This window comes from Pseudomonas muyukensis (assembly GCF_019139535.1).
Lineage (GTDB): Bacteria > Pseudomonadota > Gammaproteobacteria > Pseudomonadales > Pseudomonadaceae > Aquipseudomonas > Aquipseudomonas muyukensis.
Window position 1 is genome coordinate 5,140,397 of the sequence record NZ_CP077073.1, and the last position, 57,107, is coordinate 5,197,503.

Below are 57,107 nucleotides of genomic sequence, written 5' to 3' on the forward strand. Positions count from 1 at the left end.
TGGCCCGTATCGACGGCGACTTCGTCAAGGCTTGCGAACTGATCCTGGCCAGCAAGGGCCGGGTCGTGGTGGTTGGCATGGGCAAGTCGGGGCACATCGGCAACAAGATCGCCGCCACCCTGGCCAGCACCGGCACCCCGGCATTCTTCGTGCACCCGGCCGAGGCCAGCCATGGCGACATGGGCATGATCACCCGCGACGATGTCATTCTTGCCCTGTCCAATTCCGGCAGCACCGCCGAAATCGTCACCCTGCTGCCGCTGATCAAGCGCCTCGGCATCCAGATGATCAGCCTGACCGGCAATCCCGATTCGCCCCTGGCCCAGGCCGCCGAGGTCAACCTCGACGCCAGCGTCGCCCAGGAAGCCTGCCCGCTCAACCTGGCGCCCACCTCCTCGACCACCGCGGCGCTGGCACTGGGCGACGCCCTGGCCATCGCCCTGCTCGAGGCCCGCGGCTTCACCGCCGAGGACTTTGCCTTCTCGCACCCCGGGGGGGCCCTGGGCCGTCGCCTGTTGCTGAAGGTCGAAAACGTCATGCACGCCGGCGACGAACTGCCGGTGGTCAAGACCGGCACCCTGCTCAAGGACGCGCTGCTTGAAATGTCTCGCAAAGGTTTAGGCATGACCGTGGTCCTGGGCAATGACGGCAAGCTGGCCGGGGTGTTCACCGACGGCGACCTGCGCCGCAGCCTGGACCGCAACATCGACGTGCACAAGACCCTGATCGACGAGGTCATGACCGTGCACGGCAAGACCGCCCGCGCCGAGATGCTCGCCGCCGAGGCGCTGAAAATCATGGAAGACCACAAGATCAGCGCACTGGTGGTGGTCGATCAGGCGGACCGCCCGACCGGCGCCCTGAACATGCACGACCTGTTGCGCGCCGGAGTGATGTAAATGAACCAGGACCTGATGCAACGTGCCAAGGCCATCAAGCTGGCGGTGTTCGACGTCGACGGCGTGCTCACCGACGGGCGCCTGTACTTCCTCGAGGACGGCAGCGAGTTCAAGACCTTCAACACCCTCGACGGCCATGGCATCAAGATGCTCATGGCCGCGGGCGTGACCACGGCCATCATCAGCGGGCGCAAGACCCCGGTGGTCGAGCGACGGGCGAAGAACCTCGGCATCCCCCACCTGTTCCAGGGCCGCGAGGACAAACTGGTGGTGCTCGACGGCCTGCTCGCCGAACTCAATCTAAGCTATGAGCAGGTCGCCTACCTGGGCGACGACCTGCCCGACCTGCCGGTGATCCGCCGGGTGGGCCTGGGCATGGCCGTGCACAACGCCGCACCGTTCGTGCGCCAGCACGCCCACGGTGTCACGCAGGCCCGCGGCGGCGAAGGCGCCGCCCGCGAGTTCTGCGAACTGATCATGCAGGCCCAGGGTACCCTGGACGCTGCCAACGCCAACTACCTGTAAGGCCACCCATGTTCAGCAAGAAAGTTCGCAATTTTGCGCTGCTTGGCGTGATCGCCGCCGTTCTGGCGGCGGTCGGCTACTGGAACATCAGCCCCGAGAGCTTCCTCGAGCAGCCCGCGGCCCAGGTCGACGAAAGCGCCATCGACTACTACGCCATCAACGCCCACAGCGTGCAGTTCCTGCCCGACGGCAAGCTGCAGTACGAAATGACCGCCGCCAAGGTCGAGCATCTCAAGGCCAGCGAAGTCACCCTGGTGACCACGCCCGACCTGCACATGTACCGTGGCACCGAGTACCCATGGCACGTGCAGAGCAAGCGCGCCGAGGTCAACCCGGATGGCAGCGAGGTGGAACTGATCGATGACGTGCGCGTGGCGCGCACCGACGAGAAGCAACGCGAAACCATCATCACCAGCACACGCATGACTGTGTTCCCGCAGAAGCAATATGCGCAGACCGAGCAAGCCGTTAGAATCGACGGCGCCGGTGGCACGACTACGGGCAAAGGAATGAAAGCGTATTTGAAAGAAGGCAGGATGGACCTGCTCTCTAACGTAAGAGGACAGTATGAGGCTCGTTAAAACCATCCCCCTTCTGCTCAGCCTGGGCGTAGCACTGGGAAGCGCGAGCGCCTTCGCCCTGCCGAACGACCGTGACCAGCCGATCCGCATCCAGGCGGACAACGCCCACCTGGACGACAAGCAAGGCGTGGCCACCTACACCGGCGACGTGATCATCACCCAAGGTTCGATGATGATCAAAGGCAACACCGTGACCATGACCCGCGCCGCCAACGGCGACATCGACGTGGTCACCTCGGTGGGCAACCTGGCCTACTTCGAGCAGCAGCAAAGCGCCGCCAAGGCGGACAAGATGAAAGGCTGGGCGGTGACCATCCAGTACCAGGCGCAAAAGGACACGGTAATCCTGACCGACCGCGCCAAGGTCGAGAACGAAGGCAACACCACCGAAGGCGAGAAGATCGTCTACAACACCAAGTCCCAGGTGGCGACCGCCGGCCGTGGTGGCAACGTGACTGCACCGCGTCAGCGTATCGACATGGTCATTCAACCGAAGAAAAAGGCCGAGTAAATGGCAACCCTCAAAGCCCAGCACCTGGCCAAGAGCTACAAGGGCCGGCAAGTCGTGCGCGACGTCAGCCTGTCGATCGACAGCGGCCAGATCGTCGGCCTGCTCGGCCCCAACGGCGCCGGCAAGACCACCTGCTTCTACATGATCGTCGGCCTGGTCCAGGCCGACCAGGGGCGCGTGCTGATCGACAGCCACGACGTCAGCCACCAGCCCATGCACGGCCGTGCCCAGGCCGGCATCGGCTACCTGCCGCAGGAAGCCTCGATCTTCCGCAAGCTGTCGGTGGCCGACAACATCATGGCAATCCTCGAGACCCGCAAGGACCTCGACCGCGATGGCCGGCGCAAGGAGCTGGAAAGCCTGTTGCAGGAGTTCCACATCAGCCACATCCGCGACAACCTGGGCATGAGCCTGTCCGGTGGTGAACGCCGCCGTGTCGAGATTGCCCGCGCCCTGGCCACCGCGCCCAAGTTCATCCTGCTGGACGAACCCTTCGCCGGTGTCGACCCGATCTCGGTCGGCGACATCAAGCAGATCATCCACCACCTCAAGAACAAGGGCATCGGCGTGCTGATCACCGACCACAACGTTCGCGAGACCCTGGACATCTGCGAAACTGCCTACATCGTCAACGATGGTCAGCTGATCGCCGAAGGCGACGCCGAGACCATCCTGGCCAACCAGTTGGTCAAGGAAGTGTACCTGGGGCACGAGTTCCGGCTCTGACCCGTTCTGCCCGCAGCACTGGCGCACAGGCCTGATCGCGGCTTAAGTTGTTACAGTGCTGCAGTGCCCGGTCTCGAAAACGGGCTGTGTGCTATTGGCGGCGCGCTGCCAGCGCTGCCAAAAGAGAACGTATTTCCGAGACCGAGCACTAGGCAAACGCTGCAATTTCAGGCATATAACTTGCTTAAAATCGGCGCCCAAGCGCCCTACGTGTAGTGGATGGCGCATGCGCGCCGGCGAACAAGGTATTAAGCCCCTGCCATGAAACCATCGCTCGTCCTAAAAATGGGCCAGCAACTGACGATGACCCCGCAGTTGCAACAGGCCATCCGTCTGCTCCAGCTCTCCACCCTGGACCTCCAGCAGGAAATCCAGGAAGCGCTGGAATCCAACCCGATGCTCGAACGTCAGGAAGACGGCGACGATTTCGACAACAGCGACCCAATGGCGGACAACGCCGAAAGCAAGCCGGCCGCCGAAGTCCAGGACAACAGCTTCCAGGAGCCGACCACCAGCGCCGAAACCCTGGAAGACGGCGAGTGGGCCGAGCGCATTCCCAACGAACTGCCCGTCGACACCGCCTGGGAAGACATCTACCAGACCAGCGCCAGCAGCCTGCCCAGCAACGATGACGACGAGTGGGACTTCACCACCCGCACCTCGGTGGGCGAGAGCCTGCAGAGCCACCTGCTCTGGCAGCTCAACCTGGCGCCGATGTCCGACACCGACCGCCTGATCGCGGTGACCCTGATCGACAGCATCAACGAACAGGGCTACCTGGAAGACACCCTCGAGGAAATCTGCGCAGGTTTCGACCCCGAGCTCGACATCGAGCTGGATGAGGTCGAAGCGGTGCTGCACCGCATCCAGCAATTCGAACCTGCCGGCATCGGCGCCCGCTCGCTGGGTGAATGCCTGTTGCTGCAACTGCGCCAACTGCCGGCCTCGACGCCGTGGATGAGCGAGGCGCAGCGCCTGGTCAGCGATTTCATCGACCTGCTCGGCAGCCGCGACTACAGCCAGTTGATGCGGCGCATGAAGCTCAAGGAAGACGAGCTGCGCCAGGTCATCGAGCTGGTACAGACCCTGAACCCGCGCCCGGGCTCGCAGATCGAGTCCAGCGAGCCGGAGTACGTGGTGCCGGACGTGATCGTGCGCAAGGACAGCGAGCGCTGGCTGGTCGAGCTCAACCAGGAAGCGGTGCCGCGCCTGCGCGTCAACCCGCAATACGCCGGGTTCGTCCGCCGCGCCGACACCAGCGCCGACAACACCTTCATGCGCAACCAGTTGCAGGAAGCGCGCTGGTTCATCAAGAGCCTGCAAAGCCGCAACGAGACGCTGATGAAGGTGGCCACGCAGATCGTCGAGCACCAGCGCGGTTTCCTCGACCACGGCGACGAGGCCATGAAGCCGCTGGTGCTGCACGACATCGCCGAGGCGGTAGGCATGCACGAGTCGACCATCTCGCGGGTGACCACGCAGAAATACATGCACACGCCACGCGGCATCTACGAACTGAAATACTTTTTCTCGAGCCACGTCAGCACCGCCGAAGGCGGCGAATGCTCGTCCACGGCGATCCGCGCGATCATCAAGAAACTGGTGGCGGCGGAAAATCAGAAAAAGCCATTGAGTGACAGCAAGATCGCTGGTTTACTGGAGGCACAAGGCATCCAGGTAGCCCGTCGCACCGTCGCCAAGTACCGCGAGTCGCTGGGGATCGCCCCTTCGAGCGAGCGCAAGCGACTGATGTAGCCCCGGGATGTGCCACAGCGTTTCAGCGGCAGGTGCAAGACCTGCCTCTTTATGCACGGGCAACAAAGGAGAAGCTGTATGCAAGTCAACATCAGTGGACAGCATGTAGAAGTCACCCAACCACTGCGCGATTACGTGCTCGAGAAGCTCGCCCGCGTGGAGGGCCATTTCGACAAGATCACCAATGCAACGGTGATCATGAAAGTCGAAAAGCTGCAGCAGAAGGTTGAAGCCACACTCCAGATTCCCGGTGGCGAAGTGGTCGCCAACGCCGAACACCAAGACATGTATGCCGCGATCGACGCCCTGGCTGACAAGCTCGACCGCCAACTGAAAAAACACAAGGAAAAACAGCAAAGCCTGCTGCAAGGTGCAGCCGCCCGCTGATCCCCCTCATCCATGATCCGACTTGAAACCATCCTGACCCCCGGCCGTTCCCTGGTGAACGTGCCGGGCGGCAGTAAAAAGCGCGCCCTGGAAAAGGTCGCCACCCTGATCGCCGAGCAAGTGCCCGAGTTGGAGATGCAAGACGTCTTCGACAAGCTCATCGCTCGCGAAAAGCTGGGCTCCACCGGTTTTGGCAATGGCATCGCCATTCCCCATTGCCGGCTTGTGGGCTGCACCGCGCCAGTGAGCGCCTTGCTGCACCTGGACGCCCCCATCGATTACGACGCCATCGACGGAGCCCCGGTCGACCTGCTGTTCGTGCTGCTGGTCCCGGAAGCTGCCACCGATGCCCACCTTGAACTGCTGCGCCAGATCGCCAGCATGCTCGATCGCAAGGAGGTTCGCGATCGCCTGCGTGCCGCCGACAGCAGCGAGGCCCTGTTCCAGGTCGTCCTGGACGTACAGAACGAGCACTGACCATGCGCCTGATCATCGTCAGCGGCCGCTCCGGCTCCGGCAAGAGCACCGCCCTCGACGTACTGGAAGACAACGGCTACTACTGCATCGACAACCTGCCGGCGGGCCTGTTGCCGCAGTTGGCGGAAAACGCGCTGATCAACACCGAGCTGCTGCAGCCCAAGGTGGCCGTTTCCATCGACGCGCGCAACCTGCCCAGCCACCTGTCACGCTTCCCGGACCTGCTCCAGGAGGCGCGCGCGCGGCACATCCAGTGTGACGTGTTGTACCTGGACGCCGACGAGGACACCCTGCTCAAGCGCTTCTCGGAAACTCGCCGCCGTCACCCGCTGACCAACGACAGCCGTTCGCTGGCCGAGGCCATTCGCGTCGAAAGCGAGCTGCTGGGGCCAATCGCCGACCTGGCCGACCTCAAGATCGATACCACCAACCTGAACCTGTACCAGCTGCGTGACTCGGTCAAGCTGCGCCTGCTCAACCAACCGGAGCCGGGAACCGCATTCCTGGTCGAGTCGTTTGGCTTCAAGCGCGGCATGCCGGTGGATGCCGACGTGGTGTTCGACGTGCGCTGCCTGCCCAACCCCTACTGGAAGCCGGAACTTCGCGAGCATTCCGGCCTCGAACAGCCGGTGATCGACTACCTGTCCGCCCAGCCGGATGTCGAGGAGATGTTCCAGGACATCTCCAGCTACCTGCTCAAGTGGCTGCCGCGCTTCGCCGCCAGCAACCGCGCCTATGTCACCGTGGCCATTGGCTGCACCGGCGGCCATCACCGCTCGGTGTACATCACCGAGCGGCTCGGCCAGTTGCTCCAGCAATCCCTGAAAAATGTCCAGGTCCGCCATCGCGACCTCTAGCCCACAGGATATCCGCCCCACGATGCCCGCCCGCGAAATCACCATCATCAACAAGCTGGGCCTGCACGCCCGTGCGGCTGCCAAGTTCGTCGGCGTGGCCGGGCGCTTTCCTTGCCAGGTACGGGTGGGTCGCGCGCCAGACAAGCTGGTGGATGGCAAGAGCATCATGGCAGTGATGATGCTGGCCGCCGGCAAGGGCACCCCGGTACACCTGCACACCGAAGGCGAGCAGGACGCTGAAGCCATGGAGGCGCTGGTCGCGCTGATCGAGAACTTCTTCGACGAAGGCGAGTGACTGATACAACGCGGCCCCTGTAGGAGCGGCCTGGTGTCGCGAAAGGGCCGCAGAGCGGCCCCAGCAATAGTGGTTTGATGCATAAATCGCGGGGGCGCTTCGCCCCTTTCGCGACACAAGGCCGCTCCTACAGGGGGCAGTGCCAGGCTCAGGACATCGCCGTGTCCATCACCATCATCAGGCAGAACCCGACACACAGCCCCAGGCTCGCCAAACGGTGGTGGCCGTTGCTGCGTGACTCGGGGATGATCTCCTGGGTCACCACCAGCAGCATCGCCCCCGCCGCGCAGGCCAGGCCCAGCGGCAGCAGCAACTCGGCAATGTTCACCAACCAGGCACAGATCACCGCCGCCAAAGGTTCGACCAGGCCGGACGCCGCCCCGATCAGAAATGCCTTGAACCGCGGCATGCCCGCCCCGGCCAGCACCAACGCGATCACCAGCCCTTCCGGCACATCCTGCAGGGCAATGCCCATGGCCAGGCTGTCGGCATCGGGCATGCCGCCCCCGGCGGATACGCCGATGGCCATGCCCTCGGGGATGTTGTGGGCGATGATGGCAATGACGAACAGCCAGATCCGCGCCGCGATCACCGGCTGCTGCGCGGTACCGACCAGCGCCTCGGGCGAGGCCCCGGACACTTTCAGGTCGATCAGGAACAGGCACAGCGCGCCGAACAGCAGGCCGCTGCTGATCAGCCCACCGGCGCCCCAAGGGCTGAAACCGATGGCCTGGGCGGCATCCAGCCCGGGGATGATCAGGGAAAACGCCGTGGCCGCCAGCATCACCCCGGCGCCAAAGCCGAGCAAGGTGTCGGCCACGGCCACCGGCATGTTGCGGATCACCAGCACCGGTACCGCACCCAGGGCCGTCCCCAGCGCGCACAGCGCGCCCCCTTCGAGGGCGCGCAACATGCGCGGCTCCAGGTCTAGCCAGGCGATGCCGCGGGCCACCAGCAACGCGGTGCCGACCAGCAACAGCAAGGTCCCCAGCGCCAGACGAAACAGGCGCACACTGCTGACAGACATCACCTCGGTACGCATACCGGCCTGGCTCACTTCAAGGCTTCAAGGTAGCGGCGTTCCACTTCGGCCCAATCGACCACGTTGTAGAAGGCGCCGATGTATTCCGGACGACGGTTCTGGTACTTCAGGTAGTAGGCATGCTCCCAGACGTCCAGGCCGAGGATCGGTGTGTTGCCGTGCATCAGCGGGCTGTCCTGGTTGCCGCTGCTCTCCACCACCAGCTGCTTGTCCGCGGTGACGCTGAGCCAGGCCCAGCCGCTGCCGAAGCGGGTCAACGCAGCTTTGGTGAAGGCCTCCTTGAAGGCTTCGAAACCGCCGAGCTGGGCATCGATGGCCTGGGCCACCTGCCCTGCGGGCTGGCCGCCGCCCTTGGGCGACATGACGGTCCAGAACAGGCTGTGATTGGCATGGCCGCCCCCCTGGTTGATCACCGCCCCTTGCAGCTTCTCGGGCAGCTGCTTGACCGCGCCGACCAGCCGTTCCACCGGCCATTCGGCCCACTCGGTGCCCTCGATGGCGGCGTTCAGGTTGTTGATGTAGGTCTGGTGGTGCTTGCTGTGGTGGATCTCCATGGTCTGGGTATCGATGTGCGGCTCCAGTGCAGCGTAGGCGTAAGGCAATGCAGGCAAGGTATGGGGCATGTCAGTGGATTCCGTAGGCAGGTGTGCGATGAGCGATATCCGTGTGCGCGACCAGCTCGCTGGCCACCGCCGCCTGGCGATTGAGCAGGCGTTCGGTGCGCGGGTACTGGCCGTATTCGGCAATGAAACTCAGCAACTCGGTGTAGGTCCGTGCGCTATGGCGCAAGGCGGCCTCACGCAGCGCCTGGGGCAGGCGCTGCGCCTGGCTGGCCTGGAGCAGCCGCTGGTGGGCGGCGCACAGGTAATCGGCGCTTTCCTGGGGCTGGTTCAGGCGCAGGTGCAGGTCGGCCAGGTTGTGGTGGGCGATGACCAGCGCGGCCACCGCCTCGTCGGCGTCATGCCAGCGCTCGAACAGCACCTGGGCCAAGGCCAGCGCTTGCAGGTAATGCTCCCGGGCGTCGACCAGCTCGCCCTGTTCGAACAGGCGATTGGCGGTTTGCGTGGTGCGTCTCCAGTGCTGCATGACGTGCCTCCTGGGCGGCCCTGGCTCAGATGCCGCCGGCGGTGAGTTTTTCCGGGTCCAGCAACGCCTCGAGCTGGTCACGCGACAGGTCGGTGTGCTCCAGCGCCACGTCGATGATCGGTCGACCCTGCTGGTAGGCGGTCTTGGCGATCTCGGCGGCCTTGAGGTAGCCAATGATCGGGTTGAGCGCGGTGACCAGGATCGGGTTACGCGACAACGCCTCCTTGAGCTTGCCCTCGTTGACCTTGAAGCTGGCGATGGCCTTGTCGGCCAACAGGCGGCTGACGTTGGCCATCAGCTCGATGCTCTCCAGCAGGTTGCGGGCGATCACCGGCAGCATCACGTTCAGCTCAAAGTTGCCCGACTGGCCGGCGACGGCGATGGTGGCGTCATTGCCGATCACCTGGGCGGCGACCATGGCGGTGGCCTCCGGGATCACCGGGTTGACCTTGCCCGGCATGATCGACGACCCCGGCTGCAGGCCTTGCAGCTCGATCTCGCCAAGGCCGGCGAGCGGGCCGGAATTCATCCAGCGCAAGTCGTTGGCGATCTTCATCAGCGCCACGGCGGTAGTCTTGAGCTGGCCGGACAAGGCCACCGCGGTGTCCTGGGAGCCGATCAGGGCGAACAGGTTATCGCCCGGGGTGAACGCGACACCGGTCAGCCCGCTGAGTTGGCGGGCGAAGCCGGCAGCGAACTGCGGGTGGGCGTTGATCCCGGTGCCTACCGCGGTGCCGCCCTGGGCCAGTGCCTGCAAGCTCGGCAGGGTCGCTTCGAGGTGCGCCTGGGCGCCCTTGATCTGTGCCGCCCAGCCGCCGAGCACCTGGCTCATGCGCACCGGCATGGCGTCCATCAGGTGGGTGCGGCCGGTCTTGACGTATTTGTGCACCTCGACGGCCTTGGCCTCGATCACCTGGTTCAGGTGGCCCAGGGCTGGCAACAACTGCTCGTGCAGGGCCAGCGCGGCGCTGACGTGGATGGTGGTGGGGATGATGTCGTTGCTGCTCTGGCCGCAATTGACATGGTCATTGGCGTTGACCGGCTCGCCCAGCACCCGGCTGGCCAGGGTGGCGATCACCTCGTTGGCGTTCATGTTCGAGCTGGTGCCGGAGCCGGTCTGGAACACATCCACCGGGAAGTGCTGGATGAAGTCGCCGGCCAGCAGTTGCTCCACCGCCTTGACGATGGCCTCGCCCTGCCCCGCGCTCAGTTGCGAAAGCTCGATGTTGGCCTTGGCCGCCGCGGCCTTGGCCAGCAGCAACGCGCGGATGAACTGGGCCGGCATCGGCTGGCCGCTGACCGGGAAGTTGTCGACCGCGCGCTGGGTCTGGGCGCCGTACAGGGCCTGGGCCGGCACCTGCAGTTCACCCATGCTGTCGCGCTCGATACGGGTATCACTCATCTTCAAGTCCTTGCATCAGTTCTTCGGGAGTAATCGACGGCAGCAGCACGCAATTGGCGAGCTGCATCGCATAGGGTTGCCAGCGCTGGTTGTGCTCGCAGCGGTCGAGGTTGCGCAGGTCGAGCAACGGACGCCAGGCCTGGTCCAGGCACAGGCAGCGCCAGTGCCAAGGCAACATGCGGTCGTTGGCAGTATCCAGCAGCAGGCGCAGGGCGGTCAGGGCGACTGTCCAGGGCGAGGTTTCGGTGCAGCACACCAGGTAGCGCCCCTCGGCCAGGTAATGGTCGATCAGGCGCGGCTCGTCAGGTTCGAGCGCGCAACGGATACGCCGGCTGAGCCAGCGCCAGTTTTCCAGGTAGGGCAGTTCGTGGAGGACAGGTTTCATGAACATCATCGCCGGGTGACTGGATAATGATATTCATTATTAATTGATAATTAGAATCAGTTCAAGACAGACGAAAGGCAAATAAAACCCGGCGCGATGGCCGGGTCCTTTGCCAGGCATGAGCGGGGCCGCTCCCAGCCCCCTCTGCACAAGGCGTCAGTCAGCTGCCCGCCACCGTCATCCGCTCGATCAGCACCGAGCCGCTATGGATATTGCTGCGGGTCTCGATATCGCTGCCAATGGCGACGATCTGCTGGAACATGTCTTTCATGTTGCCGGCAATGGTCACTTCCTGCACGGCATGCTGGATCTCGCCATTCTCGACCCAGAAACCCGCCGCGCCACGGGAATAGTCGCCAGTGACCATGTTCAGGCCATGGCCCATCAACTCGGTGACCAGCAAGCCGCGGCCCATGCGCCGGATCAGGGCGGCCTGGTCTTCCACGCCATGGGTCACGTACAGGTTGTGCACGCCCCCGGCGTTGGCGGTGCTGGGCAACTGCAGCTTGCGCCCCGAGTAGGTCCCGAGGATGTAGGACACCAACTCGCCCTTGTCGACGAACGGCTTGGCATAGGTCGCCAGGCCATCGCCATCGAACGCCGAGCTGCCCAGTGCACGCGGAATGTGCGGGCGCTCGTCGAGGGTCAGCCAGGTGGGGAACAGGCGCTGGCCGATAGTGCCTTCGAGGAACGATGACTTGCGGTACAGGTTGCCCCCGGAAATGGCCGAAAGGAAGCTGCCGAACAACCCGCCCGCCAGCTCCGCCGAGAACAGCACCGGCACCTCGCAGGTCGGCACCGGGCGCGCGCCCAGGCGGCTGGCGGCACGCTGCGCGGCGCGCTGGCCGATGCTGCGCGGGTCGGCCAGCAAGTTGCCCTGGCGGTTGACGTCGTACCAGTAGTCGCGCTGCATCTGCCCGTCGCCTTCGGCGATCATCACGCAGCTCAGGCTGTGCCGGGTTGAGGCGTAGCCACCGATGAAGCCGTGGCTATTGCCATACACCCGCACGCCCTGGTGGGTGTTGAGGGTGGTGCCATCGGCATTGAGGATACGTGGGTCGGCGTCGAAGGCGGCAGCCTCGCAGGTCAGCGCCATCTCGATGGCCTGCTCCGGCTCGATATCCCAGTCGTGGTACAGGTCCAGGTCAGGGATTTCGCGGGCCATCAGCGCCGCGTCGGCAAGGCCGGAGCACTCGTCCTCGGAGGTATGCCTGGCAATCGCCAGGGCCGCGGCGACGGTTTCTCGAATGGCATCAGGGCCGCTCGCCGAGGTGCTGGCCGAGCCTTTGCGCTGGCCAACGTAGAGGGTGATGCCGAAGCCCTGATCGCGATTGAACTCGACCGTCTCGACTTCACGCTGGCGCACCGTGGTGGACAGGCCCTGCTCCAGCGACACCGCCACTTCGCAGGCGCTGGCGCCCTGGCGGCGCGCCTCGGCGACGATCGCCTCGACCTGTTCCTGCAACGCCGGCAGGTCCTTGGGGCCTACGCTCTGGACTGCACTCATGGTTCTCTCCACTGAAAATTCTGCGTACGGCTTGGGTCATTCTACGACCGGGCCGGACAAGTGGCCCCCGACTGGTTATCATGGCGGCGATTTCCTGCGGACTGCCCCCATGGTTGATTCTTACGACGACGCCTTCGATGGCGAAAAAAGCAAAACCCAGATCAAGCGCGAGCTGCATGCGCTGGTCGAACTCGGCGAGCGCCTGACCACGCTCAAGGCCGATACCCTGGCGCGCCTGCCGCTGACCGACGAACTGCGCAAGGCCCTGGACGAAGCCAGCAAGCACACCGCTCATGGCGCCCGCAAACGCCACATGTCGTTCGTCGGCAAGCTGATGCGCGTGCAGGACCTGGACGCCATCCATGCCATGCTCGAGCAGGTCGACAGTTCCACCCGCCAGTACAACGAACGCTTCCACGGCCTCGAGCGCTGGCGCGACCGCCTGATCGACGGCAACGACGAGGACCTCGAGCGCTTCGTCAACGAGTACCCCGACACCGATCGCCAGCACCTGCGCTCGCTGATCCGTCATGCCCAGCACGAAAAGGCGCGGAACAAGCCGCCTGCCGCTGCGCGCAAGGTGTTCAAGTACATCCGCGACCTCGACGAGCTCCAGCGCGGCCTGCGTTGAGGCCATCGCGGGGCAGGTCGCAGCGGCGTACCGCCGCTCCCACGCAGCCTTCGCAGGCATCTGTGGGAGCGGCGGCGCAGCGATCGGACCTGCCCCGCGATCATTGATCAAGCCCCGGTACCGCCGACGGTGATCGCATCCAGCTTCAGGGTCGGCTGGCCAACGCCTACCGGCACCGATTGCCCATCCTTCCCACACGTACCCACGCCGCTGTCCAGCGCCAGGTCGTTGCCGACCATCGACACCCGGCTCATCGCTTCCGGCCCGTTACCGATCAGGGTCGCGCCCTTGACCGGCGCGGTAATCTTGCCGTCCTCGATCAGGTAGGCCTCGCTGGTGGAAAACACGAACTTGCCGCTGGTGATATCCACCTGGCCACCACCGAGGTTGGCGCAGTAGATACCCTTCTTCACCGACCGGATGATTTCCTCCGGGTCGCTGTCGCCGGCGCGCATGTAGGTGTTGGTCATGCGCGGCATCGGCAGGTGCGCGTAGGACTCGCGGCGGCCGTTGCCGGTTACCGCCATGCCCATCAGGCGGGCGTTGAGCTTGTCTTGCATGTAGCCCTTGAGGATGCCGTTCTCGATCAGCGTGGTGCACTCGGTCGGCGTGCCTTCGTCGTCGACACTCAGCGAGCCACGGCGTCCTTCGAGCGTGCCGTCATCGACGATGGTGCACAGGCTCGAGGCGACTTTTTCGCCGATCCTGCCACTGAACGCCGAGCTGCCCTTGCGGTTGAAGTCGCCTTCCAGGCCATGCCCCACGGCCTCGTGCAACAGCACACCGGACCAGCCCGAGCCAAGCACCACCGGCAGCGTGCCGGCCGGGGCCGGGATCGCCTCGAGGTTGACCAGCGCCTGGCGCAACGCCTCGCGGGCATAGCCCATCACCCGTTCCTCGGTGAAGTAGCGGTAGTCGGTACGCCCGCCGCCGCCCTGCCCGCCGCGCTCGCGACGGCCGTTGTGCTCGACGATCACACTGACGTTGAAGCGCACCAGCGGGCGCACATCGGCGGCCAGGCTGCCGTCGGCAGCGGCCACCAGGATGCGCTCCCAGACACCGGCCATGCTCACGCTGACCTGCTGGATACGCGGATCGAGGGCGCGGGTGGCAACGTCGACCCGCTTGAGCAGCTCGACTTTCTCGGCACGGCTGAGCACATCCAGCGGGTTGTCCTGGCCGTACAGCGCGGTCACCGCCTGGCTGCGGAAGGCCTGGACCGTGCCGTGCTGCCCGGCGCGGGAGATCGAGCGGGCGGCACGCGCCGCCGAGGTCAGGGCTTCGAGGTTGATCGCATTGCTATAGGCGAAACCGGTTTTCTCGCCGGACTGGGCACGCACGCCCACGCCCTGGTCGAGGTTGAAACTGCCCTCTTTGACGATGCCGTCTTCAAGCGCCCAGGTTTCCGAGACCTGGCCCTGGAAGTACAGGTCGGCGGCGTCGATGCCGGGCCCGGCCAGATCGCCCAGCACCGTCTGCAGGCTGTCTAGGGTCAAACCGCCGGGGGCCAGGAGCTGCTCGCTGACGGTGGAAAGAATCTCGCTCATAGTCACTCCGAGGTATGCGCAGGCCGCAATGCGTCCTGCGAGAAAAAGCGCCGGTGGGTCAGCACCGGCATGCGCGCCCGGATGGACGCTTGTTCTTCAGGGTCGCGGGTGGCGAGCAATACTGCTTCGCCCCGCGCCTGTTGCGCGACGATCCGCCCCCAGGGGTCGATGATCGCCGCTTGGCCATGGGTTTCCCGTGGCCCTGGATGCACGCCGCCCTGGGCCGCCGCCAGCAGGTAGCACTGGGTCTCGATGGCCCGTGCGCGAATCAGCACTTCCCAGTGCGCCGCCCCGGTCACCGCGGTGAACGCCGCCGGGGCGCTGATCAACTCGGCCCCGGCGGCGCGCAAGGCGCTGTACAGCTCGGGGAAGCGCAGGTCGTAGCACACCGACAGGCCCAGGCGGCCGACCGGCGTGTCGGCCACCACCACCTGGCTGCCGTGGGCATAGTCATCGGATTCCCGGTAACGCCCGCGGTTGTCGGCCACGTCCACGTCGAACAGGTGCAGCTTGTCGTAGCGCGCGGCAATCTCGCCGTGTTCGTCGACCAGCAGCGAGCAGGCATGCGCCTTGGCCTCTGGCTGGCCGACCGGTGGTAGCGGCAAGGTACCGGCGACAATCCATAACCTGAGGTCACGGGCGGTGCGTTTCAACCACGGCAGGATCGGCCCCTCGCCCAAGGCCTCGGCGCGGCCAATGGCGGCTGCGTCGCGCCGGCCCATGGCGGCGAAGTTTTCCGGCAGCACCGCCAGCCGTGCGCCGCCGGCTGCGGCCCGCTCCAGCAGCGCCGTGGCGCGTTGCAGGTTGGCCAGGACATCGTCCTGGCTGACCATCTGGATCACAGCTGACGTCATGACCACCCCGGGCTTATTTGTCGAAAGGTTTCACAAAAGTGATTTTAGGCTCTTTGACCGGACCTTCGACGCGATAGTGCACGCTGGCGAAGCGCGCCACCCGGTCGCCGATCAGCCGATCGACCAGGAACAGCGCGCCGCCGACCGCCGGCGCACCGATGATCAGCGCCGCCAGCGGCAGGTTGTTGGTGACCGGCAGGGTGACCAGCAGCTTGGCATCGACCCGGTCACGGACGAAGTCCATGGTGCCGTCGAGCTCGAAGTTGCTCGACGGACCGGTGACGGTGATCGGCTCACGGGTCACGTACACGCCTTCGCTGGCCACCAGCAACCCCTTGACCCGGTCATAGGCCAGGCCCTTGCTGAACAGGTCGGAGAAGTCCAGGCGCAGGCGCCGGCCAATGGAGTTGAAGTTGAGCAGGCCGAACACCCGCAGGGCCTGGGCACTGCCCTCGACTTCGACGAACTGGCCCGAACGCAGCGCCGCGTCGAGGCTGCCGGAGTAACGGTTGAGGCTGACCCAGGCTGGCGAACCCGGCCAGCGACCATCGACGTCCATGCGAAAGTCGCGGCTGGTGACCGTGGGCGCAAAGCCCCAGGCCTTGAGCACGTCAGCCAGGTTCTTGCCGTCGATGCGCCCCTTGTACCAGCTCGCGGTGCTGCCCGGGGTACCTTCCCAGCCGCCGCTGCCGTCGATGTGCAAGCCCTTGAGGTCGAGGTCGATATCGCTCATGGCCATGCCCTGCGCGGTCTGGCGCAGCTTCAGGCTGGCGCTGCCGAACAGGTCGTCGCCGCGGTACAGCTTGTCGATGGTCAGGTCCAACGGCGGCACCTTGCGCGGGTCGACACCGGCCAACGGGTCGGGACCGTGCTCGGCTTCGGCCTCGGCGGGGTCGGCCGGCGGCAGGCGCAAGGTCTGCAGGCGGATGCTCATCGGCGTCGTCCTGGCATCGGGGATCCGCGCGTTGCCGATGACTTCCTTGCTGTCCAGGCGCAGGTCCCAGGCCGGGCCGCCGCGGGCCAGGCGGATCACGCTCTGGTTGAGGTCCATGCCGAAGGCCTTCAACTGGCCGATGCTCAAATCGACGCCTTGCAGGATCTGCCGGGCATTACCGCCCGGGTCCTGGCCGCCAAGGCGCTCCAATTGTTGCTGCCACGGCGCCAAATCCAGCGCCTCGAGCCGGCCGCGCACGCGCAGGCCCTGCCCGGCGGGCAGGCTGGCATCCCCCGTGCCCAGCAACAGTTCGCCGCGGCCCTGGCCCAGCTTGTCGGCGGGGGCTGCGTAAGCAAAGCGGGCAAGGTCGCTGTAGCTGGCATCGACACGCCGCTCGGGGCCTTGCAAGGTCAGGCTGAAACGGCTGTCACGGGTTTCCCCGCTGGCCTTGCCGAACGGCGCCGGCAGGTCGATGGCCAGGCCCTTGAGCGAGGAATTGACGGTCAGGCGGTTGTCACGGCTGCCCAGCGTCACCTGCAGCTGGTAGGGCAGGTCGCCCGACACTGGCAGGGCCTGCTTGAACTGCAGCCAGTCGGTGAGCGCCTTGAGGCCGACCTGGCCTGTGGCATTGATGCGGGTCTGGATGTTGCCGCCCTGGCCCTCGGCGACGATCTGCGCGCTGACCGGCTTGCCGAAGGCGTTCAGGCTGATGTTCTTGCCACTCAGGCCCTTGTCGAAGTCGAAGCTGAAGTCGCCTGTCAGGCGGCTCAGCTCCAGGGTGGGCGGTGCCACCTTGAGCGTCGCGTCCTGGGTGGCGAAGTCCACCAGTACCTTAGGGCGCTGGCCGTGGGCCAGCGGGATGTCCAGCTTAACCTTGCCCTTGAGCGGGCCCTCGCCCTCCCAACCGGCGAAGATCTCGCCGGTACCTATGGGCGCTTGCTTGAGGATCTTCAAGCCATCGCCGAGGCTGCCGTCGAAATCGCCATCGAGGAACAGGTGGCTGTGCTGGTCGCCGTCGACATGGGGAATGTTGACGCTGACATCGCTGACCTGGGTGTCCAGCAACAGGCCGTGGTTGGCCTGGATGCGCACCCCGGTATCTTCGATATAGACGTTGCCATCGACCTGCTGCACCTGCGGCCAGCCTGGCTGGAAGTCCAGCGCGGCATCGTGCACCTTGAAGAACAGGCTGATGTCGCGGGCATGGGGCGGCGCGTTGTGGTGCAGCGACCCCTGGTACTGGAAGTACCCTTCGTCGACATTGCCCTTGACGATGGCGCTGCGCAGCCACTCGTCCAGCGCCGGGCTGAGCACCTCGGGCAGGTACTTGGCGGTGTAGCGCCCGTCGCCCTCGGTGAGGCCGACACGCAAGTCCATGTAGTCCTCGTGGCCCGGCTCCAGGTGGATGCGGATCAGGAAGTCGGCGGCGATCTTGCCCTCGTCGCCCAGCACCTTGATATAGGGGGCGACCAGGGTGAAGGCCTGCTTGTCCAGGGTCCAGGTCAGGCGCGCGTTGGCTTTCGGGTAGTGCCAGGGTTTGCCGAAGATCGGGTACAGGTGCAGCATGAACGCCTGAGTATCCAGGCGCAGCTCGCCATGGCCAAGGTCACCGCTGATGGCCCCAGTGACGTTACCGGCGGCCGGGGCGCCGTGGTAGGCATCGAAGCCGACCTTCTCCAGGTTGGCGGCAAACTGCACGCGCTGGTCGCCCTCGGCCTTGGGCCGGATGTCCAGGCGCACGTTGCGCAGGGCTCCAGTGACCTTGAGCGCGTCGACCACGGTCATGAGTTTTTCCGGCAGTGGCGCCAGGGCGTCGATCAGCGGCGTCAACGGGGTCAGGTCGAGGCGGTCGGCCTGCACCTGCCAGCTTTCCTCGGCCGGAGTCGCGCCCTCGCGCTGTGCCAGTTGCAGGTGGGATTCCCAGCGGGTCTTGCCAAGGCTCATGGCCAATGAATCGACGCTGACATCGAAGCCCTGGTCCTGGCGCTGGAACCAGGCCGAGACGGCCAAATTGTCCAGGGCGATAGCCTTGCGCCCGGTGTAGGCACCCTTTAGTTGCGGGGCATTCAGGCGCACCACGGCCTGCTGCAACTGGCCCTGGTTCCAGTCGACCCAGAACTCACCACCGGCACGCAAGGTGCTGGCCTGCCACTGACCCAGCAACTTCGGCGGCAGCCACCGCCCCCAGTCGCTCTGCGGCAGGCTCAGATAAGCTTGCAGGCGCCCGTCGCGCCAGGCCTTGGCGCTGGCGCGGCTGTTCAGGCTCAAGGCCAGTGGCTGGCCATCGGGCAAGGTGGCGCGCAGGTCGACACTCTGGCGCGAGGCCCCAGCCTGCAGGCCGAGGCTGACATAGGTGAGGGTGAGCGGGTCGCGCTGCCAGGGATGCAAGGTGACCTGGCTGTCGAACACGTCGATGCGGCCCAACTGGCGCAGGCGCTTGAGCGCCTCGGCCGGATCGAGGGGTTTGTCGTCCTGGCTCGGCAGGCCTTCGAGCGCCCAGGCGCCCTGCTGGTCCTCGCGCAAAATCAGCTGCAAGCCGCTGAGCTGCACACGCGCCAGGCGCACTTCGCGGGCCTTGAGGCTGGCCCACAGGTCCGGCACCAGCTTGACCTCGTCCAGGCGCAGCGCCGCGGCGCCCTCGCCCAGTTGCAGGTCGCGCACCCGCAGCACCGGCGCCAAGCCGCTCCAGCGGCCCTCCAGGGCACCGACGTGCACCGGCAGGCCCAGGGCCTGTTCGGCCTTGAGCTCGGCGTCGGCGCGGTATTCGGCGACCAGCGGCACCAGCTGTCGGCCGAGGCTGACATACAGCGCCACCAGCACCGCCAGCAGGGCGCAGATTCCCAACCCCCAGCGGGTCAAGGCGCCCAGAACGCGGGTCAGACGTTCCATGGCCATGGCCCTCCAAGTCGTCCCTTAACTATGGCCGGTGTATAGCGCTTTGCCAGCCCGTCCTTGGGGCAACCGCTTTCATGCAGGGTCAGAGCAGCACCACATCGTATTGTTCCTGGGAATACATGGACTCGACCTGGAAGCGAATGGTTCGCCCGATGAACGTCTCCAGTTCGGCGACGTTGCCCGACTCTTCGTCGAGCAGGCGGTCCACGACCTTCTGGTTGGCGAGTACCCGGTAGCCCTCGGCCTGATAGGCACGGGCTTCGCGCAGGATCTCGCGGAAGATTTCGTAACAGATCGTCTCGGGGGTTTTCAGCTTGCCGCGCCCTTGGCACGCCGCGCAGGGTTCGCACAGCACCTGCTCGAGGCTTTCGCGGGTGCGCTTGCGGGTCATCTGCACCAGGCCCAGCTCTGTGATGCCGATGATGTTGGTCTTGGCGTGATCACGCTCGAGCTGCTTCTCCAGGGTACGCAGCACCTGGCGCTGGTGCTCCTCGTCCTCCATGTCGATGAAGTCGATGATGATGATCCCGCCGATGTTGCGCAGGCGCAGTTGCCGGGCAATGGCGGTGGCCGCCTCGAGGTTGGTCTTGAAGATGGTTTCTTCAAGGTTGCGGTGGCCGACGAAGGCCCCGGTGTTGACGTCGATGGTGGTCATTGCCTCGGCAGGGTCGACCACCAGGTAACCGCCGGACTTGAGCGGCACCTTGCGCTCCAGGGCGCGCTGGATCTCGTCCTCGACGCCATACAGGTCGAAGATCGGCCGCTCGCCGGGGTAGTGCTCCAGGCGGTCGGCGATTTCCGGCATCAGTTCGGCGACGAACTGCGTGGTTTTCTGGAAGGTCTCCCGCGAATCGATGCGGATCTTCTCGATCTTCGGGTTGACCAGATCGCGCAGGGTACGCAAGGCCAGGCCCAGGTCCTCGTAGATGACCGTGGGCGCCCCGCAAGTCTGGATCTGCGAGCCGATCTGCTCCCACAGGCGGCGCAGGTAGCGGATGTCCTGGAAGATATCCTCGGCCCGGGCGCCTTCGGCGGCGGTGCGCAGGATGAAGCCGCCGGCGTCTTTCATGTCTTCCTGGGCCATGCAGTCGGTGACCACCTGCTTGAGGCGTTCACGCTCGGCTTCTTCCTCGATCTTCAGGGAAATGCCGACGTGGCTGCTGCGCGGCATGTACACCAGGTAACGCGACGGGATCGACAACTGGGTGGTCAGGCGCGCGCCCTTGGTGCCGATGGGGTCCTTGGTGACCTGCACCACCAGCGCCTGGCCCTCGTGCACCAGCGCCGTGATGGTCTCCACCGCCGAGCCTTCGCGCTGGGAGATTTCCGAGGCATGGATGAACGCCGCGCGCTCCAGGCCGATATCGACGAACGCCGCCTGCATGCCCGGCAGCACCCGAACCACCTTGCCCTTGTAGATGTTGCCGACGATTCCGCGACGCTGGGTGCGCTCGACGTGCACCTCTTGCAGGACACCGTTCTCCACCACTGCCACGCGGGATTCCATCGGGGTGATGTTGATCAGGATCTCTTCACTCATGGCGCGCTCTCGTCAGGGGTCTGGGGTAATGATGGATTGCTGCGATCTACCTGGCTAGGCTCCGTGCGCATCCTCTTGCAGCTGCCAGCAGGGAATGGCGAACTGCTCGAGCAGTTCGGCGGTTTCACTCAACGGCAAGCCGACCACGGCGGAATAGCTACCCTCGATCGCGCTGACGAAAACCGCGCCCAGGCCCTGGATGGCATAGCCTCCGGCCTTGTCGACGGGCTCGCCGCTGTCCCAGTAGCGCAGCGCTTGCTCGAAGGAAATGGTGCGAAAACGTACGCGGGTGCTGACGCAGCAGCTGACACTGCGCCGGCCATCGGTCAGCGCCACGGCGGTGAGCACCTGGTGCTCGCGCTTGGACAGGTCGCCGAGCATGGCCAAGGCCTGCTCGCGGTTCTCTGGCTTGCCGAGGATCTGCCCATCGAGCACCACGGTGGTGTCGGCCCCGAGCACCACGCCGCGGCCATCGGTATGGGCGAAACCCGCCACGGCCTTGGCCTGGGCCAGGCGCTCGACATAGGCGGCCGGGGCCTCGCCCGGCAGCGGGGTTTCGTCGATGGGAGCGCTGACCACGGTGAACGGCACGCCGATCTGGGTCAGCAGTTCACGGCGACGCGGCGAGCCGGATGCCAGGTACAGCTGTGTCATGGGGACATCTCCCTGTCAGTGGCGCGGATCGTCAGTGAATGTGCAGGCGACGGCGCAGGCCGCGCAGGGCGAAACTGACCCAGGGCCAGAGCAAGGCGCTGATCACCGCCGACCAGACCAGGGCCAGGGTCGGCAGGCGGTTGCCGGTCAGGGCGCTGAGCCACAGCTGGATCAGCTGGGCGATACCGAAGATCACCAGGATCACCAGGCTCTGCTGCCACATCGGGAACATGCGCAGGCGCTGTTGCAGCGACAGCACCAGGAAGGTGATCAAGGTCAGGATCAGCGCGTTCTGCCCCAGCAAGGTGCCGTACAGCACATCCTCGGCCAGGCCCAGCACGAAAGCGGTGGTCATGCCGACCTTGCTCGGCACGGCCAAGGTCCAGAAGGCCAGCAGCAGCGCCAGCCACATGGGCCGGAACACTTCCATGAACTGCGGCATGGGCGAGACGCTGAGCAACAGGCCGAGGGCGAAGGTCAGCCAGATGGCCCAGCCGTTTCTGCTACGGGTGCTGGCCATTATTGTCTCCGGGGTTGGGCGGGCGCGGCGGCCGGCTGTGCCGGGGCGGCGCCGTTGGCAGCGGGGGCCGCTGCCGGGGTCGCGGGGGCGGCCGGGGCTGGGGCCGGGGTTGCCGGGGTTGCCGGGGTTGCCGGGGTTGCCGGGTTGACCGGGGCCTGGCCGTGGCTGGCGCCCTGCCGGTCGGCTTCTTCCTGGGCGATGGCCGCCTCGGTGGCGCGTTCTTCCGGGGTCCGGCGGTCGCTGAATACCAGCAGCATGTAGCGGCTGCGGTTGAGCGCGGCGGTCGGGATGGCGCGGACAATGGCGAACGGCTGGCCGGAGTCGTGGATCACTTCGTTGACCGTGGCCACCGGGTAGCCGGCCGGGAAACGCTGGCCCATGCCGGAGCTGACCAGCAGGTCGCCTTCCTTGATGTCGGCGGTATCGGCCACGTGGCGCAGTTCCAGGCGCTCTGGGTTGCCGGTACCGCTGGCGATGGCGCGCAGGCCGTTGCGGTTGACCTGCACCGGGATGCTGTGGGTGGTGTCGGTGAGCAGCAGTACCCGCGAGGTGTAGGGCATCAGCTCGACCACCTGGCCCATCAGGCCCCGGGCGTCGAGCACCGGCTGGCCGAGGAACACGCCGTCACGCTCGCCCTTGTTGATCAGGATACGGTGGGTGAACGGGTTGGGATCGACACCGATCAGCTCGGCGACCTCGACCTTCTCGTTGACCAGCGCCGACGAATTGAGCAACTCGCGCAGGCGCACGTTCTGCTCGGTCAGGGCCGCCAGCTTCTGCAGGCGCCCCTGCAGCAGCAGGGCCTCGGTCTTGAGTTTCTCGTTTTCGGCGATCAGCTCGGTGCGGCTGCCGAACTGGCCGGCCACGCCTTGCCACAGACGCTGCGGCAGGTCGGTGATCCAGTAGGATTCCATCAGGACCAGGCCCATCTGGCTGCGCACGGGCTTGAGCAGGTCGAAACGCGAGTCGACCACCATCAGCGCGACCGACATCACCACCAGCACGAGCAGGCGCACGCCCAGCGAGGGGCCTTTGGAGAAAAGCGGTTTAATGGGCCGTTCCTCGTGGACGACTCAGGAAGTCATTGGGCATGGGACAACGCACCGGCCTGCTTGCGGATTGACGGAAACGGCGCCCGCGCGGGCGCCAGCACAGCGCATACAGGTAGCACTGTGCGTGCCACCTGTAAACCTGGGATACCTTGCGGCCCGGCGATCACTCGCTGGAGAGCAGGTCCATGGCGTGCTTGTCCATCATTTCCAGGGCCCGACCACCGCCGCGGGCGACGCAGGTCAGCGGGTCTTCGGCGACGATCACCGGCAGGCCGGTTTCCTGGGCCAGCAGCTTGTCCAGGTCGCGCAGCAGCGCGCCACCACCGGTCAGCACCAGGCCGCGCTCGGCGATGTCGGAGGCCAGCTCCGGCGGCGATTGCTCCAGGGCGCTCTTGACCGCCTGGACGATGGTCGCCAGGGACTCCTGCAGCGCCTCGAGCACTTCGTTGGAGTTCAGGGTGAAGGCACGCGGCACGCCCTCGGCCAGGTTGCGGCCACGGACGTCGACTTCGCGCACTTCGCCGCCTGGGTAGGCGGTGCCGATTTCCTGCTTGATGCGTTCGGCGGTGGATTCGCCGATCAGGCTGCCGTAGTTGCGGCGCACGTAGGTGACGATAGCCTCGTCGAAGCGGTCGCCGCCGACCCGTACCGATTCGGCGTAGACCACGCCGTTGAGCGAGATCAGGGCGATTTCGGTGGTACCGCCACCGATGTCGACGACCATCGAGCCACGGGCTTCTTCGACCGGCAGGCCGGCACCGATGGCGGCGGCCATCGGCTCTTCGATGAGGAACACTTCACGGGCGCCGGCACCGAGGGCCGACTCACGGATGGCGCGGCGCTCGACCTGGGTCGACTTGCACGGCACGCAGATCAGCACGCGTGGGCTGGGCTGCAGGAAGCTGTTCTCGTGCACCTTGTTGATGAAGTACTGCAGCATTTTTTCGCAAACGCTGAAGTCGGCGATCACGCCATCCTTCATCGGACGAATGGCAGCGATGTTGCCGGGGGTGCGGCCGAGCATGCGCTTGGCTTCGGTACCGACAGCGACGACGCTTTTCTGGTTGCCGTGGGTACGGATGGCAACAACCGAGGGCTCATTCAGGACGATACCGCGCTCACGCACGTAGATAAGGGTGTTGGCAGTACCCAGGTCGATGGACAGATCGCTGGAAAACATGCCACGCAGTTTCTTGAACATGGGAAAGTGACCCTGGGGAAAGCGTGGGTAAAAAAGTGCGGCAAACTCTAACAATGGCAGGGATTTTGGGCAAGGAGCCAATATGTTAAATTGGCTGTTTTTCCGAGCATGCCTGCCGATGATCGCGGCCCTTTGACCGCCAGAATCCCGGCATGTTCCTCACCACGGACCCATTCCGTTTCTCGATTTCCTGGAGATCCCCATGGCGCTTCAACGCTCCGACGTGGAAAAGATCGCCCATCTGGCCCGCCTGGGCCTGAATGAAGGCGAACTGCCACGCATTACCGATGCCTTGAACAGTATTCTCGGGCTGGTCGACCAGATGCAAGCCGTCGACACCACCGGCATCGAACCGCTCGCCCACCCGCTGGAGACCACCCAGCGTCTGCGCCCCGACCAAGTCACCGAAAGCAACCAGCGCGACCGCTACCAGGCCGTCGCCCCGTCGACCGAGAACGGTCTGTACCTGGTTCCGAAAGTCATCGAATAAGGGATAGCGCCTGCCATGCATCAACTCACTCTGGCCGAGATCGCCCGCGGTCTGGCCGACAAATCGTTCTCTTCGCAGGAACTGACCGGCGCCCTGCTGTCGCGCATCAAGCAGCTCGACCCGCAGCTCAACAGCTTCATCACCGTCACCGAAGACCAGGCCCTGGACCAGGCGCGTGCCGCCGACGCCCGCCGCGCCGCCGGCGAAACCGGCGCCCTGCTCGGCGCGCCGATCGCCCACAAGGACCTGTTCTGCACCAATGGCGTGCGCACCAGCTGCGGCTCGAAGATGCTCGACAACTTCAACGCCCCTTACGACGCCACCGTGGTCGCCAAGCTGGGCGAGGCCGGCATGGTCACCCTGGGCAAGACCAACATGGACGAATTCGCCATGGGCTCGGCCAACGAGTCCAGCCACTACGGCCCGGTGAAGAACCCGTGGAACCTCGAGCACGTGCCAGGCGGCTCCTCCGGCGGTTCGGCCGCCGCCGTGGCCGCGCGCCTGCTGCCGGTCACCACCGGCACCGACACCGGCGGCTCGATCCGCCAGCCGGCGGCGCTGACCAACCTCACCGGCCTCAAGCCGACCTACGGCCGCGTCTCGCGCTGGGGCATGATCGCCTACGCCTCGAGCCTCGACCAGGGCGGCCCGCTGGCCCGCACCGCCGAGGACTGCGCCCTGCTGCTGCAAGGCATGGCCGGTTTCGATGCCAAGGATTCGACCAGCGTCGATGAACCGGTACCGGACTACAGCGCCAACCTCAACGCCTCGCTGCAGGGCCTGCGCATCGGCCTGCCGAAGGAATACTTCGGCGCCGGCCTCGACCCGCGCATCGCCGAGCTGGTCCAGGCCAGCGTCAAGGAGCTGGAAAAGCTCGGCGCGGTGGTCAAGGAAATCAGCCTGCCGAACATGCAGCACGCCATTCCGGCGTACTACGTGATCGCCCCGGCCGAGGCCTCCTCCAACCTGTCGCGCTTCGACGGCGTGCGCTTCGGCCACCGCTGCGCGAACCCGGCGAACCTGACCGACCTGTACGCACGCTCCCGCGGCGAAGGCTTTGGCGCGGAAGTGCAGCGCCGCATCATGGTCGGCACCTACGCCCTGTCGGCCGGCTACTACGACGCCTACTACATCAAGGCGCAGCAGATCCGCCGCCTGGTCAAGAACGACTTCATGGCCGCCTTCCACGATGTCGACGTGATCCTCGGCCCGACCACGCCGAACCCGGCCTGGAAACTCGGCGCCAAGAGCAGCGACCCGGTCGCCGCCTACCTCGAGGACGTCTACACCATTACCGCCAACCTGGCGGGCCTGCCGGGCCTGTCGATGCCGGCCGGCTTCGTCGACGGCCTGCCGGTGGGCGTGCAACTGCTGGCCCCGTACTTCCAGGAAGGCCGCCTGCTCAACATCGCGCACCGGTACCAGCAAGTCACCGACTGGCACACCCGCGCCCCCAACGGCTTCTGAGGAGTTCACACATGCAATGGGAAGTTGTGATCGGGCTGGAGATTCATACCCAGCTCGCCACCCAGTCGAAGATCTTCTCCGGCAGCGCCACCACCTTCGGCTCCGAGCCGAACACCCAGGCCAGCCTGGTCGACCTGGGGATGCCCGGCGTACTGCCGGTGCTCAACCAGGAAGCCGTGCGCATGGCGTGCATGTTCGGCCTGGCGATCGATGCCGAGATCGGCCCGCGCAACGTGTTCGCGCGCAAGAACTACTTCTACCCCGACCTGCCCAAGGGCTACCAGATCAGCCAGATGGACCTGCCGATCGTCGGCAAGGGCCACCTGGACATCGCCCTGGAAGACGGCACCATCAAGCGCATCGGCGTGACCCGCGCGCACCTTGAGGAAGACGCCGGCAAGAGCCTGCACGAAGACTTCAACGGCGCCAGCGGCATCGACCTGAACCGCGCTGGCACGCCGTTGCTGGAAATCGTCTCCGAGCCGGACATGCGCAGCGCCAAGGAAGCCGTGGCCTACGTCAAGGCGATCCACGCCCTGGTGCGCTACCTGGGCATCTGCGACGGCAACATGGCCGAAGGCTCGCTGCGTTGCGACTGCAACGTCTCGGTGCGCCCGAAGGGCCAGGCCGAGTTCGGCACCCGCTGCGAGATCAAGAACGTCAACTCGTTCCGCTTCGTCGAAAAGGCGATCAACTACGAGGTCCAGCGCCAGATCGAGCTGATCGAGGACGGCGGCAAGGTGACCCAGGAAACCCGCCTGTACGACCCGAACAAGGACGAGACCCGCTCGATGCGCAGCAAGGAGGAAGCCAACGACTACCGTTACTTCCCCGACCCGGACCTGCTGCCGGTGGTCATCGAGCCGAGCTTCCTCGAGACCGTGCGCGCCGCCCTGCCGGAGTTGCCGACGCAGAAGGTCGAGCGCTTCCAGCAGCAGTACGCGCTGTCGGCCTATGACGCCAACGTGCTGGCATCCAGCCGCGAACAGGCAGACTACTTCGAGCACGTGGTAAAAATTGGCGGCGACGCCAAGCTCGCGGCCAACTGGGTCATGGTCGAGCTGGGCAGCCTGTTGAACAAGCTGGGCCTGGACATCGACCAGTCGCCGGTCAGCGCCGAGCACCTGGGCGGCATGCTGCTGCGCATCCGCGACAACACCATCAGCGGCAAGATCGCCAAGACCGTGTTCGAGGCCATGGCCGCCGGTGAGGGCGATGCCGATAGCGTCATCGCAAGCCGCGGCCTCAAGCAGGTCACCGACACCGGCGCGATCGACAAGATGCTCGACGAGATGCTCGCCGCCAACGCCGAACAGGTCGAACAATACCGCGCCGCCGACGAGGCCAAGCGCGGCAAGATGTTCGGCTTCTTCGTCGGCCAGGCGATGAAGGCCTCCAAGGGCAAGGCCAACCCGGGGCAAGTGAACCAATTGCTCAAGGCCAAGCTCGAAGGGTGATCTGAAAGCGCGGCGAGGGCTTCGCCCTCGATCGCGGATGAATCCGCTCCTACAGGTATATGTAGGAGCGGATTCATCCGCGATGGGCCGCACAGCGGCCCCATTTGCGGAGCATCCAAATTGCTGAAGCACCCCCTCGCCACCCTCAGCCTGTTTGCCCTGCTGGCCGGCTGCGCCAGCCAAGACATCGACCCACGCGGCTACGACGAAACCGGTACCGCCTCCTATTACGGCGCCCGCCACCACGGCAAGCGCACCGCCAGCGGCGAGCCCTTCAACCAGCATGGCCTGAGCGCCGCCCACCGCAGCCTGCCCTTCGGCAGCCGGGTGCTGGTCACCAACCTCAGCAATCAGCGCAGCGTCGTGGTGCGCATCAACGACCGAGGCCCGCATACCCGTGGCCGCCTGATCGACCTGTCACGCGCCGCCGCAGAAAAAATCGGCATGCTGCGTAGCGGAACGGCGCGCGTGCGAGTACAAGGTCTGAGCGACTGACCTGACTGGAGCCTTCGCCATTTTCGACCTGGCCACCCTTCCCGCCTTCAGCCTGCTGCAACTGGGCCTGGGCCTGCTTTTGCTGATCATCGGCGCCGAGCTGCTGGTGCGCGCTGCACTGCGCCTGGCCGGGCGCCTGCACGTGCGTCCGCTGATCATCGGCCTGAGCCTGGTCGCCTTCGGCAGCACCGCGCCACAGCTGACGGTCAGCCTGCAGGCCGCCTACCAGGGCGCGCCGGACGTCGCCGTCGGCAGCGTGATCGGCAGCAACATCTTCAATGTGCTGGTGATCCTCGGCCTGGCCGCGCTGATCATTCCGCTACGCGTGTCGCGCCAGCTGGTGCGCCTGGACATCCCGCTGATGATCCTGGCCAGCGCGCTGGTCTACCTGCTCGCCCTCAACGGCCAACTGGGCCGCCTGGAGGGTGCTCTGCTGCTGCTTGGCTTGCTGGCCTACCTGGGCATGCTCTGGCACCAGTCGCGCCACTACGCCCGTACCTACCCCGCGCCCAGCGCCGCGCACACCGGCGCCGGGCGCTTCTGGAGCGGCGCGCTGCTGCTGATTGTGCTGGGCCTGGGCCTGCTGAGCCTGGCCGGGCACCTGCTGCTGGAGGCGGCCGTCGAGGTGGCCACCGACCTGGGCTTGTCCGAGCGCATCATCGGCCTGACCGTGGTCGCGGTATGCACCTCGCTGCCGGAGCTCGCCGCCGCGCTGATCGCCGCCCTGCGGGGCGAGCGGGAGATTGCCGTGGGCACGGTGATCGGCAGCAACCTGTTCAACCTGCTCGCGGTCCTGGGCCTGACTGCGGTGGTCACCCCCGAGCCGCTGTCGATTTCGCCCAATGCCCTGGATTTCGACCTGCCGGTGATGCTCGGCGTCGCCGCGCTGTGCCTGCCGGTGTTCTACTCCGGTTACCGGGTCACCCGCGCCGAAGGCCTGGTGTTTTTGTGCCTGTACCTGGCCTACGGCCTGCACGTGGTGACCTTCACCACCGGCATGCCGCTGGCTGGCCGCCTCGAGCGCTGGATGCTGTTCTACGTCCTGCCGGTGCTCGGAATCGTGTTGTTGTACACCACGGTCCGCGCCTGGCGCCGCCAACACTAAGGAAAACAACATGGCAGATTCAAAATCCACCGGCGAGCGCATTCGCCGCCAGGTCATGGGCGATGCCTTCGTCGACCGCGCCCTGGGCAACGCGAGCGAATTCACCCAGCCGCTTCAGGACTTCGTCAACGAGCACGCCTGGGGCAGCGTCTGGGGCCGCGATGGCCTGCCGCTGAAAACCCGCAGCCTGATCACCCTGGCCACGCTGACCGCGCTCAAGTGCCCACAGGAGCTCAAGGGGCATGTGCGTGGGGCCTTGAACAATGGCTGCACCGTTGAGGAAATCCGCGAGGCATTGCTGCATTGCGCGGTGTATGCCGGGGTGCCGGCGGCGGTCGATGCGTTTCGGGCGGCGCAGGAAGTGATTGATAGTTATCAGGCAGGTTCAAGCGATTAAGCGTTCGCACCCTGGCCTCGTGACTGTTACCTATGTGAGTGAACGCCTGTGTAACCCATGTAGGTGGTCCGTGCAGCTTGGCGATCAAGAGATTGACCAACCTGTCCACTAGTGCGCTTAGTGCGCTGCACGAAAAGCCTTGATACGCGTTCATGCTGCGTTGAAAACAGCCTCGCCTGACCTTCGTCTCAAGACTTTTCATATAGAGCCTAGCGACAGCTGCGTCAGCCCAGGCGACGCCGGTAACTTCGCGACTTCAGGAGGCCGAACGCAGGCCTTGCGTAGGGAGGTGACGGGCATGGATGCCCGTCAAGCGCTGGGGCCCAGGATGGGCCCTACAGCGCGGTCCTCCCGGGAGCAAGGCCGGGGTGAGGGAACCCCGGAGCGAAGCGTAGGGGCCGGATGAATGGAGCGCAGCGTTTTTTGGTTACTTTTTGTCGCGTTTGACAAAAAGTGACTCGCCGTAAGGGCGAAAGGGTGACTAAGCGTCGATATAGCCAATGAATGCGCTTACACCTGTAAACACCCACACCGACCGACTTTGACTTTGACTTTGACTTTGACTTTGACTTTCAGAGCGTGGGTTTTGAAAGTTATATGCGCATTCATTGGCTATGTCGACGCTTAGTCACCTTTTCGCCTTTACGGCGACCTACTTTTGCACGCGGGCAAAAGTAGGCAAAAACCGCTCGCTCCATTCATCCGGCCCCTACGCTTCGCTCCGGGGTCCCCTCGCTCCGTTCTTGCTCCCGTGGGTACCGCGCTGTACGCCCCATCCTGGGGCGCAGCGCTCGACGGCCATCCATGGCCGTCGCCCCACTACGCAAGAACTCCGCTCGGCCTCCTGAAGTCGCAATTGGCGGCGCCTGAACTATCGCGCACTTAGAAGCAAGATCAAGATCAAGAGATACGGAGTTAGTGGTTGGACAGTTGGCAATGTGTTGACTGCCTGGGAGGGCAACCGAGAGATTGAAACAGGCTTGAATAACAATAAGACGCCATCCAGCCAACTCGGTTTCAGGATACCGTAATATCCCGAAACCGAACTGGATCAAATCAGGCCCGCCGCGCCTTCTTCATTCGAAACGCCACCCACAACACAGCAATCCACGCCGGAATCAACATCACCGAAATACGAATCGGCGGGGTGAGATACATCACCACCAGGATCAGCACAATGAACGCCAGGCACAGGTAGTTGCTCAGCGGGTGCCACAGGCTCTGGTAGAACGGCGTGATCCCCGCCGCCAACTTGGCCTTGCGGAACTTGAGATGGGTGATGCTGATGCTCGCCCAGTTGATCACCAGCGCCGACACCGCCAGCGCCATCAGCAGGCCAAACGCCTCACCCGGCATCAGGTAGTTGATCAGCACGCACAGGCCCGTGGCGAACGCCGACACCCCAAGCGCAGTCAGCGGTACGCCGCGACGGCTGACCTTGAGCAACTGGCGCGGCGCGTCGCCCTGGGTAGCCAGGCCGAACAGCATGCGGCTGTTGGCATACACACAGCTGTTGTACACCGACAACGCCGCAGTCAGCACCACGATATTGAGGATGGTCGCCACCAGGTCGCTATCGAGGTTGTGGAAAATCATCACGAACGGACTACCGCCCTGCACCACCTTCTGCCAGGGGTACAGCGACAACAGCACCGCCAGCGCACCGATGTAGAAGATCAGGATGCGGTAGACCACCTGGTTGGTGGCCTTGGGAATGCTCTCGCGCGGGTTGGCCGCTTCGGCGGCGGTGATGCCCACCAGCTCCAGGCCGCCGAACGAGAACATGATCACCGCCAGCGCCATGACCAGCCCGACCACGCCATTGGGGAAGAAACCGCCGTACTGCCAGAGGTTGGCAACGCTGGCATCCGGCCCGCCATCACCGCTGGCGAGCAGCCACGCGCCGAAGGCGATCATGCTGACGATCGCCACCACCTTGACCAGGGCGAACCAGAATTCCATTTCCCCGTAGACCTTCACCTGGGTCAGGTTGATGACGTTGATCACCACGAAGAAGATCGCCGCCGTGGCCCAGGTGGGGAAGTCCGGCCACCAGTACTGCACGTAGATGCCCACCGCGGTGAGCTCGGCCATGCCGACCAGCACGTACACCACCCAGTAGTTCCAGCCCGAGACGAACCCGGCGAACTCGCTCCAGTACTGGTGGGCGAAGTGGCTGAAGCTGCCGGCGACCGGCTCCTCGACCACCATCTCGCCCAGCTGGCGCATGATCAGGAAGGCCATCAGGCCGGCGATGGCGTAGCCCAGCAGCACCGAGGGGCCGGCCAGCTGGATGGTCTGGGCGATGCCCAGGAACAGCCCGGTGCCGATGGCACCGCCCAGCGCGATCAGCTGGATATGGCGATTCTTCAGCCCGCGCTGCAAGCGCTCGGGCGTGCTCTGGTCTTGCATGAAGTGTCCTTTAGGTGAGGCAGTATTGTTGGTTTTGCTTGCAACTGGGCTAGATCCATCCACCCCATTGCAAGAAGAAGATCCCGATATTGGTGGTGACCGCCGCCATCAGTGTAGTGAGCACGATGATCGACGCCGCCAATTCGTGGTTGCCGTTGGCCTCACGTGCCATCACGTAGCTGGCCGCGGCGGTCGGGCTGCCGATGTACAGGAACAGGATGCCCAGCTCGGCGCCGCGAAAACCGCACAACCACGCGCCCAGGGTGCCCAGTACCGGCAGCCAGACCATCTTCACCAGGCTGACATCCAGCGCCAGCCGGCCGCTGTCGCGCAGCGCGGCCAGCGACAGGGTGCCGCCGATGCAGATCAGCGCCAGCGGCAGGGTCATCTGCGCCAGATAGTCGCCGCTGGTCAGCAGCCAGTTGGGCAGCGGCACCTGGCCGTAGGCCATGGGCGTGGCCAGCAGCACGCTGATGATCAACGGGTTGCTGAGGATGTTCTTGCCGATGCTCCAGGGGTCGGACTTCAGGTCCGGGCTGTACACCGCCAGCACCACCGCCGACAGCGAGTTGTACAGCAGGATCACCAGGCCCGCGAGCACGGCGCCAAGGGAGATACCGTAGTCGCCATACAGGCTGGCCGCCAGGGCCAGGCCGATAACGCCGTTGTTGCCGCGAAACGCGCCCTGGGTATAGATGCCGCGGTCAGCCCGCGGACAGCGCCAGATGGCCAGCCCCCAGGCCAGCGCGAAGCCCGCCAGGGTGGCGATGACGAAGTAGAGGATCACCCCGGGTTGCACCGCCGCCGCCAGGTCGGCGTGGTAGATGCCGAGGAACAACAGCGCCGGCATGCACACGTTGAACACCAGCTTGGAGGCGACCCGGTTGAAATTGTCGTCGATCAAGCCAACGCGCTTGAGCAACACGCCCATGAACAGCATGGCGAACACAGGGGCCGTGATGTTCAGTGTCTGGATAAGAAGGGCGAGCATGCAGCGCGATCCTGAGGCTGGGTGTCGAGGGGGGCAATCATACGCCAGTGCCGGGGGCTTGCGCCCGCCGTAGCTGCCAGTTGCCCGCACAAACAGACCTTGACGTAGGAAATTTCCTGAATATGATAGCGATTACTGTATATGCATACAGTATAAAAATGGATTATCCCGACATTGCAAGGAGCAAATCATGTCAGGAACACACACTGCGCCTGCGGCCGCCAAAGCCCAGGCCACCCTGGTGGTCGCCGACCTCGACCAGCTGTTCGACCCGCAAGGCGTCGCCCTCCCCGGCCCGGACAGCCACCTGGTGCTGGTCATGCACGGCCACCACACCCTCAAGTACCACCGCTTCGGCGTGCCGCCGAGCAGCGCCACGGCCGAGCAACGGGGCCCTGAGCTGTACTTCGAAGGCGCCGAGCACACCGCTATCGGCGACAACACCCTGCTGCGCTTCGAGCCCGGCCAAGCGGGCATCCTCGCCCACCAAGCGCCGCTGCCGCTCCCCAATGGCTTGAGCCTGACCTACGGCCAGGTGATCGCCCTGGGTGGCGACTTCTTCGGCCTGCCCGAGCGCCCCATCGCCGATGGCAGCACCGACGCCGAACGCCTCGAGCGCTTCACCCAGGCGTTCGATTCCCTGGCCCGTCTGCCGGCGGCCAAGGCCGAAGCCGAGCAGATCCTTGCGGTCATGCAGGAAGAAATCCGCGCCGCCAACCAGGCCATCAAGGACGGGCGCCAGCCCCACGAAGCCTACGATGCGCTGGGCGACAGCCTGTCGGCGCGCTGGAACCGCATCACCGGCGGCGGCAGTTTTGCCTCCGACCTGTTCCCCCTGGGGCGTTACCTGAAGCTGGCCGCCAGCAACTGGGACCACTTCGGCCCCTGGGCGTTGCTGGCCTACCAGGCAGGTCACGCCGTCGCCCTGCAGCAAGCCGTGAAGGCCCGCGCCAGTGGCAACGAGCGCGACCTGCAACTGGCCTATGCGATGAACGCCTTCGCCGACCACTTCCTGACCGACCTGTTCTCCGCCGGCCACCTGCGGGTGCCGCGCAAGGCCCTGGCCGACACCGTCACCCCCAGCGATGTCGGTTCGCTGATCTCGCGCTTCATGCACGACGAGGACAGCAAGTACGGCCTGGCGGTGCGCAACGCCGAGGGCGAGCAATGGCGCGCCTACGGCGACAAGCGCTACTTCGACACGGTGGATGTGGCCAACCGCCGCCAGGTGGGCCGCGCCGTGCAGCGCTCGGCCGATGAGGTGTTCCAGGCCTTTGTCGATGGCCGCGTGCCACTGGCCAAGGACTATGGCGCCCTGCGCCTGGCCCCGGACCTGCGCGCCGCCGAACAGGACCTGGTGCCGGGCAACTTCGCCCCGCTGTACTTCCTGGACGGCAAGGCCGTGCTGCGACGCAAGGATGTCAACGACCTCAACGACCGCAAGCGCATTGCCGACTGGTGGGGATGGAGCACCTACCTGCTGCTCAAGGACTACAAGCCGAACACGCCCGCCGGCTTCATCGCCCCACCTGCCGGGGCGCCGGTCATCACCGGCTGGCAGCGCCGCGAGCCGGATGGCCTGAACTGGCAAGCGGGCAATGCGGTGCGTTATGCCTACAGCATCACCGATGTGCTCAACGAGTCGTACATTGGCCCCTGGAGCGCCTATGCCGAACTGACCGATCAGTTCCATCCCAGCGTGCAGGTGCCGGTGGATGGCAAGCAGCGCGGGCGCAACCTGTTCCGTCAGTTCCGTGGCGGCTCGCCGGAACTGATCGCCAGCCTGGATGGCGTGGCAACCACTTACATCGATCGCAACGCGTGACAGGGAGGTCACTCATGACAATCAAGATCAAGCTGGAACTGGCGTCGGGCCAGTCGATGGCAGGGATGCCGCTGGAGTTGCTGCGTGATGGCAAGGTGATCGGCCGGGCCAAGGTGCCGGCAGGTGGGCTGGTGGCGTTCGAGGCGCCAGCAGGTGCGGGGCAACTGGCGGTGCGGGTGGACCGCTCGGGGGTGCAAGCCTGATAGCTGGCGGGGCCGCTGCGCGGCCCTTTCGCCCACAGGCCGTGCCTCTGATCAAGCCATGCGCGGTCTCTGTAGGAGCGGCCTTGTGTCGCGAAAGGGCCGCAAAGCGGCCCCGGCGGCTTCAGGGCTTCACCGGGCCTGGGGCTGCTGTGCAGCCTTTTCGCCCCACAGGCCGTGCCTCTGATCAAGCCATGCGCAGTCTCTGTAGGAGCGGCCTTGTGTCGCGATAGGGCCGCAAAGCGGCCCCGGCGGCTTCAGGGCTTCACTGGGCCTGGGGCTGCTGTGCAGCCCTTTCGCCCCACAGGCCGTGCCTCTGATCAAGCCATGCGCAGTCTCTGTAGGAGCGGCCTTGTGTCGCGAAAGGGCCGCAAAGCGGCCCCGGCGGCTTCAGGGCTTCACCGGGCCTGGGGCTGCTGTGCAGCCCTATCGCGACACAAGGCCGCTCCTACAGGGATGCGTGTCACCTGCTCAGCAGACCAGACCGCGTGATCTCAGCGCCGTACCGGGCGCTTCTGCAGCTTGCGCTGCAGGGTGCGCCGGTGCATGCCCAGCGCCCGCGCGGTGGCGGAGATATTGCCTTCATGCTCGCCCAGCACACGCTGGATATGCTCCCATTGCAGGCGATCCACCGACATCGGGTTTTCCGGCACCAGGGTGTCCAGGTCGGTGTGCTCCGAGAGCAGCGCCGCCAGCACGTCATCGGCGTCGGCCGGCTTGCACAGGTAGTTGCAGGCGCCGCGCTTGACCGCCTCGACCGCCGTGGCGATGCTCGAGTAGCCGGTCAGGATCACCACCCGCATCTCCGGGTCCAGTTCCAGCAGCTTGGGCAGCAGCACCAGGCCCGAGTCACCTTCCATCTTCAGGTCCAGCGTGGCGTAGTCAGGCAGGTCCTGCTCGGCCAGCTTCAGGCCTTCCTCGGCGGAACCGGCGGTACTCACACGGAAACCCCGGCGGCTCATGGCACGGGCCATGACCCGGGTAAAGGTGGCGTCGTCGTCCACCAGCAACAGGTGCGGCAGTTCTTCGCCTTCGACCTGGATTTCTTCGCTCATCGTTCATCTCCTCGCTTGCCATGGGGCAGGCGCAATTCGGTCAGGGTGCCACCCTGCTCATGACTATAGAGTTTCACCGAACCGCCCGCACGGGTCACGCTGGCCTTGCTCAAGAACAGGCCCAGGCCGAAGCCTTTGCCCTTGGTGGTAATGAAGGGTTTGCCGATCGCCTCGGCGATGGCCGCCGGCACGCCGGGGCCATGGTCACGGATGCTGATGACGATGTCCTGGGCGTCCCAGTCCAGGCGCACCTCCAGGTCGTCCGGGCAGGCATCGGCGGCATTGTTCAACAGGTTCAGCAGGGCCTGGGTCAGGTCCGGCGGCGGTGTCAGGCGCGGCACCGCGCCATCGCGCAGGCGCTGGAAGCGGTAGCTGGCCTCGGGGCGCATCAGGTGCCAGCGGTTGAGCGCCTCGTCGAGCCAGGCGGTGACCTCCTGCTCGATGATCGCCAGGCGGCGATTGGCCTCGGCGGCGCGCACCAGTTGCTGCAGGGTCTCCTTGCACAGCTTGACCTGGTCCTGAAGGATCTGCAGGTCTTCCTGCAACTGCGGGTCGGCGTGGTCCTGGCGCATTTCGTTGAGCAGCACGCTCATGGTCGCCAGCGGCGTGCCCAGCTCATGGGCGGCACCGGCCGCCTGGGTGGCCACCGCCAGCAACTGCTCGTCGCGCAGGCTCTCCTCGCGCCGCTCGGCACGCAGGTTCTCCTGCCGACGCAGCTCCTCGGCCATGCGCGCGGCGAAGAAGGTGATCACCCCGGCGGCCAGGGCGATACTCAGCCACATGCCGTAGACCTGCATGGTGTCGCGGGCCAGCGGCAGCGTTTCCAGCGGGTAGTACTGCACCAGCAACAAGCTGTAGGCCACCAGGGCGATGCCCGAGAGCACCAGCGAATAGATCCACGGCAAGGTCACCGCAGCGATCGCCAGCGGCACCAGGTAATAGGAGACGAAGGGGTTGGTCGAACCGCCCGAGTAATAAAGCAGGGCACTGTGGATCAACAGGTCGCAGGCCAGCTGCAGGGCATACTCGAGCTCGGTGACCGGCAGCGACAAGCGCAGGCGCAAAGCCGTGAAGGCGCACAGCAACGACGACAGGGCCAGGGTCACCGCCAGCGAGAACCATGGCAGCGGCAGTAGCTCGGTCCAGTAGGCCACGCCTACCGAGCCGGCCTGGGCGGCCAGGACGAGGATGCGAATGATGGTCAGGCGCCAGAGGTTCTGGCGTGTAGCGGACAGCGGATGTGCGGCGGCGAGCATGAGCTCTCCCGATGAGTGCTCCAGGAAAATCGGCTGGAGTATACCGAAGCCGGGCGCCTCGCTGCAGCAATGCGGCAAAGCGCCACACTTTGTCACAGGTACATGATGGCACTTTTGAACCCACTACACTGTTTCACGGTCTGATCGGCCATGCGTGGTCTCGATGCCACGCCTTATCTTGCCAAGGAGCTCCACATGCATATTCCCCGTCGCGGCGCCGCCGCCGTTGCCTTGTCCTGCGGCCTGCTCGCCAGCCTGCCCGCCCTGGCCGCCGACGAGCCGCGCTACTACAACCAGGTGTCGCTGCGCGCCGAAGTGAGCAAGGAAGTGGCCCGCGACCTGATGGTCGTGACCCTGTACAGCGAAGCGCAGAACAGCGACCCGGGCAAACTGGCCAAGGAAATCACCGAGGCCATGAACAAGGCCGTGCAGCAGGCCCGCCAGGTCAAGGACGTGAAGATCAGCCAGGGCAGCCGCAACAGCTACCCGATCTACGACACCAAGGGGCAGAAGATCACCGGCTGGCGCGAGCGCGCCGAACTGCGCCTGGAAAGCGCCGACTTCCCGGCCCTGTCCAAGCTCACCGGCGAGCTGCTGCAAGACCTGAAGATGGGCGGCATGGACTTCTCCATCGCCCCGGCCACGCGCAAGAGCAGCGAGGACGCCCTGCTCAAGGACGCCGTCGCCGCCTTCAAGGCCCGCGCCCAGCTGGCCACCGAGGCCCTCGGCGGCAAGGGCTACAAAGTGGTCAGCCTGAACCTCAACAGCAGCGGCTACCCACGCCCGTACCTGCGCAACGCGCCGATGGCGATGATGGCCAAGGGCGCCGCCGACGAAGCCGCGCCAGCACCGGATATCGAGGCCGGTACCAGCGAAGTCAGCATGAGCGCCGATGGCCTGATCGAAGTCCAGGTGCCCTGAATCCTCCATTTGAATATCCGAGGCGGTCAAAACCGTCTCGGACAACTGTTTCAGACCCTTCCTACGCACCAAACGGGTGCATCCGCTTGTCACATAAAGTGCGAAATATCCTGAAAATTTCGCTCCGTTTGACTACGCAAACGATCAACATTCGCCAAAGTTATACGGATGCGACATCCATGTACGTCCGTACCACGTTTTTGCCGTCAACCATCCTGCTGAGTGTTGCATTGGGAATACCCCCTGCATAAGTATCCGCAGGTCGGCTCACGAGGCCGCCTCAATTCGAAAAATGACAACAATGAGGCCACCATGCTCAAACACGCAGTCATTCCGTTCCTGGTAGGCGCAGGCTTGCTAGCCGGCGCACCGATCGCCCACGCCGCGTCCAACCTGGTGTTCTGCTCCGAAGGCAGCCCGGCCGGTTTCGACCCGGGGCAATACACCACCGGAACCGACTTCGACGCCTCCGCCGAGACCATCTTCAACCGCCTGACGCAATTCGAACGCGGCGGCACCAAGGTCATCCCCGGCCTGGCCACCAGCTGGGACGTCTCCGATGACGGCAAGACCTACACCTTCCACCTGCGTGAAGGCGTCAAGTTCCACACCACCGATTACTTCAAGCCCAGCCGCGACTTCAACGCCGACGACGTGCTGTTCACCTTCAACCGCATGCTCGACAAGGACCAGCCCTTCCGCAAGGCCTACCCCACCGAGTTCCCGTACTTCACCGACATGGGCATGGACAAGAACATCACCCAGGTGGAGAAACTCGACGACCACACGGTGAAGTTCACCCTCGCCCAGGTCGACGCCGCGTTCATCCAGAACATGGCCATGCACTTCGCCTCGATCCAGTCGGCCGAATACGCCGACCAGCTGCTCAAGCAGGGCAAGCCCGCCGACATCAACCAGAAGCCGATCGGCACCGGGCCGTTCGTGTTCAAGAGCTATCAGAAAGACTCGAACATTCGCTTTACCGGCAACAAGAGCTACTGGAATCCTGAGGACGTGAAGATCGACAACCTGATCTTCGCCATCAGCACCGACGCTTCGGTGCGCATGCAAAAGCTCAAGAAGAACGAGTGCCAGGTCACCTTGTTCCCACGCCCTGCCGACATCGAGCCGCTGAAGGCGGACAAGAAACTGCAGATGCCCGACCAGGCCGGCTTCAACCTCGGCTACATCGCCTACAACGTGATGGACAAGGTCAAGGGCAGCAACCAAGCGAACCCCCTGTCCCAACTCAAGGTCCGCCAGGCCCTGGACATGGCGGTCAACAAGCAGCAGATCATCGAATCGGTGTATCAGGGCGCAGGCCAGCTGGCGGTCAACGCCATGCCACCGACCCAATGGTCCTATGACGACACCATCAAGGACGCCGCATACGACCCGGAGAAGGCCAAGCAACTGCTCAAGGAAGCCGGCATCAAGGAAGGCACCGAGATCACCCTGTGGGCCATGCCGGTGCAGCGCCCCTACAACCCCAACGCCAAGCTGATGGCCGAGATGCTCCAGTCCGACTGGGCCAAGATCGGCATCAAGGCCAAGATCGTCAGCTACGAATGGGGCGAGTACATCAAGCGTTCCAAGGGCGGCGAGCAGGGCGCCATGCTGATTGGCTGGAGTGGCGACAATGGTGACCCGGACAACTGGCTGGGCACCCTCTATGGCTGCGATGCCATGGACGGCAACAACTTCTCCAAGTGGTGCTACAAGCCCTACGACGACCTGATCAAGCAAGCCAAGGCGACCTCCGACCAGGCCAAGCGCACCGAGTTGTACAAGCAGGCGCAACATATCCTCAAGGAACAGGTGCCGATCACCCCGATCGCCCACTCCACCGTGTATCAGCCCATGAGCGCGAAAGTGAAGGACTTCAAGATCAGCCCCTTCGGCCTGAACTCCTTCTACGGGGTCAGCGTGGACAAGTAACGGCCGTGATCGCCCTGTTGCCGCGGTTGGCGACAGGGCGATGACGCGACTTGGCGATACGTAGGGCTATTCCCGCACGCTCGCCAGAACCGTCCCGCCCCCATTCCAGTCTCTGAACCCTGGCTCCCGCATCCTGACGCCTCTATCGTCAGGACCGGGACGTCACAGCCGCGTATTGCCTGCGCGGCCAGCACCTACACGGACAAAGGATCTGCCATGCGCCTCACCCTGCTCAGTTCCACCCTGATCGCCCTTGGCCTGCTGGGCCAGGCATCGACCAGCCTGGCCAGCAACCTGGTGTTCTGCTCCGAGGGCAGCCCGGCAGGCTTCGACACCGCCCAGTACACCGCGGCCACCGACAACGACGCCGCCGAGCCCATCTACAACCGCCTGGTCGAGTTCGAGCGCGGTGGCACCGCCGTGCAAGCCGGCCTGGCCACCGACTGGCAGGTGTCCGAGGACGGCCTGAAGTACACCTTCCACCTGCGCCCCGGGGTGAAGTTCCACAGCAACAAGGACTTCAAGCCCAGCCGCGATTTCAACGCCGACGACGTGCTGTTCACCTTCAACCGCATGCTCGACAAGCAGCAGCCGTTCCGCCAGGCCTACCCCACCGAGTTCCCCTACTTCGTCAGCATGGGCCTGGACAAGAACATCGCCAAGGTCGAGAAGACCGACCCGCTGACCGTGGTCTTCACCCTCAACAGCGTCGATGCCGCGTTCATCCAGAACATCGCCATGGCCTTCGCCTCGATCCTTTCCGCCGAATACGCCGAACACCTGCTGGCCAGCGGCAAGCCCAGCGACATCAACCAGAAGCCGATCGGCACCGGACCGTTCGTGTTCCAGCGCTACCAGAAGGACTCGCAGATCCGCTTCAAGGGCAACAAGGACTACTGGGCGCCGGAGCGGGTGAAAATCGACAACCTGATCTTCTCCATCAACGTCGACCCGTCGGTACGCATCCAGAAACTGCGCAAGAACGAATGCCAGGTCACCTTGCACCCCCGTCCCGCCGACCTGCCGGCGCTCAAGCAGGATGACAAGCTGCAGGTCATGACCCAACCGGGCTTCAACCTCGGCTACATCGCCTACAACACCCAGCACCCACCGTTCGACCGCCTCGAAGTGCGCCAGGCCATGGACATGGCGGTGAACAAGCAGGCGATCATCCAGGCTGTGTACCAGGACGCCGGCCAGGCCGCGTCGAACGCCATGCCGCCGACCCAGTGGTCCTACGACGAGTCGATCAAGGATGCGCCCTTCGACCCGGAAAAGGCCAAGCAGCTGCTCAAGCAGGCCGGGGTCAAGGACGGCACCGAGATCACCCTCTGGGCCATGCCGGTGCAGCGCCCCTACAACCCCAACGCCAAGCTGATGGCCGAAATGCTCCAGGCCGACTGGAACAAGCTCGGCTTCAAGGTGCGCATCGTCAGCTACGAATGGGGTGAATACCTCAAGCGCATGAAGAACGGCGAGCATGACATCGCCCTGATCGGCTGGACCGGCGACAACGGTGACCCGGACAACTGGCTCGGCACCCTGTTCAGCTGCGACGCCATCGGCAGCAACAACTACTCCTTGTGGTGCGATACGCAGTACGACGCGCTGGTGAAAAAGGCCAAGCAAGTCACCGACCGCGAACAGCGCACCAGCCTGTATCAGCAAGCCCAGCAACGCCTCAAGCAACAGGTACCGATCACCCCAGTGGCGCACTCGACGGTCAACCAGCCACTGAGCATCAGCGTGAAAGACTTCAAGGTCAGCCCCTTCGGACGCAACGTTTTCTCCGGCGTCAGTATCGATTGACCCTGCAACGTCAGGCCGGGGGTGCAACCCACTCCCGCGACCGCGTGCAGCCCGGATTTGCCTGGCAACCCCCAGGCAGACACCCGCAGTACCGCGTCACCGTGACAAGCCCGGCCCACGAAGCCGGGTGATAACTAAAAAAAAAGAAAGGGAGCTTTCATGTCGAGACGTACCGCAACCACCGCATTGGCCTTGTCCGTCGGCGCCTTCTGCGCCCTCGCCCAGGCCGAACCCGCCAGCCAGGACTATGTGCCGATCACGCTCAAGTCCAGCAGTGAACAGGCCGAGGCCAAAGGCTTCATCGACGGCCAGAGCCTGTCCGGCAGCACCCGCAACTGGTATGCCCGCGAACGTGCCACCCGCGCACCGCTGTGGAAATACACCAAGAGCGACGGCACCCGCACCCCGACCCACAGCCGCGACAACTGGGTGCAGGGCACCATCCTCAACTACAGCTCGGGCTTCACCGAAGGCACCGTGGGCTTCGCCGTCGAGGCCGCGGCCTACAACGCCATTGCCCTGGAGCGCGGACGCGCCGCGGTGGCCGGGCCGAACAACCGTACCCTGACCCACAGCGACGGTGATCCGATCGGCCAGTGGAGCAAGATGGGCCTGGGCAACGTCAAGGCGCGGGTATCCAACACCACCCTGACCCTGGGCCGCCAGTCGGTGGACACGCCGATGATCGCCTACATTGGCAACCGTGCGTTGCCGTCGAGCTTCCAGGGCGCGTTCCTGCACAGCGCCGAGTTCGACAACCTGTCGTTCGACCTCGGCACCTTCGACCGGGTCTCGCCGCGTACCGAGCAGAGCCTGAGCAAGTTCCGCAGCGAGTATGGCGCCGAGGGGGTCGAGACCGACCGGGCCAGCACCGCCGGTATCAACTACCAGCCGTTCAAGAGCCTGACCACCAGCCTCTACGCCACCAAGGTCGATGACTTCTGGAACCAGTACTACTTCGGCGCCAACCACGTGCTGGGCGACAGCGCGGTGCTGAGCCTGACCACCGGCCTGAACTACTACAAGACCGTCGACGCCGGCAGCAAGAAGATGGGCGAGATCGACAACGACACCTACAGCCTGTCGTTCGGCCTGACCCACCAGGCCCACACCCTCAGCGCCTCCTGGCAGCAGGTCAACGGCAACGAGTACTTCGACTACCTGCACGAAACCAACGGCATCTACCTGGCCAACTCCCTGCTGTCGGACTTCAACGGCCCGAACGAGAAGTCGCTGCAGATCAGCTATGTGCTGAACATGGCGCCCTACGGCGTGCCAGGCCTGAAGTTCAACCTGTACAACGCCCGCGGCTGGGGCATCGACGGTACCCACTACAAGGGCACTGCCTATGACGTGCGCGGCATGGACGGCGAGACCCACTACGAGTGGGGCATCGGTACCAGCTATGCGGTACAGAGCGGCATGCTCAAGGACACCACCATCCGTGCCACCTACACCGCCCACCGCGCCAGCAAGGCACAGGCCGACGGCAGCCTGGACGAGCTGCGGATCGTGACCACCATTCCGTTCAACATCCTCTGACCGTTGCCGCCACGGCCCGACTCCCCACGGGCCGTGGCGGCTAGGCTGGAACTAGCACTGCAGGGAGGTTCCATGAAATCGCTACCGTTACGCGCTGCCCTGGCAGCGGTCATCCTGGGCGCCGCATCGAACCTGGCGGCCAAGCCGCTGGTGGTATGCACCGAAGCCAGCCCGGAAGGCTTCGACATCGTCCAGTACACCACCGCGGTCACCGCCGACGCCACGGCCGAGGCCATCTTCAACCGCCTGGTCGACTTCAAGCCCGGCACCACCGAGATCCAGCCGGCCCTGGCCGAACGCTGGGAGGTCAGCGCCGATGGCCTGGTCTACACCTTCCACCTGCGCGAAGGCGTCAAGTTCCACACCACCGACTACTTCAAGCCCACCCGCGACTTCAACGCCGACGACGTGCTGTGGAGCCTGAACCGCCAGTTGCACAAAGACCATCCGTGGCACGACAAGACCAGCGTCGGCTACCCCTATTTCGAGAGCATGGCCTTCAAGGACCTGCTCAAGTCGGTGGAAAAAACCGACGAGCACACCGTGGTGATTACCCTGACCCGCCCGGAAGCCCCCTTCCTGCGCGACCTGGCCATGGCCTTCACCTCGATCTACTCCGCCGAATACGGCGACCAGTTGCTCAAGGCCGGCAAGACCGGCGATCTCAACAGCAAGCCGATCGGCACCGGCCCGTTCGTGTTCCAGCGCTACAACAAGGACGCCCAGGTTCGCTACAAGCCCAACCCGGACTACTTCCGCGGCAAGCCACCGGCCGACGCCCTGATCTTCGCCATCGCCACCGACAGCAACGTGCGCCTGCAGAAACTGCGCGCCAACGAATGCCAGATCGCCCTGTACCCCAAGCCTGACGACGTACCGGGCATCAAGACCGATCCCAAGCTCAAGGTCGCCGAGATCGAGGCCCTGGTCACCGGCTATATCTCCATGAACACCCAGCACAAGTACCTGAGCGACGTGCGCGTGCGCAAGGCGATCAACATGGCCTTCGACCGCCAGACCCACGTCGACCAGCTGTTCGGCAAGGGCAACGCGCTGGTCGGGATCAACCCCTACCCGCCGACCATGATCGGCTTCAACACCGACAACAAGAACCCGCCCCACGACCTGGACAAGGCCCGCGCCCTGCTCAAGGAAGCCGGTGTGCCGGAGGGCACGGTGATCACCCTGTTCACCCGCAATGGCGGTGGCCCGACCAACCCCAACCCACGCCTGTCTGCCGAAATGCTGCAAGCCGACCTGGCCAAGATCGGCATCAAGCTCGATATCCGGGTGCTGGAATGGGCCGAAATGCTGCGCCGCGCCAAGAAGGGCGAGGCCGACCTGGTCTCGGCGGGCTGGGCCGGCGACAACGGCGACCCGGACAATTTCCTTACGCCGATGCTCAGCTGCGACGCAGTGAAGAGCGGCGAGAACTACGCCCGCTGGTGCAACCCGAAATTCCAGGAGCTGATCACCCGCGCCCGCGAGATCATCGACAACGACGAACGCGCCAAGCTCTATAGCGAGGCCCTGGCGGTGTACGATGAGGACCAACCGTGGATCAGCATGGCCCATCCGAAGATGTTCACCGCCATGCGCGAGAACGTCGAGGGCTATGTCATCAACCCACTGACCAACAACAACTTCGCCACCACCAAGGTGAAGTAGAACAACAACGACCGCCGGCAGCCTGTACGGGAGCCGGCGGCACTGCCTTTACCGGCTGGATGAGGTACCCACGAACATGTTGAGTTTTATTGCCCGGCGCCTGGGCCTGCTGATCCCGACCTTCTTCGGTATCACCCTGCTGACCTTCGCGCTCATACGCCTGATCCCCGGCGACCCGGTGGAAGTGATGATGGGCGAGCGCAGGGTCGACCCCGAGATGCACGCCCAGGCCATGGAGCGCCTGGGCCTGAACAAGCCCTTGCCGGTCCAGTACCTGGACTACGTCGGCAAGCTCGCCCAGGGTGACCTGGGCGAGTCGCTGCGCACCCGCGAGAGCGTGTGGAACGAATTCCTCACCCTGTTCCCCGCCACGCTGGAGCTGGCCATGGCCGCCCTGCTGTTCGCCGGGGTAATCGGCCTGCTGGCCGGGGTGATCGCCGCGCTCAAGCGCGGTTCGCTGTTCGACCACGGGGTGATGGGCATCTCCCTGGCCGGCTACTCGATGCCGATCTTCTGGTGGGGCCTGATCCTGATCATGTTCTTCTCCGTGAGCCTGGGCTGGACCCCGGTTTCCGGGCGCATCGACCTGCTCTACGACATCGAGCCGAAAACCGGCTTCATGCTCATCGACACCCTGCTCAGCGACGAGGAAGGCGCCTTCAAGGACGCGGTCATGCACCTGATCCTGCCGGCCATCGTGCTGGGTACCATCCCGCTGGCGGTGATCGCCCGCATGACCCGTTCCTCGATGCTCGAAGTGCTGCGCGAGGACTACATCCGCACCGCTCGCGCCAAGGGCCTGTCGCCGTCGCGCGTGGTGTTCATCCACGGCCTGCGCAACGCGCTGATCCCGGTACTGACCGTGTTCGGCCTGCAGGTCGGCACGCTGCTGGCCGGCGCCGTGCTCACCGAGACCATCTTCTCCTGGCCGGGCATCGGCAAATGGCTGATCGAGGCCATCGGCGCCCGTGACTACCCCGTGGTGCAGAACGGCATCCTGTTGATCGCCTGCCTGGTGATCCTGGTCAACTTCGTCGTGGACATCCTCTACGGCCTGGCCAACCCACGCATCCGTCACCAGCGCTGAGGATTCCATCATGACCAGCCCGATTCCGAAATCCGTCACACCGACCAGCGCGGTTGACCAAAGCTTGCTCTACCCCTCGCCGTACAAAGAGTTCTGGCAGGCCTTCTCGCGCAACAAGGGCGCGGTGGCCGGCCTGGCCTTCATGTGCCTGATCGTGTTCTGTGCGCTGTTCGCCCCCTGGGTGGCGCCACACAACCCCAGCGAGCAGTACCGCGACTTCCTGCTCACGCCACCGGTGTGGCTCGAAGGCGGCACCTGGCAGTTTATCCTCGGCACCGACGAACTGGGCCGCGACCTGCTGTCACGGTTGATCCAGGGCTCACGCCTGTCGCTGCTGATCGGCCTGTCGTCGGTGGTGATGTCGCTGATCCCGGGCATCCTCCTGGGCCTGCTGGCCGGGTTCTTCCCGCAGATCCTCGGCCCGTCGATCATGCGCCTGATGGACGTGATGCTGGCCCTGCCCTCGCTGCTGCTGGCCGTGGCCATCGTCGCCATCCTCGGCCCTGGCCTGATCAACACCGTGATCGCCATCGCCATCGTCTCGCTGCCGTCCTACGTGCGCCTGACCCGCGCCGCGGTGATGGGCGAGCTGAACCGCGACTACGTCACCGCCGCGCGCCTGGCCGGTGCCGGCCTGCCGCGGCTGATGTTCGTCACCGTGCTGCCCAACTGCATGGCGCCGCTGATCGTCCAGGCCACCTTGAGCTTCTCCTCGGCGATCCTCGACGCCGCCGCCCTGGGCTTCCTCGGCCTCGGCGTGCAACCGCCGACCCCCGAGTGGGGCACCATGCTGGCCTCGGCCCGCGACTACATCGAACGCGCCTGGTGGGTAGTGAGCCTGCCGGGCCTGACCATTTTGCTCAGTGTGCTGGCAATCAACCTGATGGGCGACGGGCTGCGCGACGCGCTGGACCCGAAACTCAAGAATGCCGCCTGAGGAGACCGCCATGTCACTGTTGCAGATCAACAACCTGAACGTGCGCTTCGGCGACGCCAATGCCGTGCCCGTGGTCGACGGCCTGGAGCTTGCGGTGGACGCCGGCGAGATCCTCGCCATCGTCGGCGAGTCCGGCTCCGGCAAGTCGGTCACCATGATGGCCCTGATGGGCCTGATCGACGCCCCCGGGCGCATCACCGCCGACGTGCTCAACTTCGACGGCATCGACATGCTCAAGCTCAGCGGCCGGCAACGGCGCAAGGTGGTGGGCAAGGACATCGCCATGGTCTTCCAGGACCCGATGACCGCGCTCAACCCCAGCTACACCGTCGGCTACCAGATCGAGGAAGTGCTGCGCCAGCACCTGGGCCTCAAAGGTAAAGCGGCGCGCCAGCGCGCGCTGGAGTTGCTGAAGAAGGTCGAGATCCCCGCCGCCGAAAGCCGCCTGGACGCCTACCCGCACCAGCTGTCCGGCGGCATGAGCCAACGCGTCGCCATCGCCATGGCGATCGCCGGCGAGCCCAAGCTGCTGATCGCCGACGAACCGACCACCGCGCTGGACGTGACCATCCAGGCGCAGATCATGGAGCTGCTGGTCAACCTGCAGAAGGAGCGCAACATGGCGCTCATCCTGATCACCCACGACCTGGCCGTGGTCGCCGAGACCGCCAAGCGCGTGTGCGTGATGTACGCAGGGCAAGCGGTCGAAGTCGGCCAGGTGCCGGAGCTGTTCGACATCCCCGCCCACCCCTACAGCGAAGCGCTGCTGGCGGCCATCCCCGAGCACAGCATTGGCGCCGAGCGCCTGGCCACCCTGCCAGGCATCGTGCCTGGCCGTTATGACCGGCCACAAGGTTGCCTGCTGTCACCGCGCTGCCCCTATGTGCAGGAAAACTGCCGGCGGCAGCGCCCGGCCCTCGATCCCCAGGCCCATAGCCTGGTGCGTTGCTTCTATCCGCTGAACCAGGAGGTGGCGTGATGGCCGTCGTACTTTCCGCCCGCGAGCTGACCCGCCACTACGAAGTCTCCCGCGGCCTGTTCAAGGGGCATGCGCTGGTACGCGCGCTCAATGGCGTGTCGTTCGAGCTGGAGGCCGGCAAGACCCTGGCCGTGGTTGGCGAGTCCGGTTGTGGCAAGTCCACCCTGGCCCGCGCCCTGACCCTGATCGAAGACCCCTCCTCCGGTTCGTTGCAAATCGACGGCCACGAGGTCAACGGCGCCAGCAAGGAGCAGCGCAAGCAGTTGCGCCGCGACGTGCAGATGGTGTTCCAGAGCCCCTACGCCTCGCTCAACCCACGGCAGAAGATCGGCGACCAGCTGGCCGAGCCGCTGCTGATCAACACCTCGCTGAGCAAGGCCGAACGCCGCGACAAAGTGCAGAAGATGATGGAGCAAGTGGGCCTGCGCCCCGAGCACTACCAGCGTTACCCGCACATGTTCTCCGGCGGCCAGCGCCAGCGCATCGCCCTGGCCCGGGCAATGATGCTGCAACCCAAGGTGCTGGTAGCGGACGAGCCGACCTCGGCGCTGGACGTGTCGATCCAGGCCCAGGTGCTGAACCTGTTCATGGACCTGCAAAAAGAGTTCAACACCGCCTACGTGTTCATCTCGCACAACCTGGCGGTGGTGCGCCATGTGGCGGACCAGGTGCTGGTGATGTACCTGGGCCGGCCGGCGGAGATGGGGCCGAAGCAGGATATCTACGACAAGCCATTGCATCCGTACACCCAGGCGCTGCTGTCGGCGACCCCGGCGATTCATCCAGACCCGCTGAAGCCGAAGATCCGCATTGCCGGGGAGCTGCCCAACCCACTCAATCCACCGGATGGGTGCGCGTTCCACAAGCGCTGCCCGTATGCGACCGAGCGCTGTGCCAAGGAAGTGCCGGCATTACGGCAGGTGAGTACGCGGCAGGTGGCTTGTCACTATGCCGAGCAGTTTCTCTAGGTTCTAGATCGCTGGGGCTGCTGCGCAGCCCTTTCGCGACACGAGGCCGCTCCTACAGGAGATCGCGGTCCCTTGTAGGAGCGGCCTTGCCGAGGCGTCGGACCGGTCGGAAAGGGCTGCGAAGCAGCCCCAGGGATCTCAATGCATAAAGAACCAGATCAGGATAATCACCGGAATCGGCACCCCAATCATCCAAAGCAGTATCGAGCGCATGGCCTTTCTCCCTGTTCGATGGTGACAAGAGAGGTGCATCGCCCATGCCACTCGTATCAAAAAATTACACTTATATGAATCAACGGCTTACCCCCTGAGCCGCTTGCCGGAACCGTGCAAATTGCCAGATTCCCACCCTTGCACCTGGGTGTTCTGCAATGCACTATCGACCCCATGACTGCCTCCCCCCTCCCCGACGGCCCTGGGCAAACCCCGCTCACCGCCGACACCGTCATGCGCTACCACCTGTGCTGGAAGCATCGCGACCTGGACGGGGTCATGGCGCTATACCACCCGCACATCGAGTACCACGACTTCTTCCAGAACCGCGTGCTCGGCTATGTCGAGCTGCGCGACTACGTGCGCGCCTGCCTGCCCCATGAAGCCGGTGAGGACATCGTCCACAGCGACCGCATCCGCGTCGATGGCTGCACCGCGTTCATCCAGTACCAGGTCACGGTGCAGGGCGGCGACGGGCTGGTGGCGTTCCAGTCCAGCGAAGCGATCACGGTCAGGGACGGCCTGATCTGGCGGGTCAACGAATACGCCACCCTGGTTCGCCAGAACGGCAATGGCCAGGTCCGCGGCGGCCCACGCCCGGCCACCAGCCACCTGGGCCTGTCGCCACGGCAACTGTCGACCATGGCCCAGGACCTGGAGCATTACTTCCAGCGCCAGCGCCCCTACCTCGACCCGGAACTGGACCTGCAACAGGTGGCCGACGCCAGCGGCTACAGCCGCAACCAGATTTCCTACCTGCTCAACCAGGTGCTCGGGCAAAGCTTCTACCGTTACGTCAACCAGGCGCGGCTGCATCACCTGATGGCCAGCCTCGACGACGACAGCGTCCAGGCGCCGATCGACGACCTGGCGTTCAACGCCGGCTTCAACTCGCTCTCGGCGTTCTACAAGTGCTTTCGCGAGCACACCGGCCTCACCCCCAAGGCCTATCTCAAGCAAATTTCCCTGCGTGCACGCACGTAAGACAGGCGCGGACCGACACCACTAGCATCGCCCACAGACCTTGACGGATGTGGAGCAAGACCTGATGCAACCCCCACGCACCATCAGCCTGTGGATGGACCAGCTCGACGAGCCGCTGTGCGCCCGCCCGGCCTTGGGCCAGGACCTGGACGTCGATGTGTGCATCATCGGCGCCGGCTACACCGGCCTGTGGACGGCCTACTACCTCAAGCGCCAGGCGCCGCAGCTGAAGATCGCCATCATCGAGGCGAACATCGCCGGTTACGGCGCTTCAGGGCGCAACGGCGGCTGGCTGATGGGCAACCTGCTGGGCGAGGACCGCCTGCTTGCCAGCCTGTCGCCGCAACAACGGCGCGCCAGCATCGACCTGCTGCACGGCATTCCCGACGAAGTGCACAGCGTGCTGCAGCGCGAAGCCATCGACTGCGACTACCGCAAGGGCGGCGTGCTCTATTGCGCGGCCCGTTACCCCGAGCAGGAACGCAGCCTGCGCGCCTGGCTGGACGACCTCTATCGGCAAGGCATGCGCGAGGACGACTACCGCTGGCTGCGCCCCGAACAGCTGGATGCGCAGCTGAAACTGAGCAACCCCTACGGCGCCATCTACAGCCCGCACACCGCGACCATCCAGCCGGCAAAACTGGTACGTGGCCTGGCGCGAGTGGTGGAGAACCTGGGCGTGCCGATCTACGAGAACACCCCGGCCCTCGACTGGCAGACCGGCGAGGTGCGGACCCCACAGGCGCGCATCCGCAGCCACTGGCTGGTTCCAGCGGTGGAAGGCTACGCCGCCAGCCTGCCGCCCCTGGGCCGTCATCAGCTGCCGGTGCAGAGCCTGCTGGTGGCCACCGAGCCGCTGCCGGAGTCTACCTGGGAACAGATCGGCCTGAGCCAGGGCCAGGCCTTCAGCGAAAGCAGCCGCCAGGTCACCTATGGCCAGCGCAGCGCCGACAACCGCCTGGTGTTCGGTGCCCGCGGCGGCTACCGCTTCGGAGGCCGTCTGCGCGAGGACTTCACCCTGACCACCGACGAGGTGGAGCTGCGCCGCTACCTGTTCGGCGAACTGTTCCCACAGCTCAAGCATGTACGCATCACCCACTCCTGGGGCGGCAACCTCGGCATGGCCCGGCGTTTCCGCCCGCACATGCTCTGCGACCGCCAGCGCGGCATCGCCCTGGCCGGCGGTTATGGCGGCGAGGGTGTCGGCGCCAGCAACCTCGGTGGACGCACCCTGGCCGCGCTGATCCTCGGCCAGCACAACGAACTGACCGCGCAGCCCTGGGTGCACGACAACCGACCGCTGTCGAGCCTGGCCAGCTGGCCCCCCGAGCCCTGCCGCTGGCTGGGCTACAACGCGATCATCCAGAGCTTCGTGCACGAGGACCGCACCCTCGCCAGCCCGGCCAGCGCGCCCTGGCGGCGACGCCTGGCCAGCGGGCTGGCCGACCTCATGGAAGGTTTCATGCACTGATTTCCCTTCACCATCACAGAGGATCCACCGGTCATGAGCATCACCCAGTTCAAGCGCACCGACAGCGCTCCCCTGACCACCTCCAGCCCGGTCGCCGTGCCCCTCGGCGAGCCGGTCGCGGTCACCTCGGTCAGCTGCGTCGAGCGCAGCGACGGCGTCGAGACCGGCATCTGGGAGTGCACCCCCGGGCGCTGGCGGCGACAAATTGTGCAGCAGGAGTTCTGCCACTTCATCAAGGGCCGCTGCACCTTCACCCCAGACGGTGGCGAGCCGCTACTCATAGAAGCCGGCGACGCCCTGATGCTGCCGGCCAACAGCCTCGGCACCTGGGATATCCAGGAGACCGTGCGCAAGACCTACGTACTGATGTTCTGATCCGCTGATCGCCTGCCTTCGATAACAACAGACAAAGCAAGGTAACCCCGACATGCGCACCCTCCTTCTCGCTCCCCTGATGCTGGCCGCCAGCGTGGCCAGCGCCGCCGACTCGGTGAAGATCTACAACTGGTCGAGCTACATCGCCCCCGACACCCTCAAGCAGTTCCAGCAGGCCACGGGCATCGTGCCTACCTACGACGTGTTCGACAGCAACGAAACCCTCGACGGCAAGCTGATGACCGGCAACTCCGGCTACGACGTGGTGTTTCCCTCCAACCATTTCATGGCCCGGCAGATCCAGGGCAAGGCCCTGAAGAAACTCGACAAGACGCAATTACCGAACTGGAAGAACCTCAACCCGGTGCTGCTCAAGGCGCTGGAGGTCAACGACCCGGGCAACCAGTACGGCTTCCCCTACCTGTGGGGCAGCACCGGCATCGGCTACAACATCGACAAGGTCAAGGCGGTGCTCGGCGACCATGCGCCCATCGACTCATGGGACCTGTTCTTCAAGCCCGAATACCTCGCCAAGCTCAAGAGCTGCGGCGTGGCGGTGCTGGACAACGGCCCCGAACTGCTGCCGATCGCCCTGCACTACCTGGGCCTGCCGCACCATAGCCAGGACCCGGCGGACTACGACAAGGCCAAGGCGTTGCTGATGCAGGTACGCCCGTACATCAGCTACTTCCACTCCTCGAAGTACACCGGCGACCTGGCCAATGGCGATGTGTGCGTGGTGGTGGGTTTCTCGGGTGACGTGCTGCAGGCGAAGAACCGTGCCGAGGAGGCGAACAACGGGGTGAGGGTGGGCTACTCGATCCCGAAGGAAGGCGCGCCGATGTGGTTCGACATGGTCGCCATGCCGGCCGATGCGCCCAACGAGAAGGCCGGGTATGCCTACATGAACTACCTGTTGCAGCCCGAGGTGATGGCGCAGATCAGCAACTTCGTGCAGTACGCCAACGGCAACCAGCAGGCCGATGCCTTGGTGGACCCGGCGCTGAAGGGCAACACGATGATCTATCCGAGCGCGGATGTGATGGACAAGCTATATGCGCTGGAGGCGATGCCGGCGAAGATCGACCGCATTCGCACACGCATCTGGACCAGTATCAAGGCCGGGAATTGATTGCAGGCATTACGCGACCCCTGTAGGAGCGGCCTTGCGTCGCGAAAGGGCCGCAAAGCGGCCCCAGAATCTTTGTCTAACACTGAACCCTGGGGCCGCTACGCGACCCTTTCGCGACACGAGGCCGCTCCTACAGGGTCAAGTGCAGGCCTGCTGGATCAGTGATGCTCGCGGGTCGCGCGGAACTTGATGTCCGGCCAGCGCTCTTCCATCAGCGACAGGTTGACCCGGGTCGGGGCCAGATAGGTCAGGTGACCGCCACCGTCGATGGCCAGGTTCTCCATGGCCTTGTTCTGGAATTCCTCGAGCTTCTTCTTGTCGTCGCAGGCGATCCAGCGCGCCGACCACACGGTGATCGGCTCATAGGCGCACTCGACCTTGTACTCTTCCTTCAGGCGGCTGGCGACCACGTCGAACTGCAGCACACCGACCGCACCCAGGATGATGTCGTTGCTGCGCTCGGGGAAGAACACCTGGGTGGCGCCCTCTTCGGCCAGCTGCTGCAGGCCCTGGCGCAGCTGCTTGGATTTCAGCGGGTCCTTCAGGCGCACGCGGCGGAACAGCTCCGGGGCGAAGTGCGGGATACCGGTGAAGCCCAGCGCCTCGCCTTCGGTGAAGGTGTCGCCGATCTGGATGGTGCCGTGGTTGTGCAAGCCGATGATGTCGCCGGCAAAGGCCTCTTCCAGTTGCTCACGCTCGGAGGAGAAGAACGTCAGCGCATCACCGATGCGCAGGTCCTTGTTCAGGCGCACATGGCGCATCTTCATGCCCTTCTCGTACTTGCCCGAGCAGATACGCATGAAGGCGATGCGGTCGCGGTGTTTCGGGTCCATGTTCGCCTGGATCTTGAACACGAAGCCGGTGAATTTCTCTTCAACAGGCTCCACGGTCCGCTCGTGGGCGACACGGCCCAGCGGGCGCGGCGCCCAGTCGACGACCGCGTCGAGCACGTGGTCGACACCGAAGTTGCCCAGGGCGGTACCGAAGAACACCGGGGTCAGCTGGCCGTTGATGAACTCGTCCTGGTCGAACTCGTGGCAAGCGCCCTGCACCAGCTCGAGCTGCTCGACGAAGCTGTCGTACTGGTCGCCCAGGTGCGCGCGGGCCTCGTCGGAATCCAGCTTCTGGATGATCTTGGCTTCGGTGCGCTCGTGGCCGTGGCCCGGGGTGTAGACGATGATGTAGTCGCCGGTGAGGTGGTAGACACCCTTGAAGTCGCGGTAGCAACCGATCGGCCAGGTGATCGGCGCGGCCTTGATCTTCAATACCGCCTCGATTTCGTCGAGCAGTTCGATCGGGTCGCGGATGTCACGGTCGAGTTTGTTGATGAAGCTGACGATCGGCGTGTCACGCAGGCGGCACACGTCCATCAGGGCAATGGTCCGCGGCTCTACGCCCTTACCGCCATCGAGCACCATCAGCGCCGAGTCCACCGCGGTCAGGGTGCGGTAGGTGTCTTCCGAGAAGTCTTCGTGGCCGGGGGTGTCGAGCAGGTTGATCATGTGCTCGCGGTAGGGGAACTGCATCACCGAGGTGGTGATGGAGATGCCGCGCTGCTTCTCCATTTCCATCCAGTCGGAGGTGGCGTGGCGGTCGGACTTGCGCGACTTCACGGTACCCGCGACGGAGATCGCCTTGCCCATCAGCAGGAGCTTCTCGGTGATGGTGGTCTTACCGGCGTCGGGGTGGGAAATGATTGCGAAAGTGCGGCGCTTCGCGACTTCGGCGGCCTGGTTGGTCATGGGAAATCGCCTGACTGGGGATTCAAAAAGGGGCGATATCATACCTGAAGTCGGGGCTCGGGCCAAAATCTGCTGAACCAGAGGCGCTCGTTCCGGCCTCTTCGCGGGTAAACCCGCTCCTACAGGTACTGCACAAGACTCAAGGACTGTGGAAATCCTGTAGGAGCGGGTTTACCCGCGAAAGGGCCAGTGATCGCTCAAGCATCTGCCTGGTCACGACAAATGGCTACAAAGCAGTGTTTTCAATGCCTAGAGCGCATTAATCCGTAATTTTTTCTCGATGTATTTCCATCTTTCCAGTGATTAACACTGGCCAAATGCCGCCTCGAATGGGAACCTTTCCCTTCACGGAGACGTCCACTCCCCTGCAACCCGCTTCGGTTCAGGGCTGGTTTCACCTGCTTCACGAGCCCGACGGGGTTCGGCTCATGGCCTGATGCCACGCATCGCGCTGCTACTCGCGACCACGCTGCCCGCCGCCAGGAATGGCCGGCCGCACGGGGGTGTGATCGCCGACTATAAAAAAGGAGTCCGCCTGTGGCTGCACGCTACGGAAAAGGGCTGTTGGGATGGGCCGCCGTGCTCGTCATCCTGGCCCTGCTGGTCCACTGGATCGGCATCGACACGATCGCGCGCTATCGCGACGATCTTGGTTTCTACCTGCAAGCGCACCTGGTCCTGGTGCTGGCTTCGATGGCGGCGGCACTGGCCGTGGGCATCCCCGCCGGCATCGCCTTGAGTCGACCGCAACGGGTCGACAAAGCCGAACGCTTCATGCAGTTTTTCAACGTAGGCAACACCATCCCTCCCCTGGCCGTCCTGGCCATCGCCCTGAGTATCCTGGGCATCGGCGCAGGTCCTGCGATCTTCGCGCTGTTCCTCGCCTCCCTGCTGCCCATCGTGCGCAACACCTACGAAGGCCTGAAGAACGTCCCCGCCGCGCTCAAGGAAGCCGCCACCGGCATCGGCATGACCCCGCGCCAGCAGCTGTGGCAGGTGGAACTGCCCAATGCCGTGCCGATCATCGTCGGCGGCGTGCGCGTGGCCCTGGCACTGAACGTCGGCACCGCGCCCCTGGCATTCCTGATCGGCGCCAACAGCCTGGGCAGCCTGATCTTCCCCGGCATCGCCCTGAACAACCAGCCGCAACTGTTGCTCGGCGCCGCGTGCACAGCGCTGCTGGCCCTGGTGCTGGATGCCCTGGTGAGCTTCTCCAGCAAACGCTGGCTGGAACGCGGCCTGGCCGGATAACAAGAGGGAACCCATGAAAAGAATCATCGCCTTGCTGCTGGGCGCGGCCCTGCTATACGCAGGATTTGCCCAGGCAGCGGAAAAACCGCTGGTACGCATCGGCGCGCGGGTGTTCACCGAACAGACCGTGCTCGCCGAAATCACCGCCCAATACCTGCGCGCCAATGGCTTCGAGGTGCGCGTGACCAGCGGCCTTGGCAGCAACATCGCGCGCCAGGCCCAGGAGACCGGCCAGCTCGACCTGATGTGGGAATACACCGGCGTCTCGCTGGTGTCGTACAACCACATCGACGAGCGCATGCCCGACGCCGAAGCCACCTATGCCCGGGTCAAGGCCCTGGATGCGCAGAAGGGCCTCATCTGGCTGGCTCCGTCGCGCTTCAGCAACACCTATGCCCTGGGCCTGCCCAAAGCGGTCGCCGCCGCCTACCCGCAGATCAACTCGATCAGCGACCTCAACCAGGTGCTGCGTGACGAACACCAGCGCCCCCACCTGGTGGCGCTGGACACCGAGTTCGCCAACCGCCCCGATGGCCTGGTCGGCCTGCGCGAGCTGTACGGCCTGCCGCTGGACCGCCGCAACATCCGCCAGATGGACGGCGGCCTGGTGTACACCGCCATGCGCAACAACCAGGTATTCGCCGGGCTGGTGTACACCACCGACGGCCGCCTGAACG

At 64.9% G+C, this 57,107-nt stretch carries 53 protein-coding genes (2 of these 53 running past the window's edge); 34 read left to right on the forward strand and 19 right to left on the reverse strand.

Translation table 11 applies throughout. The features are described from left to right. The 10 genes from KSS95_RS22815 to KSS95_RS22860 all read left to right on the forward strand — a co-directional run. Positions 1–899, forward strand: the 3' portion of a protein-coding gene (locus KSS95_RS22815) for a KpsF/GutQ family sugar-phosphate isomerase (protein WP_217849914.1). Its footprint begins 76 nt before the window's first position; only the last 899 of its 975 coding nucleotides appear in the window; its start codon lies off the left edge, out of view; it ends in the stop codon at positions 897–899. Then, positions 900–1,424, forward strand: a complete 525-nt coding sequence (locus tag KSS95_RS22820) for a KdsC family phosphatase (RefSeq protein ID WP_217849916.1) — start codon at positions 900–902, stop codon at positions 1,422–1,424. Between the two features lie 8 nt (positions 1,425–1,432). Beyond that, positions 1,433–2,005: an LPS export ABC transporter periplasmic protein LptC gene (lptC, locus tag KSS95_RS22825; protein WP_217849922.1), complete on the forward strand. Its 573-nt coding sequence runs from the start codon at positions 1,433–1,435 to the stop codon at positions 2,003–2,005. Then, positions 1,992–2,516 carry a lipopolysaccharide transport periplasmic protein LptA gene (gene lptA, locus KSS95_RS22830; RefSeq protein ID WP_134693903.1) on the forward strand — a complete coding sequence of 175 codons (525 nt, stop codon included), beginning with the start codon at positions 1,992–1,994 and terminating at the stop codon, positions 2,514–2,516. The genes lptC and lptA overlap by 14 nt, the downstream gene beginning before the upstream one ends. After that, positions 2,517–3,242, forward strand: coding sequence for an LPS export ABC transporter ATP-binding protein (gene lptB, locus KSS95_RS22835; RefSeq protein WP_134693902.1), 726 nt, complete (start codon positions 2,517–2,519; stop codon positions 3,240–3,242). 261 nt (positions 3,243–3,503) lie between these two features. Next, complete coding sequence (locus KSS95_RS22840) at positions 3,504–4,997, forward strand: RNA polymerase factor sigma-54 (RefSeq protein WP_217849924.1); 1,494 nt, start codon at positions 3,504–3,506, stop codon at positions 4,995–4,997. A gap of 78 nt (positions 4,998–5,075) precedes the next feature. Next, positions 5,076–5,384: a ribosome hibernation-promoting factor, HPF/YfiA family gene (hpf, locus tag KSS95_RS22845; RefSeq protein ID WP_011532415.1), complete on the forward strand. Its 309-nt coding sequence runs from the start codon at positions 5,076–5,078 to the stop codon at positions 5,382–5,384. Positions 5,385–5,396: 12 nt separating this feature from the next. Then, positions 5,397–5,861 (forward strand): PTS IIA-like nitrogen regulatory protein PtsN, encoded by a 465-nt coding sequence (ptsN, locus tag KSS95_RS22850; RefSeq protein ID WP_134693900.1) that lies wholly within the window; start codon positions 5,397–5,399, stop codon positions 5,859–5,861. Positions 5,862–5,863: 2 nt separating this feature from the next. After that, the gene (rapZ, locus tag KSS95_RS22855; protein ID WP_217849926.1) at positions 5,864–6,718 is read left to right on the forward strand and encodes an RNase adapter RapZ; all 855 of its coding nucleotides are present in this window, start codon (positions 5,864–5,866) and stop codon (positions 6,716–6,718) included. A gap of 22 nt (positions 6,719–6,740) precedes the next feature. Then, positions 6,741–7,013: an HPr family phosphocarrier protein gene (locus KSS95_RS22860; protein WP_217849928.1), complete on the forward strand. Its 273-nt coding sequence runs from the start codon at positions 6,741–6,743 to the stop codon at positions 7,011–7,013. Between the two features lie 148 nt (positions 7,014–7,161). Here KSS95_RS22860 and KSS95_RS22865 read toward each other — a convergent pair whose 3' ends face one another. The 6 genes from KSS95_RS22865 to pmbA all read right to left on the reverse strand — a co-directional run bounded on the left by KSS95_RS22865 (position 7,162) and on the right by pmbA (position 12,435). Beyond that, positions 7,162–8,055: a ZIP family metal transporter gene (locus tag KSS95_RS22865; protein WP_217854067.1), complete on the reverse strand. Its 894-nt coding sequence runs from the start codon at positions 8,053–8,055 to the stop codon at positions 7,162–7,164. Between the two features lie 11 nt (positions 8,056–8,066). Continuing rightward, positions 8,067–8,678 (reverse strand): superoxide dismutase, encoded by a 612-nt coding sequence (locus tag KSS95_RS22870; protein ID WP_217849929.1) that lies wholly within the window; start codon positions 8,676–8,678, stop codon positions 8,067–8,069. 1 nt (position 8,679) lies between these two features. Next, positions 8,680–9,141, reverse strand: coding sequence for a DUF2753 family protein (locus tag KSS95_RS22875; protein ID WP_217849931.1), 462 nt, complete (start codon positions 9,139–9,141; stop codon positions 8,680–8,682). Between the two features lie 25 nt (positions 9,142–9,166). Then, positions 9,167–10,543, reverse strand: a complete 1,377-nt coding sequence (fumC, locus tag KSS95_RS22880; RefSeq protein ID WP_217849933.1) for a class II fumarate hydratase FumC — start codon at positions 10,541–10,543, stop codon at positions 9,167–9,169. Further along, complete coding sequence (locus KSS95_RS22885) at positions 10,536–10,937, reverse strand: FagA protein (RefSeq protein WP_217849934.1); 402 nt, start codon at positions 10,935–10,937, stop codon at positions 10,536–10,538. Before KSS95_RS22885 ends, fumC begins: the two co-directional genes overlap by 8 nt. Before the next feature lie 151 nt (positions 10,938–11,088). Continuing rightward, positions 11,089–12,435, reverse strand: a complete 1,347-nt coding sequence (gene pmbA / locus KSS95_RS22890; RefSeq protein ID WP_217849936.1) for a metalloprotease PmbA — start codon at positions 12,433–12,435, stop codon at positions 11,089–11,091. A 109-nt stretch (positions 12,436–12,544) separates the two neighbouring features. Between pmbA and yjgA the strand changes: the two genes are divergently transcribed. Beyond that, a complete protein-coding gene (gene yjgA / locus KSS95_RS22895; protein ID WP_217849938.1) occupies positions 12,545–13,066 on the forward strand; it encodes a ribosome biogenesis factor YjgA in 522 nt (173 codons plus the stop codon). A 107-nt stretch (positions 13,067–13,173) separates the two neighbouring features. Here the strand turns inward: yjgA and tldD are convergent, their stop codons facing one another. From tldD to mreB, 8 genes are all read right to left on the reverse strand, one after another. After that, positions 13,174–14,613 carry a metalloprotease TldD gene (tldD, locus tag KSS95_RS22900; protein ID WP_217849940.1) on the reverse strand — a complete coding sequence of 480 codons (1,440 nt, stop codon included), beginning with the start codon at positions 14,611–14,613 and terminating at the stop codon, positions 13,174–13,176. A gap of 2 nt (positions 14,614–14,615) precedes the next feature. After that, complete coding sequence (locus KSS95_RS22905; protein ID WP_217849946.1) at positions 14,616–15,467, reverse strand: carbon-nitrogen hydrolase family protein; 852 nt, start codon at positions 15,465–15,467, stop codon at positions 14,616–14,618. Between the two features lie 13 nt (positions 15,468–15,480). Further along, a complete protein-coding gene (locus tag KSS95_RS22910) occupies positions 15,481–19,296 on the reverse strand; it encodes a YhdP family protein (RefSeq protein ID WP_217849948.1) in 3,816 nt (1,271 codons plus the stop codon). Positions 19,297–19,378: 82 nt separating this feature from the next. Then, complete coding sequence (gene rng, locus KSS95_RS22915; RefSeq protein ID WP_217849950.1) at positions 19,379–20,836, reverse strand: ribonuclease G; 1,458 nt, start codon at positions 20,834–20,836, stop codon at positions 19,379–19,381. A 54-nt stretch (positions 20,837–20,890) separates the two neighbouring features. Next, positions 20,891–21,490, reverse strand: coding sequence for a Maf family protein (locus KSS95_RS22920; RefSeq protein WP_217849951.1), 600 nt, complete (start codon positions 21,488–21,490; stop codon positions 20,891–20,893). Between the two features lie 31 nt (positions 21,491–21,521). After that, positions 21,522–22,010 carry a rod shape-determining protein MreD gene (gene mreD / locus KSS95_RS22925; protein ID WP_186658041.1) on the reverse strand — a complete coding sequence of 163 codons (489 nt, stop codon included), beginning with the start codon at positions 22,008–22,010 and terminating at the stop codon, positions 21,522–21,524. After that, complete coding sequence (gene mreC, locus KSS95_RS22930; RefSeq protein WP_217854068.1) at positions 22,010–23,062, reverse strand: rod shape-determining protein MreC; 1,053 nt, start codon at positions 23,060–23,062, stop codon at positions 22,010–22,012. The genes mreD and mreC overlap by 1 nt, the downstream gene beginning before the upstream one ends. Positions 23,063–23,225: 163 nt before the next feature. Next, positions 23,226–24,263, reverse strand: a complete 1,038-nt coding sequence (gene mreB / locus KSS95_RS22935; RefSeq protein ID WP_003255163.1) for a rod shape-determining protein MreB — start codon at positions 24,261–24,263, stop codon at positions 23,226–23,228. 202 nt (positions 24,264–24,465) lie between these two features. Here mreB and gatC point away from each other — a divergent pair, with 202 nt between their 5' ends. The 6 genes from gatC (at position 24,466) to KSS95_RS22965 (ending at position 29,674) form a co-directional block, all read left to right on the forward strand. After that, positions 24,466–24,753, forward strand: coding sequence for an Asp-tRNA(Asn)/Glu-tRNA(Gln) amidotransferase subunit GatC (gatC, locus tag KSS95_RS22940; RefSeq protein ID WP_134689941.1), 288 nt, complete (start codon positions 24,466–24,468; stop codon positions 24,751–24,753). A 15-nt stretch (positions 24,754–24,768) separates the two neighbouring features. After that, complete coding sequence (gatA, locus tag KSS95_RS22945) at positions 24,769–26,220, forward strand: Asp-tRNA(Asn)/Glu-tRNA(Gln) amidotransferase subunit GatA (protein WP_217849952.1); 1,452 nt, start codon at positions 24,769–24,771, stop codon at positions 26,218–26,220. An 11-nt stretch (positions 26,221–26,231) separates the two neighbouring features. Continuing rightward, a complete protein-coding gene (gene gatB / locus KSS95_RS22950) occupies positions 26,232–27,677 on the forward strand; it encodes an Asp-tRNA(Asn)/Glu-tRNA(Gln) amidotransferase subunit GatB (protein WP_217849953.1) in 1,446 nt (481 codons plus the stop codon). A 120-nt stretch (positions 27,678–27,797) separates the two neighbouring features. Continuing rightward, positions 27,798–28,172 (forward strand): septal ring lytic transglycosylase RlpA family protein, encoded by a 375-nt coding sequence (locus KSS95_RS22955; RefSeq protein WP_217849954.1) that lies wholly within the window; start codon positions 27,798–27,800, stop codon positions 28,170–28,172. A gap of 61 nt (positions 28,173–28,233) precedes the next feature. Continuing rightward, on the forward strand, positions 28,234–29,277 hold the full coding sequence (locus KSS95_RS22960; protein WP_217854069.1) for a calcium/sodium antiporter: 1,044 nt from the start codon (positions 28,234–28,236) through the stop codon (positions 29,275–29,277). 10 nt (positions 29,278–29,287) lie between these two features. Continuing rightward, a complete protein-coding gene (locus KSS95_RS22965; protein WP_217849955.1) occupies positions 29,288–29,674 on the forward strand; it encodes a carboxymuconolactone decarboxylase family protein in 387 nt (128 codons plus the stop codon). Between the two features lie 1,056 nt (positions 29,675–30,730). On the opposite strand, the gene KSS95_RS22970 is transcribed toward KSS95_RS22965, so the two are convergent. Beyond that, complete coding sequence (locus tag KSS95_RS22970; protein ID WP_217849956.1) at positions 30,731–32,086, reverse strand: amino acid permease; 1,356 nt, start codon at positions 32,084–32,086, stop codon at positions 30,731–30,733. A gap of 49 nt (positions 32,087–32,135) precedes the next feature. Beyond that, positions 32,136–33,077: an AEC family transporter gene (locus KSS95_RS22975; protein WP_217849957.1), complete on the reverse strand. Its 942-nt coding sequence runs from the start codon at positions 33,075–33,077 to the stop codon at positions 32,136–32,138. Positions 33,078–33,267: 190 nt separating this feature from the next. On the opposite strand from KSS95_RS22975, the gene KSS95_RS22980 reads away from it, so the two are divergent. Further along, on the forward strand, positions 33,268–34,902 hold the full coding sequence (locus tag KSS95_RS22980) for a phospholipase (RefSeq protein WP_217849958.1): 1,635 nt from the start codon (positions 33,268–33,270) through the stop codon (positions 34,900–34,902). A gap of 14 nt (positions 34,903–34,916) precedes the next feature. Next, the gene (locus KSS95_RS22985; protein ID WP_217849959.1) at positions 34,917–35,105 is read left to right on the forward strand and encodes a hypothetical protein; all 189 of its coding nucleotides are present in this window, start codon (positions 34,917–34,919) and stop codon (positions 35,103–35,105) included. Between the two features lie 491 nt (positions 35,106–35,596). Here KSS95_RS22985 and KSS95_RS22990 read toward each other — a convergent pair whose 3' ends face one another. Together KSS95_RS22990 and KSS95_RS22995 are read right to left on the reverse strand one after the other, a co-directional pair. Then, complete coding sequence (locus tag KSS95_RS22990) at positions 35,597–36,157, reverse strand: response regulator transcription factor (RefSeq protein WP_186658669.1); 561 nt, start codon at positions 36,155–36,157, stop codon at positions 35,597–35,599. Beyond that, the gene (locus tag KSS95_RS22995; protein WP_217849961.1) at positions 36,154–37,413 is read right to left on the reverse strand and encodes an ATP-binding protein; all 1,260 of its coding nucleotides are present in this window, start codon (positions 37,411–37,413) and stop codon (positions 36,154–36,156) included. Before KSS95_RS22995 ends, KSS95_RS22990 begins: the two co-directional genes overlap by 4 nt. Before the next feature lie 195 nt (positions 37,414–37,608). Here KSS95_RS22995 and KSS95_RS23000 point away from each other — a divergent pair, with 195 nt between their 5' ends. From KSS95_RS23000 to KSS95_RS23060, 13 genes are all read left to right on the forward strand, one after another. Further along, positions 37,609–38,334: an SIMPL domain-containing protein gene (locus tag KSS95_RS23000; RefSeq protein ID WP_217849963.1), complete on the forward strand. Its 726-nt coding sequence runs from the start codon at positions 37,609–37,611 to the stop codon at positions 38,332–38,334. Between the two features lie 312 nt (positions 38,335–38,646). Further along, a complete protein-coding gene (locus tag KSS95_RS23005) occupies positions 38,647–40,272 on the forward strand; it encodes an ABC transporter substrate-binding protein (RefSeq protein WP_217849965.1) in 1,626 nt (541 codons plus the stop codon). Between the two features lie 216 nt (positions 40,273–40,488). Beyond that, the gene (locus KSS95_RS23010; RefSeq protein WP_217849966.1) at positions 40,489–42,081 is read left to right on the forward strand and encodes an ABC transporter substrate-binding protein; all 1,593 of its coding nucleotides are present in this window, start codon (positions 40,489–40,491) and stop codon (positions 42,079–42,081) included. A gap of 159 nt (positions 42,082–42,240) precedes the next feature. After that, positions 42,241–43,623, forward strand: a complete 1,383-nt coding sequence (locus KSS95_RS23015; RefSeq protein ID WP_217849968.1) for an OprD family porin — start codon at positions 42,241–42,243, stop codon at positions 43,621–43,623. Positions 43,624–43,695: 72 nt separating this feature from the next. Further along, entirely contained in the window at positions 43,696–45,291 is a 1,596-nt protein-coding gene (locus KSS95_RS23020) for an ABC transporter substrate-binding protein (RefSeq protein WP_217849970.1), read from the forward strand. Between the two features lie 76 nt (positions 45,292–45,367). Continuing rightward, the gene (locus KSS95_RS23025; protein ID WP_134689956.1) at positions 45,368–46,378 is read left to right on the forward strand and encodes an ABC transporter permease subunit; all 1,011 of its coding nucleotides are present in this window, start codon (positions 45,368–45,370) and stop codon (positions 46,376–46,378) included. Between the two features lie 10 nt (positions 46,379–46,388). Then, entirely contained in the window at positions 46,389–47,315 is a 927-nt protein-coding gene (locus tag KSS95_RS23030; RefSeq protein WP_134689957.1) for an ABC transporter permease subunit, read from the forward strand. A 10-nt stretch (positions 47,316–47,325) separates the two neighbouring features. Next, positions 47,326–48,294, forward strand: a complete 969-nt coding sequence (locus KSS95_RS23035; RefSeq protein ID WP_217849972.1) for an ABC transporter ATP-binding protein — start codon at positions 47,326–47,328, stop codon at positions 48,292–48,294. Then, positions 48,294–49,262: a peptide ABC transporter ATP-binding protein gene (locus KSS95_RS23040; protein WP_217849974.1), complete on the forward strand. Its 969-nt coding sequence runs from the start codon at positions 48,294–48,296 to the stop codon at positions 49,260–49,262. The genes KSS95_RS23035 and KSS95_RS23040 overlap by 1 nt, the downstream gene beginning before the upstream one ends. A gap of 387 nt (positions 49,263–49,649) precedes the next feature. Beyond that, positions 49,650–50,459: an AraC family transcriptional regulator gene (locus KSS95_RS23045; RefSeq protein WP_217849976.1), complete on the forward strand. Its 810-nt coding sequence runs from the start codon at positions 49,650–49,652 to the stop codon at positions 50,457–50,459. A gap of 64 nt (positions 50,460–50,523) precedes the next feature. Continuing rightward, complete coding sequence (locus KSS95_RS23050; protein WP_217849977.1) at positions 50,524–51,930, forward strand: NAD(P)/FAD-dependent oxidoreductase; 1,407 nt, start codon at positions 50,524–50,526, stop codon at positions 51,928–51,930. A gap of 33 nt (positions 51,931–51,963) precedes the next feature. Beyond that, complete coding sequence (locus KSS95_RS23055) at positions 51,964–52,305, forward strand: cupin domain-containing protein (RefSeq protein ID WP_217849979.1); 342 nt, start codon at positions 51,964–51,966, stop codon at positions 52,303–52,305. A gap of 52 nt (positions 52,306–52,357) precedes the next feature. After that, entirely contained in the window at positions 52,358–53,437 is a 1,080-nt protein-coding gene (locus KSS95_RS23060) for a polyamine ABC transporter substrate-binding protein (protein ID WP_217849981.1), read from the forward strand. A gap of 158 nt (positions 53,438–53,595) precedes the next feature. On the opposite strand, the gene KSS95_RS23065 is transcribed toward KSS95_RS23060, so the two are convergent. Then, on the reverse strand, positions 53,596–55,179 hold the full coding sequence (locus KSS95_RS23065; protein WP_166883726.1) for a peptide chain release factor 3: 1,584 nt from the start codon (positions 55,177–55,179) through the stop codon (positions 53,596–53,598). A 537-nt stretch (positions 55,180–55,716) separates the two neighbouring features. Between KSS95_RS23065 and KSS95_RS23070 the strand changes: the two genes are divergently transcribed. Both KSS95_RS23070 and KSS95_RS23075 read left to right on the forward strand, forming a co-directional pair. Next, a complete protein-coding gene (locus KSS95_RS23070; protein ID WP_217849982.1) occupies positions 55,717–56,430 on the forward strand; it encodes an ABC transporter permease in 714 nt (237 codons plus the stop codon). A 13-nt stretch (positions 56,431–56,443) separates the two neighbouring features. Beyond that, positions 56,444–57,107, forward strand: partial view of a glycine betaine ABC transporter substrate-binding protein gene (locus tag KSS95_RS23075; protein ID WP_217849984.1) — the 5' portion only. It continues 248 nt past the right edge of the window; the window shows 664 of its 912 coding nt (coding positions 1–664); it begins with the start codon at positions 56,444–56,446; its stop codon lies off the right edge, out of view.

Bases quoted from the DNA above. Each gene is read 5' to 3' on its own strand.
- KSS95_RS22840 (WP_217849924.1), top strand. From the start codon at position 3,504: ATGAAACCATCGCTCGTCCTAAAAATGGGCCAGCAACTGACGATGACC.
- gatC (WP_134689941.1), top strand. From the start codon at position 24,466: ATGGCGCTTCAACGCTCCGACGTGGAAAAGATCGCCCATCTGGCCCGC.
- KSS95_RS22905 (WP_217849946.1), bottom strand. From the start codon at position 15,467: ATGACGTCAGCTGTGATCCAGATGGTCAGCCAGGACGATGTCCTGGCC.
- KSS95_RS23015 (WP_217849968.1), top strand. From the start codon at position 42,241: ATGTCGAGACGTACCGCAACCACCGCATTGGCCTTGTCCGTCGGCGCC.
- KSS95_RS23030 (WP_134689957.1), top strand. From the start codon at position 46,389: ATGACCAGCCCGATTCCGAAATCCGTCACACCGACCAGCGCGGTTGAC.
- KSS95_RS22875 (WP_217849931.1), bottom strand. From the start codon at position 9,141: ATGCAGCACTGGAGACGCACCACGCAAACCGCCAATCGCCTGTTCGAA.
- KSS95_RS22860 (WP_217849928.1), top strand. From the start codon at position 6,741: ATGCCCGCCCGCGAAATCACCATCATCAACAAGCTGGGCCTGCACGCC.
- KSS95_RS23065 (WP_166883726.1), bottom strand. From the start codon at position 55,179: ATGACCAACCAGGCCGCCGAAGTCGCGAAGCGCCGCACTTTCGCAATC.
- KSS95_RS23040 (WP_217849974.1), top strand. From the start codon at position 48,294: ATGGCCGTCGTACTTTCCGCCCGCGAGCTGACCCGCCACTACGAAGTC.
- KSS95_RS23005 (WP_217849965.1), top strand. From the start codon at position 38,647: ATGCTCAAACACGCAGTCATTCCGTTCCTGGTAGGCGCAGGCTTGCTA.
- lptC (WP_217849922.1), top strand. From the start codon at position 1,433: ATGTTCAGCAAGAAAGTTCGCAATTTTGCGCTGCTTGGCGTGATCGCC.
- KSS95_RS23050 (WP_217849977.1), top strand. From the start codon at position 50,524: ATGCAACCCCCACGCACCATCAGCCTGTGGATGGACCAGCTCGACGAG.
- KSS95_RS22870 (WP_217849929.1), bottom strand. From the start codon at position 8,678: ATGCCCCATACCTTGCCTGCATTGCCTTACGCCTACGCTGCACTGGAG.
- KSS95_RS22910 (WP_217849948.1), bottom strand. From the start codon at position 19,296: ATGGCCATGGAACGTCTGACCCGCGTTCTGGGCGCCTTGACCCGCTGG.
- KSS95_RS23060 (WP_217849981.1), top strand. From the start codon at position 52,358: ATGCGCACCCTCCTTCTCGCTCCCCTGATGCTGGCCGCCAGCGTGGCC.
- fumC (WP_217849933.1), bottom strand. From the start codon at position 10,543: ATGAGTGATACCCGTATCGAGCGCGACAGCATGGGTGAACTGCAGGTG.
- tldD (WP_217849940.1), bottom strand. From the start codon at position 14,613: ATGAGCGAGATTCTTTCCACCGTCAGCGAGCAGCTCCTGGCCCCCGGC.
- KSS95_RS22985 (WP_217849959.1), top strand. From the start codon at position 34,917: ATGACAATCAAGATCAAGCTGGAACTGGCGTCGGGCCAGTCGATGGCA.
- KSS95_RS22965 (WP_217849955.1), top strand. From the start codon at position 29,288: ATGGCAGATTCAAAATCCACCGGCGAGCGCATTCGCCGCCAGGTCATG.
- lptA (WP_134693903.1), top strand. From the start codon at position 1,992: ATGAGGCTCGTTAAAACCATCCCCCTTCTGCTCAGCCTGGGCGTAGCA.
- mreD (WP_186658041.1), bottom strand. From the start codon at position 22,010: ATGGCCAGCACCCGTAGCAGAAACGGCTGGGCCATCTGGCTGACCTTC.
- KSS95_RS22975 (WP_217849957.1), bottom strand. From the start codon at position 33,077: ATGCTCGCCCTTCTTATCCAGACACTGAACATCACGGCCCCTGTGTTC.
- KSS95_RS23035 (WP_217849972.1), top strand. From the start codon at position 47,326: ATGTCACTGTTGCAGATCAACAACCTGAACGTGCGCTTCGGCGACGCC.
- KSS95_RS22920 (WP_217849951.1), bottom strand. From the start codon at position 21,490: ATGACACAGCTGTACCTGGCATCCGGCTCGCCGCGTCGCCGTGAACTG.
- hpf (WP_011532415.1), top strand. From the start codon at position 5,076: ATGCAAGTCAACATCAGTGGACAGCATGTAGAAGTCACCCAACCACTG.
- KSS95_RS22980 (WP_217849958.1), top strand. From the start codon at position 33,268: ATGTCAGGAACACACACTGCGCCTGCGGCCGCCAAAGCCCAGGCCACC.
- pmbA (WP_217849936.1), bottom strand. From the start codon at position 12,435: ATGAGTGCAGTCCAGAGCGTAGGCCCCAAGGACCTGCCGGCGTTGCAG.
- KSS95_RS22970 (WP_217849956.1), bottom strand. From the start codon at position 32,086: ATGCAAGACCAGAGCACGCCCGAGCGCTTGCAGCGCGGGCTGAAGAAT.
- ptsN (WP_134693900.1), top strand. From the start codon at position 5,397: ATGATCCGACTTGAAACCATCCTGACCCCCGGCCGTTCCCTGGTGAAC.
- KSS95_RS23045 (WP_217849976.1), top strand. From the start codon at position 49,650: ATGACTGCCTCCCCCCTCCCCGACGGCCCTGGGCAAACCCCGCTCACC.
- gatB (WP_217849953.1), top strand. From the start codon at position 26,232: ATGCAATGGGAAGTTGTGATCGGGCTGGAGATTCATACCCAGCTCGCC.
- KSS95_RS23000 (WP_217849963.1), top strand. From the start codon at position 37,609: ATGCATATTCCCCGTCGCGGCGCCGCCGCCGTTGCCTTGTCCTGCGGC.
- KSS95_RS22995 (WP_217849961.1), bottom strand. From the start codon at position 37,413: ATGCTCGCCGCCGCACATCCGCTGTCCGCTACACGCCAGAACCTCTGG.
- KSS95_RS23010 (WP_217849966.1), top strand. From the start codon at position 40,489: ATGCGCCTCACCCTGCTCAGTTCCACCCTGATCGCCCTTGGCCTGCTG.
- rapZ (WP_217849926.1), top strand. From the start codon at position 5,864: ATGCGCCTGATCATCGTCAGCGGCCGCTCCGGCTCCGGCAAGAGCACC.
- KSS95_RS23020 (WP_217849970.1), top strand. From the start codon at position 43,696: ATGAAATCGCTACCGTTACGCGCTGCCCTGGCAGCGGTCATCCTGGGC.
- mreB (WP_003255163.1), bottom strand. From the start codon at position 24,263: ATGTTCAAGAAACTGCGTGGCATGTTTTCCAGCGATCTGTCCATCGAC.
- gatA (WP_217849952.1), top strand. From the start codon at position 24,769: ATGCATCAACTCACTCTGGCCGAGATCGCCCGCGGTCTGGCCGACAAA.
- KSS95_RS23055 (WP_217849979.1), top strand. From the start codon at position 51,964: ATGAGCATCACCCAGTTCAAGCGCACCGACAGCGCTCCCCTGACCACC.
- KSS95_RS23025 (WP_134689956.1), top strand. From the start codon at position 45,368: ATGTTGAGTTTTATTGCCCGGCGCCTGGGCCTGCTGATCCCGACCTTC.
- KSS95_RS22820 (WP_217849916.1), top strand. From the start codon at position 900: ATGAACCAGGACCTGATGCAACGTGCCAAGGCCATCAAGCTGGCGGTG.
- KSS95_RS22885 (WP_217849934.1), bottom strand. From the start codon at position 10,937: ATGATGTTCATGAAACCTGTCCTCCACGAACTGCCCTACCTGGAAAAC.
- rng (WP_217849950.1), bottom strand. From the start codon at position 20,836: ATGAGTGAAGAGATCCTGATCAACATCACCCCGATGGAATCCCGCGTG.
- KSS95_RS22865 (WP_217854067.1), bottom strand. From the start codon at position 8,055: ATGCGTACCGAGGTGATGTCTGTCAGCAGTGTGCGCCTGTTTCGTCTG.
- lptB (WP_134693902.1), top strand. From the start codon at position 2,517: ATGGCAACCCTCAAAGCCCAGCACCTGGCCAAGAGCTACAAGGGCCGG.
- yjgA (WP_217849938.1), top strand. From the start codon at position 12,545: ATGGTTGATTCTTACGACGACGCCTTCGATGGCGAAAAAAGCAAAACC.
- KSS95_RS22990 (WP_186658669.1), bottom strand. From the start codon at position 36,157: ATGAGCGAAGAAATCCAGGTCGAAGGCGAAGAACTGCCGCACCTGTTG.